Raw genomic sequence first — 51,882 nt, forward strand, 5'->3', positions numbered from 1 at the left:
GTTGGCCTCGACATCTCGAGCGCCATGCTGGAGTCCGCCGCCAAGCACTCGGATCGTCTGATTCAGGGAAACAGCCAGAACCTGCCCTTTGCGGACGGGACCTTCGATCTCGCCTTCTGCCGCAGCCTGCTCCACCACCTGCCGGAGCCGGAGAAAGCTGTCGAGGAGATGCACCGCGTGTTGCGGCCGGGCGGGGAGCTGGTGCTGGTGGACCCCAACACCTCCATCCTGTCATGGTTGCCGAGAAAGCTGTTTTATCATGGCGATCACTTCTCGGACGACCACGAGAACATGAGCCGCGCCATACTGGAGGACCTGCTGGAGGGGAAATTCGTGGTCGAGAAGTGCCAGTATTTCGGCTATCTGGGCTACCCCCTTTTTGGGTTCCCCGATCTCGTAGACTTCTCCAAATGGATACCTCTGAAAAGCGTCACCTACCCGGCCATCATGGCGTTCGACGGAGTTCTCTCTGCCATCCCCCTGGTTCGCGCCATTGGCTGGGCCATTCTGATCAAGGCCCGGCGCGCGCCCTAGGCCGGCGGTCCTAGCGTTAACCATGGGTCGGGACGGTGGCGCCGTTATCCGGTGCGGCCCCAACAAGCGTGCAGGCTGGCCCAGGAAGGTCGTCTCACCGGTCGCCGGACTGTGCTATGATTGGGACGCTCAGAGGTATCCTCATTGGGCCTTTGGAGCCTGGAGAGCCTGGACCGAACTGAACCCATGAGCACAGACTTTCGAAAAGCGGAAAGAGCACAGCCCAAGGTGGGTAGGAACTTCAGCCTGCTGGCCGGCGCGTTCGCCCTGTTGCTGTCTCTCAATGTTGCCGTGGGCGATGCTGCGGCGGTCACCAAGGCCAACGACCCGCCGATCTACAATCCCGCCAGCAAGAGCTATTTCCAGCTCTTGACGACCACGGGAGGACAAGGTTACTGGGGGAGTGCGCTCGAACAGGCCCGCGCGCAGGTGTTCAAGGGCGTCAGGGGCCGCTTGGCCGTGGTCGACACGTCCGAGACCCATGAGTTCATCATGAAGCAGTTCGATATGTCCAATCCGATCTGGATCGGGCTGCGCTACTGGTGCTCGTTCCGGATGCTGGAGTGGGTGGGCTTGCGGCCCTACTCGCCGACGGATCCCGGCCACTTCCATCAATGGCATCCGCAGTGGGCGCGCCACGGCCAGGGATGCGTGCCGGGTTCCTCGGGTCCGAGAGCTTACATGGGCGTCTACTACCAGCCGCTGGGAAAGCAGACCGCCCGCTGGCAGGCGGCCCGTGCGGGCAAGGGTTTCTCTTTGTATTTGGTGGAGTTCCCCACCGGCGAGAAGTGACCCCGGACCGGGAACGAAGCCTCACCGTCGCGCCTCAGGTCAGAAGCGCTGTCTTCTCATACCTTCGGGCAGCTTGGCCCGACTGCCCATCGCGCCTTTGCGCGCCGCCGGCGCCATCTGCGGCGGGACGTCATGGGGCGCCGTCTTCTCCAAGTACTGCTTGGTGAGGTTCTCCTGGACCGCGACCAGAACGACGAAGACGTAGAGCATTTCGAAGTAGGCCATATTCAGGGCCGCGCCGGCCACGCAGTAGGCAACGAAACTGACCTGAAGTGCTCGTGCCAGGTTGTTGATCCATTCCAGATCCGAAATGCCGGCCGTCTTTTTGATCAGTCTGCCGCAGGACCACCAGGCCCTGAACAGGATGAGGAGAAAGATCCCCAGGCCGACGAAGCCGACATCCGCCACCAACTGGAAATAGACGCTGTGGGCCGCGCGTACCGTGTCCGGTGGGCCGGTGGGGATGAAGTCCAGCCGACCGAAGTCGCGAACATACTTTTCCCAGACATCAGCGTTCTGAATGGCCGTGATGCCGCCGCCCAGGATGGGATGGTCGAGCGCCAGCAGAAGGCTGATTTTCCAGGCAATGACCCGCCCCATGAAGGAGCCGTCCTGTTCGGCTTCCTGGATCGTGGTCATGCGCTCGAACCAATGCTCCGGCGCGAAATAGACGACGAACGCCAAGCCAACGCCCATCGCGGCGAACATGGGGATCTTGTACTTCGACCGCAGCAGCCAGTAGGCACCGACGGCGGCCAGGGTCACCAGGCCGCCGCGTGAGAAGGTGCCGATGACGGAAGCGAAGATGAGGCAGCCGGCGCAGAGAAAGCCCAGCTGGATCAGTCGTTTCGACGAGTAGTGATAGAGGTAGAAGATCACCGGCAGGAGGAAAATCATCGCAAGCGCGAAGTGGTTGTTGTCGCCGATGATGGAACCGGTGGGGCCGAAGACGTGGTGGTTGCCGCCGGAAACAATGAACTTCGCGCCCTCGGCAGTGCCGTGATAGCCCATGCCGAGAGCGATTCCGATGAGCAGGGCATGAACCCGCAGCCGCGATGTGACCAGGGCACTGATCACAACTGTAAACACGACGATCTTGATCAGGTTCGTCAGTTCGTGCATGCGCGCATCGAATTCCGCGACGCCAAACAGCGTGCTCAGACAGACCCAGAAGAGAAAGACGTACAGGAGCACGTTGGTGCTGTTCAAAGGGACCTTCTTCGGTTCCTTCGAGATGAACCAGGCGATGAGGGTGGCTAGGGCAAAGATCAGGTTGAAGCGAACCGATTGCCCGATGCCGAAAAGAAAGGTGTTGGGGACCAGCATCGCCGTCCAGGCCCACAGGATGATACCGGTGTGCGGGCGCATGAAGATCATGGGGACCATGACCAGCAAAGCCGAGAGCATTACCAGGTCGCGGATGGCCAAGGCTCTAGCGACCCTTGTGCGACGTGGTTGAGGACGCGGCCGTTCTGCGCTGCCCGGCAGGAGTGGGTGGCCGGAGGGCTCTGCGGTAGGCGAAGATCCCGATGGTGGGCGCATCGGGATCACGTTGATCGTTTATGATGCTCCAGTAGAGCAGCAAGATCACCGCTATGATGTCGATCAAGAAGAAAATGGCTTCCATTCAATCATCCAGATCAAGGCGCCCTGCGTGGGTTCTGCCCCCAAGGTAAGCTGCTGTCGGCGAACTGACAAACCACAGCCCGGCACGCTCGACAGGGCCTATCCGGTTCTCTCCCGTACCGTTCGGAGGAACATAGCACATCGACCGTTAAGTCAGAGTTCCTTGGGTGCCACAGTGCGCATCCGCTCCTTGTGTCGCGGCGGGCCTTCGATTGGCACATCGACTGTGCCAGTGCCCTGCTTGAGCTCGGGTCGCCGAACCCTGGGCGCTGTCCCGGGATGGCCAGAAATTGAGCGGCTCCCTCTCAATTGGGATACTGGGCGGTCTTTGGCGAATTTCTACTAAAAGAGAAATTTACTGTAATTCAATATACTTAAGAGTGCTATTTGCGTGATGGCCTCCTTTGACGGCGCCGGTCGATCAAATCCTGAGGGAATCGCTTGCTTCGCTTGAGAGAAATCGGGCTAAGCGACTGTTTTTTGTGACGCGGGCCTCGATGGGTAGACCACCGGTTACAAGTTGGGATTCTCGGGTCCGGCTGCTAAGGTCTGCCGCCCGATGGCCGGGTAAAGGGGACGGAATTGCCCGCACCTGGGGCGCGCTTGGTCTGCGGTTCCGATGATGGAAAGCTGGCGGACTCGACACGGCCAGCCGTAGTTTCAACCGACGCCAGAGGGCCTTGTCGAAGTTGGTATGACGACTGATCCAGTCCCCGAGGAGGCCCAGAGCCTCAACAGGCGAATGACCCACGGCGCGGCCTGGATGATCGGTTTGCGGGTCGCTGATCGCTGTATCGGTTTCGCCAGTACCATCGTCCTGGCCCGGCTCCTGGTACCCGCCGATTTCGGATTGATCGCCTTGGCCATGGTGGTGGTGGCGGCGATCGACGTGCTCGGCGAGTTCGGTTTCGATCTGGTTCTCATCCAGAACCAGAAAGCCGAGCGAAGCCACTACGATACCGCATGGACCCTCGGCCTGTTGCGCGGATTGATTTCCGCTGCGTTGATCGCGCTCGCCGCGGCTCCCATTGCGGATCTCTATGGAGATCCGAGACTTGCCGATATCATATTTATTTTGGCGTTATTGCCTCTGCTTGAGGGGTTTCACAATATAGGTGTTGTGGAGTTTCGAAAACAACTCACCTTCAATAAGGAATTCAGGTTTCGAATATTACCCCGTTTAAGCGGTACTGTAGTTACTATTGTATTGGCTCTGCTGTGGCGAGACTACTGGGCTTTGGTGGTCGGTACGCTGGTCGGGGCCGCCCTGAGGCTGATCCTCAGCTATGTCATGCAGCCATACCGTCCTCGCCTGAGCTTCGCAGCCTGGCGGGAGATCATGAACTTCTCGAAGTGGATTCTGGCGACGAGTGTCGTCGGCTTCGTCAACAATAGGGCGGACACCTTCGCGGTGGGCAAGTTCCTCGATGTGGCAACCCTGGGCTTGTTTTCTTTGGCTTCACAGATTGCCGCCCTGACCACATCCGAGCTGATGGCGCCGATCGTTCGCGCGCTCTTTCCCGGCTATGCCAAGCTGTCCCACGATCAGGCTTTGTTGAAAAAGGCCTTCGTCGATACCTATGCGATTCTCGTTTTGGTCGCTGTTCCGGTGGCTTGTGGCATTGGTGTCACCGCCGAGCTCTTCGTTCCCATACTGCTCGGCTCGAAATGGCTCGGGGCTATACCGCTGATCGAGCTGTTGGTTGTTTTCGGCGCGTTGCGCGTGGTCGGGGGCCATGTGCGGCCAATTTATCTCGCAATGAGCCGGCCGCAGTTCGGCACGTACATTATGCTGATTCAGAGCGTCGTCTTCCTGCCGCTTCTCTTCCTCGGGCTCTGGCAATTCGGTGTCGTTGGCGCCGCATTGGCCCATGTGGCATCGCAGAGTGTATTGACGATCGTCAATATCTGGATTGTTCGACGGCTGCTGAGTCTGAGACTCCGAGATCTCTGGCTGGCGAGTTGGCGGAGCTTTGGCTCCTGCATCCTTATGGTTGCGGCGGTCGAAACCCTCATAAGCTTCCCACCGTTCGGCGTAACCGGCTTCTTTGAACAGATGGCCCTTCTCCTGTTGGCGGTTGCGCTGGGCGCATTCGTCTATGCGGCCAGCGTTCTGCTGCTGTGGTCCCTTTCCGGAAAGGTGGAGCGAAGTGCCGAGGCCCATGTTCTCAGCTACGTGGCTGACAGCCTTCGCAAGCGCAGAGCGCGCGCGGAGCCGTCGATTTTCCTCGGCTCTTCAGACGGAGAACGCTGAACCGATGACGCCTCCTGCCGCCCGAAACGCGCTGACGATCTGTACCGTGTCGTTTCACAACGCTCCGCACCTGGCGCTCAACTGGCGGCTGTCGGATGCCCTGAACCGGGATGGCGCAAGCCTTCGCTGGGTGGTCGCGGAGAACTCACCGTTAGGGGCGCCTGACCGCCTCCCGACGGATGACGCGCGGTTCGACGTCATCGCAGGGGCGTCGCCCGACTACTACCCGAATTTCCAACATGCGGTGGCGCTTCACGGCTGTTTCGGCCGGGTCGAGACGCGCTTTGCACTGATTCTGGATCCCGATTTCTACATCGTGCGGCCGAATTGGGTGAGCACCGTGATCCAATACATGGACCGCCAAGAGCTCGGGTTTCTGGGCGTGCCCTGGCATCCGCGGCTGGCGAGCAAATACCGCTACTTCCCGGCGGTGCACTGTTTTTTCATCGACACCGAGCGCGTTGCGCTGGGCGATCTCGACTTTCGCCCCCTTGGCAAGGCTGAAAGGTCGCGCCCAGGGGACGAATTGGGCCCGGAGGGGGCGGAGGAAGAGGCTCCCAAGCCCGGCTTGCTCGGGCGCGCGTTGGGACTGGAGGCCCGCCGCAAGAACTACGTGGATACCGGCACACGGGTTTATCGGCGCTATGCCGGAACCCAGGAGGTTCGGTATGAGTGCGCCCTTCCGGTCTTTCGCCTGCCGCAGGATTCGCAGGTCAGCCATTCCTGGCGCCTGCGCCTCTTGGAGCGTTTGCTGCCTGACGAACTCTGCTATCTGCCGAAGCGGCGTGACAGCTACACCGGCCGTGGCCTGAGGGAACTGGGATACCTCGCCGGCGCCCCCGGCCGCTGGGAGGAATTCATGTGGCAGGGATTGCCCCTTGGGTTCCACGTGAGGCGCAATGCCGAAAAGGCCAGGCGGGACCCGGAGGAGGAACTGCGTATCCTTCGCCGTGCCATCGACGAATTCATGCCGGAGACGGCCGGCGTGCTGGAAGAAACTGGCGAATCTCCGACCTAAGGCTTGTAAAGATAGAATCGTGCGCGGTCGCCGCGGCCTTCGCGATTCAGTTCAGCGGCTCGTTCGTCGAACGCCGCGATTTGTTCATTCGAGAACATTGAACCCTCGCGGTTCTGGCGGTAGGACCGCTCGTTATCCATCAATGGGATGTCTTGACGGTATTGCTCGCTACCCCAGAACTGGTAGGCAGTTGAATCATAGATCACCTCTCGAACCCGGAAGCCGGCTCTTTCGGCTAGGCGCTTCATGCTCGCTTCTGAGTGCAGGTAGATGTGTCGCGGCGCGTCGAGCGATACCCAATCGATACCATAGACTTGCCACGCTTCGCATGAGGAGAGCGGCAACGCGACGACAAGATAGCGGTCCGGGTTAAGAACTCTATAGGCAGCCTGCAGGGTCGGAAGCTGATCGGGCATGTGTTCGAAGGAGTGCACCATGGTGATGAAATCGTAACGATCTTCGATATCGCGCAGATCCTTCCTTAAGATCTGCACTCCGTTTTCGTACTCGATCTCTTCCTTGATGAAGGCGTCGCTTCCAGTGACATTGGTGAACCCGGAACGGCGCCACGATACCGGCCGGCGTCCGCTGCCGCAGCCGACATCCAGCATGCGGTAGTCCGACCGAAGCGGCACGTCCAGCATCCAGTGATCTCCCAGCTCCGGTTCGCCAAAAAGCGTCAATGCCAGGCTGCCGAGCAGAGACCGTTTGCCCAACACTTGATCCAGCCTCTTCGTCTTGATGGCGTCCTTGATGGGCGACAAGCGCCGTCCCTCGGGGCGGCCACCGGCAAAGGAGTAGTAGTTTGCCGGGTAGTACTTCGAGAGATTTTCTGGGATTTCTGCAATCTGCAGGCAGCCGCAAGCGCTGCACTGAAAGTAGTCGAACTCTTCGCGCAGCCCGAACATCATTTCCCGCGGCCTATAGGTCGGGAAGTCCCCCTGGGCATCACAGATTCTGCAGGTCAACACCTTGGAAATGTCCTTTCCGAACGTCTAAGGCTGGCGCATCGGGCAACCTTCAGTTCGTCCTCTCGGGGATGAATCTGTTGTCTGGATCGATATCCAGAATGCGGCACCAGGCCGTTCGTCGTTCCACCGCCTGTGCGGCCAGCGTGTGGTTGCCGATCAGATCCGCTCGGGCGTTTGCTCTGATGCATTCACGGATACTCTCCTCCTCGATCAACTGCCTCAATGTCGCGTACCAGGCATCGACCGAGTCCGAGACCAGAAAGCCGGTTTCCCCATGGGCAACGATGCCCTCAAACGATGGGCCGTCGCTCACCACCGGTGCCAGGCCAAGGCCGCAGTAGTCGAGGTACTTGAGGTTGCTTTTGGCGCGATTGAAGGGCGAGTCGAGGAGAGGCGCCACGCCGATCTGGTATCCGGTCAATCCGCGAAGCCAGCCTACGAAAGCGGGGTAGTTGGTTTGCGCGTATCTGGGAATGGTGATCAAGCCGAACCAAGATTCGTTGCTTTCCTCATTCGTGGCGCCGATGACATCGAGGCGCACTCCACGACCGTATTCGCGTTTGAGCCGCTCAACGGGTTCGCGCAGTGTCTGTAGGTCTCGGTGATGGCTGGCTGTGCCCATGTAAAGGAGTCTTATCTGCGCCTGGCGCCGCAGCAGGCGCCCCGCCTTGTGGATGGCGTGGTGTGTCGCCGCCAGGACCGAGCCACCGGTCGTAGGGGCCTCCTTCAGCCAAAGGCGCTCATCCAAGGCATTGGGCAGCAAGTACACCGGGGCCGCGAACATGCGGTCCAGCAAGGCATGGAGCGCTGGCGTTGTCACGGTGATCGCGTCGGCGCCGCTTGCGAAAAGCCGCGCCGCGGCGCGCCGCTCTGCAAAACCCTCTGTGTGGCGAAGGAACTCCGGCGGGTTCTCCAGAAGGTCGTCATCCAGCTCGAAGACCTTGCGCAGTCCCGCGGCACGGCAGCGCCGCAGCAGGGCTTCGGCGGACCTTTCGTCCGGGATCGCCGTTCGCTGTACGACAAGGGCATGCGCGGGCTCGGTGAGTGCCGCTTCCAGGCCGACGGGCAGGATCTCGATCATGTCGGCGACTGACTCGTGGGTCAGCGGCCGCAGCAGGCGAATGTAGGTCGAGGCCGGAAAATCACCGCTCGGCCGAGAGGGCGTGAGGAGGAGAACCCGTCGCCGCTTACGACCATGGCCCGTTTGGGGCGCCGGCACCCGGGAGGCTGCGGTCCCTGCCGCCTGTTTTTCTTCCATCGAACCGTCGGCCTACGTCGCTTTCGGAGCCCTAGCCTCTATAAGGCATCGCGCGCAGGCGCGCATCCTCAAAGGCAGCTCTTGGCCCATTTTGGCGGCCGCCCCTTAACGGTCGACTAAACGGGCGCTTCTGTGGTCTCATCCCGTCCCCGACCCGCCCCTGCAAGGATGGCCGCGCGCAATGCCGGATGAACCATGAGCTGAAACCGGCAGGATGCTGAAAACCTTTCGGAAAGCCTATTGGCGGCAGGGTCCGGCAGACGAAGCCTTGGCACGATGCGCCCCTGGGGGCCGTCCTCGGGGGAATGTGCTGGGGTCCCGAGCCGCAGCGATGACTGAACCGGTCTTGGCCCTCCGATCCGGTACCGCAGGACCGATCCTGCCATGAACGCGGCGAGCCGGCATCGCAAGACCTTGCGCCGGGTGCGGCGCCTTTTCGGCAAGTTTTTGCGCCGGGACAACGATCGGCGTTCCGCCCTTCCCACGCCTCCGCGCTTCGAAGAGGAAGAGCTCTTCGCCCATCTGAGGAGCCCGGAGGACGCCCTGCAGGCCTGGCGCGAAGGCCGGCGGGAAGCGGCCTGGGACGCGCTCATCGAGCACTTCTGCCGGCGCGAGCCGGCGCTCGGCTTCGTCGCGCCAGCCCGTGTTCCCGGCCTGATCGCCAAAGCCGCGGACCGGTTCCCCGGCTGGCGCGGCCGGCTTCTGGACAAGGTGGAGGAGGACTCGAGCCTCGGCCTCGCGGCCTACGACCGGCGGGCCGATCCGCTGGGCCCCGACTTCAACTGGAACCTGCCCGCCGCCGGCCTCCTGGAGGACGTCCTCTACGGGCTGCGCCCCCACCGCTTCGGCTTTGTCGCGCGCTGGGCCCAGGCCTGCCACCACCAGCCGGCCTTGGTGTCCCGCCTGGAGGCCGTCCTGGCCGGCTGGATGGCGCAGGCGCGTAAGCCGGAGGGTCTTCTGGCCTACCGCACCAGCCTGGTCGTGATCTACAACCTCGTCGCCCTTGTGCTGGCCTGGCCGTTTCTGGCCGCGCTGGACAGTTCCGAGGCCGCGGGGCCAGTTGACGCTGCGGCGCTGCGGCGGCTGCGCAAGCGCGTGCTTCAGGCGCTCTTCGCCAATTGCCGGTTTCTCGTCGCGGCCGCCGGGACCGGCGTGGCCAACAACCATCTCCTGGCCGAGCACTTTGCCCGCTGGCTTATCGCGGCCCTGCTGCCCGAGTTCGATCCCGATCCGGACCGGACTGCTGCGGAGGCGAACTGGTTGAGGGAACTGGAGCGCCAGAGCTTCGGCGATGGCGGCTCTATCGAGCATTCCCTGCACTACCAGGAACTCGCCAGCGAACTGGCGGTGGCCTATCTCCTGATCAGCCGCCGCAACGGCTGGGCCTTGCCGCAATCGGCGCGCGAGCGGATCGGGCGGATGCTGGCCTTCCAGACGGCGTTTGCCGGCCCTGCGCTGCTGCCGGTGGCGATCGGCAATACCACGGAAGATCCCATGCTGGCACTGGGTGCCGGTGAAGGCTGGCAGACCGCCTTGCTGCGCGAGGTGCAGCGGCGCTGCTTCGACCCGCAGGTGGCGCCGGCCGCCGACGACGCTCCCGGGCGCGAGGCGGCTTACTGGCTGCTGGAGGGCGACCTCGCGGCGAATCCGGAGACTCCCTTGGCGGAGGCCCCCTTCCGGTTCTTTCCCGACAGCGGCTTCGCGCTCTTTGCCGAGCCCGGGGCGGAAGCCTGCCTGATCTTCCGCCTGGGGCCGTCGCCGGCGGCGCCCGGGATCGGGGGGCACAGCCACGGCGATCTGCTGAGCCTTTGTCTGCGCGTCGGGACCGAGATGGTGCTGGCGCCGCCCGGAACCTACAGCTACCGCTTCAAGCCGCATCCCGATCTGCCGGGGCGGCCGAACCTTCGCGCGCATTTCGCCAGTGCCCGCAGCCGTAGCGGTCTCTATTTGGAGGGTTTGGAGCCCTATGGGGATCTCACGGGCGACTTCCGGGCCTGGACTTTGCCCTGTCAGGTCGCATCGCGCCAAAGCTCGGCGGCGGGCGCCGGGCTTTCCTGGACAGAGGGCCATGTCGTCGGCACCAGCGCTTACACGGGTCACCGCCGCGGGGTGGTCCACCTCTGGGGCCGGGGCTGGCTGGTTTACGACCGGCTGCCGCCACGCTCCGACGGCGCCGCCGCCGTGGGTTGGCAGTTCGCGCCGGGTCTGGATTGCCGCCTGGCCGGCGATGCCACGGCCGAGGCGCAGGGGCAGGAGGGCGCCACGAAGCTGACCATACGGCCCTGCGGGACCGAAGGCCCGGACTTGGTGAGCGGCGGTTTCGAACCCTTTCGCGGCTGGGTCTCGCCGTCCTACGGCCGCCTCGAGCCGGCGGCAAACCTGCGCTATCCGCTGGCGCCCGGGGCCCGCGGGGCAGCCTTCTTTCTGAGCCTGGAAACCGGCGAGGCCGGGGCCCTCGAAGAGATTGCCGCCGCCGACGAACACCTGGGGTACCGGATCGAGGGAACGGGGGACGAGGGCCTTCTGTTGCTCGATCTCTGCGATACCCCCAAAGAGCAGCGCTGGGCGGATATCACCTTCCAGGGCCGCCTGCTTTGGCTGTGCCGTGTCGGGGAGGCTGTCACCGTCCGCGCGCTGGGCCTCCAGCGTCTGCTGGCTCCCGCCTGGGGCCTGGATCTGACGGCCCAAACACCGGCAGCCTTCGAACTGGTCATCGATCAGGGGACGGTCCGCTGGCCGCGCGGGCCCTGCCCCGACGTCGAGTTTGCGTCGATGTGAGATGAACTCTTAACGATGTTTGTTGAATAGTCGGTGACGACCCCGTACGACACTTGCAGGCTCTCAAATTCTGTCGCCGCTGCGCGGGCGGCAGGTGTACGAACGGACCAACATGCGGCGCTGGCAGCCTTAGTCCTCAATGGATAGAGACGAAATCAAACCGCCCGTCCTGATCATCGGGTTCCAAAGGTCGGGGACGACCATGGCGCGCCTGATGATCAACAGCCATCCCAATATCGCCGTCCCCTTCGAAACCGGATTTTTCGCCAGATACCAGCGTGCGGCGGAGCGTTACGGCGATTTGAGCGAAGCGGAGAATGCCAAGGCCGCGCTGCGGGATATTGCCGGGGAACGATTCGCCCAGTTCGGAAAGCTGATCACCGACGAGGACGAAGTCCTCGCGGCGCGGCCGGGCAGCATGGCGGAACTGATCGACAGCGTGATGCTCAGCTATGCGCGGCGTCAGGGAAAGCAGCGCTGGGGCGACAAGAGCCCGGAGCACAACGAAGATATCGATGTGCTGGCAACGATGTTTCCCGACGCCAAGATCATTCATGTGATCCGGGACGGGCGCGATGTTGCGCTCTCTCACAAGTCGGTCTCCTGGGCCAGCCGGCATCTGCCGAAGGTGGCGCGGGAGTGGAACTCAACGACCATCCTCTGCGACAAGATCGGCGGCCTGCTGGGCCCTGAGCGCTATCTGCTGGTCCACTACGAGGACCTCGTCCGCAACACCGAGACCGTCTTGCGGAGGATCTGCACGTTCATCGACGAGCCCTATAGCGAACAGATGTTGGACTACCATGAGACGGCCAGGCAGGCGATGCCGGAACGCAGCCTGGAGTGGCACCAGAACTCCGTCTCGCGCCCCGACCCCAGCAAGTGCTTTGCCTGGAAGACCCGCCTGCCGGAGGCCGACGTCAAGATCTTCGATGAGATCGCCCAGGAAGCGCTCGCACGCTTCGGTTACGAAGTGGGGAACGGCCCCAGTTCCTTCGGCACCAAGATGCGCAAGCTCTACTACGCCGTCGTGGCGCGCTATTAGCGGCGCAGCACTCAGGCGATCGATATAGGTCGAGAACGGCCTCGCGTGGGGCTCACACCAGCACTTCGGCCGGGTCGGGATGGCCTAGAAAGGCGGTGGGACTTGCGGTGAGGCCGTAGGCGCCGGACTGGAAAATCGCCACCAGGTCGCCGACCTCGGCTCGGGGCAGGCTGGCCTTGTCGGCCAGCAGGTCGAGGGGCGTGCAGAGGCAGCCGACCACCGAGGCCCTTTCCTGCGGCGCCGCGCCCATCCTGTTGGCGATCACCAGGGGAAAATTGCGGCGGATCACCTGCCCGAAGTTGCCGGAGGCCGCCAGGTGGTGGTGCAGTCCGCCGTCGGTTACCAGAAAGACCTCGCCGCGGGAGACCTTGCGGTCGATCACCCGGGTCACATAGAGGCCGGCTTCGCCGACGATGTAGCGCCCCAGTTCCAGCACCGGCCGGGCCTGGGGCTGGGCCTCTGCGAGCGTGTCCACGACAGTGGCCAGGCTCTCGCCGACCCGTGCAAGGTCCAGGGGCCGGTCCTTTGGGAAATAGGGGATCCCGAAGCCGCCGCCCAGATTCAGATAGCGCATGGGCGATGCCAGGAGGTCAGCAAGACGCAGGGCCAGATCCAGGGTTTTGGTCTGAACCTCGGCAATGGTCTCGGCATTGAGGTTCTGGGAGCCGGCGAAGATATGAAAGCCCTGGATCTCCAGGCCGCGGGCCCGTCCGTCGGCGATGATCTGCGGCGCGTCCTCGGCGTCGATGCCGAACTGCTGTGCGCCGCCGCCCATGCGCATGCCCGAGCCCTTGAGCTGGAAGTCCGGATTGATCCTCAGCGCAATACGGGGCGTCGCACCAATGTCAGCGGCCAACCCCGAAAGGCGCGCCAGCTCTCCTCCCGACTCGACCTCGACCAGCACCCCCGCCGCCAGCGCCTGGGTCAGTTCCTGGTCGGTCTTGCCGGGCCCGGCGAAGCCGATTTTGCTCGGCGCCATGCCAGCATCGAGCGCCTTGGTCAGTTCCCCGGCCGAGGCGACGTCGAAGCCGTCCACGCGCTCTGCCAGGAAGCAGACCAGCGCGGCCATTGGATTGGCCTTGATGGCGTAGTGCAGGGTGAGACGCTCAGGTAGCTCGGCGCGCAGTTCGGCGATGCGCGTTTTGAGCCGCGCCCGGTCGTAGGCGAAGAAGGGCGTCCGGCCGACCCGCCGGGCCAGGCTGGTGATCGGCACGTTTCCGACCAGCAGTTCGCCCTCGCGCGATTGCCAGCCCTTCAGTGCCGGGTGGTCGTCGCGTTCAGTCATACTGACTTTCCTGCGCCGCCACACTCAGTTCCCGGGCGTGGCGCTTGCGGTCGATCTTGCCATTGGGATTGCGATAAAGCCCCTGCCGCTCCTCGATCTGATGGGGCAGCATATAGGCTGGGAGCTGCTGGCGGCAAACCGCAAGCAGTGCATCCTTGTCGGCGCCGGCACCGTCCTTCGGTTTGACCAGGAGCACGATGGCCTGCCCCAGGGTCTCGTGCGGAAGGCCGATGGCGGCCACCTCGTCGACCAGCCCCGAGGCGAAGACCACCTCTTCGATCTCCGTCGGGCTGACCCGATACCCGGAGGTCTTGATCATGTCGTCCCGGCGTCCGACGAAGTAGAGGAAGCCGTCCTCGTCGCGGCGCACGAGGTCGCCGGACCAGACGGCGATCTCCGGTAGGGTGAGGCCGGCGGGCTGGCCCGGGGCCGGGCGGAACCGCTCGGCCGTGCGTTCCGGGTCGTTCCAGTAGCCGAGGGAGACCAGGGGGCCGCGGTGAACCAGCTCACCGACCTCGCCGGCGTCCACGGGGCTGCCATCCTCCCGGACCACCAGGATCTCGGCATTGGGGATGGCCTTGCCCATGGAGTCGGGCCGGCGGTCGACCTCCCGCGGGTCGAGATAGGTGGAGCGGAAGGCCTCGGTCAGGCCATACATGAGATAAGGGGCCGCCTTGGGAAAGATCTCCCGCAGCCGCATCACCGCCGGCCGCGGCAGGTGACCGCCGGTGTTGGCGAAGTAACGCAGGCTCTGGGCGGCGTCCTCCGGCCAGTCCAGATTGAGAAGCTGGAACCAGAGCGGCGGCACGCCGGTCAGGCCGGTGACCTTTTCGCGGGCGCAGACCCGCGGCATTTCGCGGGGTAGCAGGTAGTTCAGCAGGATGCAGCAGGCCCCCGACCGCGCAGCGGTCAGGATCTGGCTGAGGCCTGCATCGAAGCTCAGCGGCAACACCGAGAGAATACGGTCGGAGGGATCGTTCTCCAAATATTGACTGACGCTCTCCGCGCCCACCAGGAGATTGCGGTGAGACAGCACCACGCCTTTGGGGTGCCCCGTGCTCCCCGAGGTATAGAGGATTGCGCCCATGTCGCCGTCCAGCGGATGTGCCAGGCGCAAACTCGCTGCCGGTGTCGCCATCAGCTCTTGCCAGGAAACCAGCTGCGGTGCTGCTGCGGTCCGGCTGGAGGTTGAGCCGGCGACGACAATGGACTGAAGCGACGGGCAGTTCTCCAGCAGGTCCCCGAGAGCGTCCAGGCGCTCGGCGGAGGTGATCAGCACCGTGACCGCGCAGTCATTCAAGATATGGGCGACCTGCAGCGGACGGAGCACCGGGTTGACCGGCACGAAGACCCCGCCGGCTGCGCTGGCGGCGTAGATCGCCAGCACTGTTTCGAATCGCTTCTCAAGGAAGACCGCGACCCGCTGGCCGCGAGTCAGGCCGAGGGCTTGAAGACCGGCGGCCAGGCGTTGGGCCTCTTCCCAAGTGTCGCCGTAGGAGAGCGCTTCGGCCTTGTGGACCAAGGCAGTGCGATCCGGGTGCTGCCCGGCCTGGATCGCAATAAGGTCGTGCAGGGCCCGGTACATGCTCGCTCACGTCTTAAGGGTGCGTTGCCTTGGCGCGCGGGGGTGTCCGCTCCGGCGGGGCTATCGCTGCCGCGCACAATCTGCGCAAATCAACGCAGTCTGGCAATGCTCCTTGCCCGGCGCCGACGGCAGGTCCGTGGAGGAAGGGCCGCCAGCCCTGCCGCATGCGCCGCCATGCGGCACCATAGGCCATGGAGCGTTAACCAATCCGAAAGACTGGCCGTACCGCACCCCCCGCCCACCGTTGAATCGAAGGGCCAAATGAGGGCGCGAGCCCAGCTAGTTGTAAATCACTCTTGGGGGACTGGCGTTCACCACAGGATCCGAGGGCGACTCCGGCACCCGAACATCGCGCGGCGATGCCTCACGGCAATCCTGCCCATCCGCCGAACAGGTTATGAATGCATTGGATCCCCAGAAGACGCCAGACCGCTCAACCCACTGTTCAGGTGCCGGGATCGGTGCAGCGCGGGCGACGAATCCACTTTTGATCATAGAATTCTGATAGCTGGGTGGGAGGTGATCGTAAGTGTAGCGCAGTCCGGCGCTCATGCCGGTCAGCATGCAGGTCTTGCGGTCTGCGGAATTTGCGCAGCCCTCGGCCAGGCTGAGGGCTTCATCGACCAGTTCCTTCCTTCTGGGATTGCTGGCGACGGGCCTGAGGCTGCCGACTCTTGCTGCCGCAGTGTCGTCCAGCGGTGCACCGCCGCGCTGCTGTGCGTTGAAGACGATGAAGCGGTTGCCCTCAATTCTGTGCGTGAAAAGCCAGGGCTCCGCCTTGGCCGCTTCGTAACCCCGCTCAAAGGCCGTGGTCGCCCGGGCGATTTCCGTCCATCTTGCCGGGTCCCCGTAGTCAGGACTCTCCGGGGACCAGTACTCCCAGCTGCCACCGCCCTGCCGCCGGCCTTTGTTGCAGTTGCCCCAGGCGTGCCGCCCGCGATAGTCCATGAAGGACCGGATTGCGCCGCTGGTGCGGAACAGAATCGTGTTGTTGCGCACCAGGGTTTCTGTACAGAGATAGAGATCGAGGGGCATGTTGCCGACGATGGGTTTGTTGTTCTTGTCGACGGCTAGCACCTGTCCGTCGATTCCGACGTTGGAGAAGACGTTGCCTTCGATGCGCGACTGATGGGCCAGATTCTTGAAGGCGTGTCTGCCGCGGCCTGATCCATAGATGACGTTGCTCAGCGCAACCATGTGGCCGATGGAGCGTTCCAGATAGAGGACGTGCCAATCGGTGTTGTTGCCCATGACGTTGCCGCGGAGTTCCAGATAGGTCAGGGGAGCCGACGGCCTTCCCGCGCCAAAGATCTGGCCGATGGCATGGATGTCGAGGTCGTGCAGCACGATGAAGGCCGAGGAACGGTCCGCCGCCACGACCCCTCTTCTGCCGCTCAGGGCGATGCCTCGGGCGATCACGCCGACGCTGCCCCCCGCGATGTCGCCCTTCATATGCGGTTTTTTTCCGTTCACCGGGACACCGACAATTTCGGCGCAACGCACCTCGTCGAACTTGATTCCGCTGCTGTAGGGAATCACGTCGCCGGCGGCGTTCAGGAGCGGGTAAAGATAGACTCGGACGTTCGGGCGTCCCCCCCGCACGATCCTGCGCATCTGCGCCGCGTTGTCGGTCAGGTCGCCTTCGCTGCGAAAGTGTAAGTCCTTCCAGCTGCCCGGGCAAAGCGCATCATAGTCCGGCGCCTCTGGCTGGCGTTCGATGGGCTGGTCCCAGGCAGCTGGTTTCCAGGGTGCGGGGGCGGCGCGGTGACCGGCGAAGACCGGATAGTCCGACAGGCCGGCCACGTCCAGGGCCGTAACGTTGGTGGCGGCGCGAAGCTCAGGCTCAGGTTGCGGTTCGGGTTTCGGCCCGGCCGCCTCTGCCGCTTCAGTCGCCGGCTTTGGCTTGGGTTGCCGCCGGCTCTGCGGTGCAGGGGTGGCTTGGGCCCTGACCTTGCCTGCGTGCTTTGCTGCGAAGGCAGGTTTGTAGACCCAGAATCCCTCGTCGACGGTCCAAGTACCCCAGCAGACGCCCAGATCTTCGTTCCAGGTCCATTTGTTGAAAATGCGCCGCCGCGCCGCCTCGGGGCCGCCGGGCAGGTCGATAACATGAAGCTTGTTGCCGTCCCAGCGGAGCAGTTCCTTGGCCTCGCCCCAGATAACCGGGTTGGTGCCGTTTTCGGTCGGAACCAGGCAAATGCCAGCATTGCCGAGGTTGTATTTCTTGGAAAGGTCCTTGTCTATCACCGACAGTTTTTGACTGATGGCCCACGTCCCGCCGACGCGGCGCACGAACACCAGGCGGCCGAGTCTGGCGTCGATGCCCCAGACGCCCCCGCGTTCTTCATCCAAGGCCAGGGTCGCCGCGATGGAGAAATGGATCTTCGGGTGCCGCTGGCAGCGATACTGGCCGGAGACCATATCGGCCTGGCAAACGGTTGAGCCGCCGAACATCAGCGGCGGCTCCCCCGGGAGCTGGACCCAGTTGACCTCGCCCGCACCGAAGAACGCGCCGTCCGGCTTGCCATCGCCGTCGCGATCCGGCCAACCATCGGGATCGAAGCGGTCGGGCAAGCGCTCGATGGTGGCTGCCACGTCGTCGGCGCGCGCGTTGAAGCGCCAGACCTGGAAATCGCCTTGGGCCGAGCCGTAGATGTACCCGGTCAACAGGTAGGCCCAGTCGCCGATCTTGACCATGTTGTTGTAGATGTGGCTGGACCGTGGGCGTAGAAAGCCGCCATGCCACTCCGCGACCCGCTGGTCCATGCCGCCGGGATAAGGCGTTTCGGAGGCATAGGGCTCCCAATAGCAATTCTTCTCGCCGGTGTGTTTTACGAAGGGGCGGCAGAGCGGAACGTTGAGCGGCATGTGCGGCACCACCATTTCCGGTGTGCCGGTTCGCAAGTCGTAGCGGATGATGCCGTTGAAACAGCCGTCGCCATGTCCGCCGGCGGCCCAACTCCAGACATAGTGGTCATCCCAGAGCACGCCGTTCCAGGCGCCAAGGACGGTTCCGAACCGGCGGCCGCAGTTGTTCTCGCGCCCGGGGTCGATATCGCTCCATGGCCGGCCGTAGTGGAGCCAGGACCCTGGCGGCATGGCCTCGATTTCGGCGATGCGCAGAGGTGTCCTCTCCGGATCGGGGGGCGATGGGCGCAGAGGGCTGGAGACCGCTATCGCTTGGGGGGCGGAGTCAGGCCCGGAAAGCCCACTTTCAGGGCAGGGGCCGCCATCGCAGGTCCGGTTGTCTTCCAAAGCGACCCGTATGCTTTCGTCTTGCGCACAGGCAGAGCAAGCAAGCAACAGCGCCGCCAGCACCGAACCGAAGGCCTTTGTCATCCTACGAATGATCTCCTCTGCATGTGGTGGGACGCTAGAGAGAGAACCTGTCCTGCAAGTTCGCGCGTAGCAAGTCGGCCGGCGCTGCCGCAACAGGCCGTTCGGGAGCCCCTTGCCTGTGCCAAAATCAAGCCGCGCGAAGCGGAGAGGCTGGCCTCCAACACGCCTAGAGGATGCCATGGCGGTGCTCGGTCAGCCTAGGGCTAATTCGGGGCCGGCCGGTCCTGCGTTTGTCGAGGGGCGAACCGGGGCAGGGCCGATTTTCTCCTCTCGATCACTGGATTGTGAGCATCTGCGCTGAGCTGGGTCCGAAGGTGCTTTAGGGGGATGGATCCGGGGCCGGGGCCGCGCGCTACCACATTTGCGCCTTCGTCAGGGGTGCCGCAATCGTCCATTGTCTTGCCCGCACGACCGGGTAGGCGGCGAGGGGCTGCTTCGCGGGTTTTCGCTCAGCAGGGACGCTGGCCTCGCATGGTTAACGCCGCGGTAACGATCTTCGTGCTGTCTGTTTCATTGTCAGCCCCTAGGCTGCTGGTAGAATAAGGCGTCAGTTTGACCGCGACCGGGAATGGCCAGGATCTCGCAGGTGTCGATCCAAGTAGGACGTGACCGTCGGGAACGCCCGGCGGAGACCAGTGTTTTGGTTCGCCTGTTTGCGGCCTTGTCCGTTATGACGGTCCGGCTGGTGCGTCGCCTGCGCCTGTTGCCTGTGCTGATGGGAAATCAGGGATGACAGTGGTTGCGGAAAAAGTGCCGGAGGGCGGGATCTCTGACGAGCCGATGCGGGCTTGGCGGCGTGCCGGGCTGCTCTTCGCGCTCGCCACCCTGCTGCTCTTCGGACTGTACTTCGAAACCCTGGCGTCCATGGTGCGGGTTTGGACCACGTCGGACACCTTTGGATATGGTTTCCTGGTACTGCCGGTGGTCGTCTATCTCGCCTATCAGCGCCGCCACCACCTCGCGCAACTGACGCCCAGGCCGTGCTTCTGGGCCCTCGTCTGGGTCGCCGGAGCCATCGTTCTGCACCTGGTCGGCAGCATCGGCAACGTGCTGTTATTCCAACAACTTGCCCTCGTCGGCCTCTGGCAGGGTCTCTTTGCCCTGTTCATGGGTTGGGCGGTGGTGCGGCAGATGATCTTTCCGCTGTTCTTCCTGATCTTCGCGGTGCCGATGGGGGCTGAGATCGTTCCTCTGTTGCAACGGATTACCGCCGACATCACGGTCTTTCTGTTGCGCGCCTCGGGAATGCCGACCTTCCTCAGCGGTGTGTTGATCGAAATCCCCTCCGGCAGTTTCGTCGTGGCCGACGTTTGCTCAGGGGTGCGCTTTCTGATCACCGCGCTGGTTTTAGGCACCCTGGCGATCCACCTCTTTTTCCGCTCCTGGCTGCGGCGCGCCGCGTTCCTGCTGCTCTGCCTCGTGGTTCCGATCCTGGCCAACGGACTGAGAGCCTACGGCATCATTATGCTGGCGCATTGGAGCGACTACCGCGTGGCGATCTCCGTCGACCACCTTGTCTATGGCCTGATCTTCCTGACCTTGGTCTTGATGATTCTGGTGGGACTGGGTGCCCTGTTCCGGGATCATTGGCCTGGCGAAGAGCCGGTACCGGCAGCCGTTGCATCGGCTACGGGCGTCCGCCTCTCCTCAAGCGTCGCCGCCTTCGCCTTGGCGGTATTGCTTCTGGGCGGCGGCAAAGTCTGGACCCACGGGGTGACGGCACCGCCGGACAACGCGGGCCCCATCGAGTTGGCTGCTCTCCATCCTGGCGGTGAGTGGGTCCTGGACGGTGGAACGCATGCCGACTGGCAACCACATTTTCGTGGAGCCGATTCCCAGTTCCTGCGGTCGTTCAATGCGCCCGATGGGGAGGTTGTCCTGTTCGTCGCCCACTATGCCTATCAGCGCGATGGCCATGAGATCATCGCAGGCGGCAACAGCTTCGTCGGCCGCGGTACCGGTCGGCAGGTGACGCGGTTTGAGCAGACCGAAGTCGCCTTGGCAGACCGCCGCTGGGCGGTGCGTGAGATCCTCGTTCAGACGGTTCAGGGGCCGCGTCTCATCTGGTTCTGGTACGAGGTCGGCGGCACGCAGACCGCCTCTGCGGTCGTCGGCAAGTTGCTCGAGATTTGGCACACCATCAGCGGCGGCTCCCGGTCCGCCACCGCCTTCGCGCTTTCGACGGCACCGGCCGACGACCTGCGGGCATCCCGCGCCCGGTTGACGGCTTTCCTGAGCGCATTGGAAGAGACACAAAGTCTCACCACGGCGACTCTGATCCGGCCCGAGGCCCTGGAAGGGACCGCTTCATCGCGGAACTGAACCGCACATGCCCAGCACCTGCCCGGATGGTCCATGCGGGGCCCTGGTTCGCGCCAGCGACCGGGGTGCGCAATTGGTGCAGCTCTGCCGGCTCGACGGCGCCAACCCGGGCAGTTATAGAGTGGCCCATGGTGGGGCGGGACGCCCTGGACAGCGCCGGGCTGCAGGGGCGCGTCTGAGCTGAGGAGATGGCCACGGTATGGCGCCCAGAGATCCAGTCTTTGTCGTTGGCGGCGCCCCGACCAATCGGGAACCCATAGCGTGAAGATCCTGCTGGTCACCTGGTACTTTCCGCCGAGCCGGACCATCGCCGCGGTGCGCCTCGGCAAGCTGGCCCGCTATTTCCAGGCAAGAGGCCATGACCTGCGCGTCCTGACGCCGCTGGATCCTCCTCTGCCGCAGGATCTGGCGGTGAAGTTTCCTGCGGAACGGGTTGTACGGACCGCCTGGCAGTCCGAGGACGCCAAAGCGGCGGCCGTACCGGTGCAAGTGCCTGCCGCCGGCACACTGCCGTCCAGTGAAAGCAGACACACGAAACTCAAGAAAACGCTGTGGCGCCTGCACTCCAGCTTTGCGGGGTTCCCCGATGCCCGGGTCTCCTGGATGCCTTTTGCCATGAAGGCGAGCGCTGACCTCCTCGCCGACTGGCGCCCCGACCTCGTCTATGCCAGTGGGCCGCCCTTCACGACGCTGCTGATCGCCGAGGAGGTGAGCCGGCGCTTCGATCTTCCTCTGGTCACGGAGTTCCGGGATCGCTGGTCCGAGGATCCCTACGCGCCGCCGTTCTTCTGGCGGCGCTGGCGCAACCGTCTGGCGGAGAAGTCGCTGATCGGTCAGGCCAGTGCCATAGTCACCGTTTCCAAGCCCTGGGCCGCGTCTTACAGCGCCCGCTACCGCAAGCCCACTGAGGTGGTCTACAACGGCTATGATGCCGAGCTCTGTGATACGGGCCCCTTCGATGGAGCGGCCGGCCGCCCGGGGCTGGAGATCGTTTACACCGGCGGGATCTATCCCGGCTATCGCGATCCCTCGCCGCTCTTTGCTGCGATGAGGCAGCTTGACCGGCGCGGACTGGCCTGCCGGATGATCTTTCACGGGGTTCGCCCGGAAGCGGTGGAACCCTTGATCGAAGCGCAAGATGTCTCGCACCTGGTGGAGATACGGGAAGTGCTGACCCATGAGGCTGCGCTCAGGCGTCAGCGGGAATCGGACATCCTCGTGCTGTTGCAGTGGAACAATCCCAAGGAGCAGGGCAACGTTCCCGGGAAGTTCTTCGAGTACCTCGGCGCCCGACGGCCCATCCTGGTGCTGGGGCTGCGCGAGGGGGTGCCGGCGACCATCCTGCGCGAGCGGCAGGCCGGCTTTTTTTCCAACGAGCCGGACGAGATCGCCGCGCAGCTCGTGCGCTGGCTCGAAGAAAAACAGGAAAAGGGAATCTTGCCGCCGGTCCCGGAAAGCGCCCGTGCCGGCTTCTCCAGGGATGAGCAATATGCCCGCCTGGAGCAATTCCTCGAGCAACTGGTCAGTGGCCGGCAGGCCGACGCGCCTGGCCTGGACCCTGCACCGCATGCGCAGCCGGGCTGATCGCGGCTCCCTCGGCGCCGCCCTGTGTCACGACCCCGGCGCGCGAGCGCGAAGGTAGCGGCGGAGGATCAGCGAGGGATCGGCAATCGCGTCTGGGGCCATGAAACCCGCTTCGGTGATTTCCCGGTTGTCGATCCTGATCTTTGGAACGCGGGAAAGCTCACCCTCGAAGAGGCTGAGGCGGGTAGGGCGCAGATCCATCTGCCCGAAGAACCGGATTGCCGAGGGGGCGATGACGACTCCAACCTCTTCGGCAAGCTCCCGCACCGCGGCGGAGGCCGGCGGCTCGTTCGCCCCGACGTGGCCGCCTGGCAGGCTCATGCCCCTGGTGTAGGAGTGCCTGACGACTAGAACCTGGCCCTGATGCCACAAGGCGACGGCCGCCGCGTTCGATTTCCGGCCGGTCAGGCGGGCCATGCGCGCCGCCCATGGGTAGAGCGCCGCGAAGGCAGCCTGGTGGATCCGGTCGGCGAGTGAAAGCCGGGCCATCATGTCTTCCCCGTTCCCTACGGGCACTATAGCGGCTGTGGCAGCCTGTGGAAGCCGGCACCGAGTTCGACGTAAGTCGTCGAAGGGCTCTAGAGGCCGAATCGCCTCTGGCGGTTTTGGTAGGCCCGTACGGCGCGCAGGAAGTCGATCTTTCGGAATTCCGGCCAGTCGATATCGCAGAAATAGAACTCGCTGTAGGCGCTCTGCCAGAGCAGGAAACCGGACAGCCGCAGCTCGCCGCTGGTCCGGATGATCAGATCGGGGTCCGGAAGATCGGGCGAGTAGAGATGCTTGCTGATCGTCTCGGCGGAGATCTCCTCAATGACCGCCGCAGGCTCCGGGCGACCGGCCAGTTTGGCACGCAGCATCGAGCGCAGGGCGTCGACCAACTCCTCGCGGCCGTCGTAGGCCACGGCGATGGTGAGCACGATGGCGGAGTGATCCTTGGTGGCCTCTTCGGCAGCGGCAATGGCCGCGCGCGTCGAGGCCGGCAGCAGGTCGAGGCGTCCGGCCGCGCGCACCCGCACCTGGTGGTGGTGCACCAGGGGGTCGCCGGCCAGTTCGATCAGCTTGTCCTGGATCGCCGCCAGGATGCCGCTGACCTCCTCGCTGGAGCGCTGCAGATTGGTGGTCGAACAGACCCACAAGGTCAGCGCCGGAATGCCAAGGGAGGCGCACCAGGACAACAGATGGTCGAGCTTGCCGGCCCCCAGCGCATAGAGCACATGGGGATCGGCGATGCCGCGGCGGCGGGCAAAGCGGCGGTTGCCGTCCAGGATGATGCCGATGTGCCGGGGCTGGCGGCCCTCCCGCAGCTGGCGTTCGAGCCGGCGCTCGTAGAGGCGGTAGAGGACGGCCTTGACTCGTGTCTTGAGGTCGACGAGAGGACCCGCCAGTCCGCGTCCGGCCTGCCGCTCCCCAGCCTGCCGTCGCCCGTCAAGAGGCCTTTCCTGGGCGCCGCGTCCCCGATAGGTCTGATCGCTGGTGTCACTGGACAAGGTCATCGTCTCGGCTGGAGTCAGGCCCGTCTATTGTCTTCAGAGCGCCGGTCTTGATCAAGCGGTGTGGCTGTGGTGCCGTCGGCGCGCGCTTCCAGGGCCCGGATCACCTTAGCGATTTCCTGAGCCCGGCTGCGCGGGCAGACCAACAGCGCCTCGGGGGTTGAGACGACGGCGATGCCGTCGAGGCCCAGGGCGGCGATCGGTACGGATGCGCTGTGCAGGTAGCAGCCCCGGGATTCAACCGCGACGACATCACCCTGGATTGCATTGCCGTGCCGGTCCTTGTCGGCGACCTGATACAGCGCGTCCCAGGTCCCGATGTCCGACCAGCCGATGTCGATGGGCACCACAGCGCCGCGCTCCGTTCGCTCCATGACCGCATGGTCAAAGGAGAGATCCGGCTGATCGGCGAAGGCCTGCGCCTCAAGGCGCAGGAAGTCGGAGTCCGTGTCGGCGCCCCCGAGCGCGGCTTTACAGGCCTCCAGGATCTCCGGCGCGTGGCGGCTCATCTCCTCCAGCAGAACGCCCGCGGCACTGAGGAACATGCCGCTGTTCCAGACGAAATCGCCGGCGGCAAGATACCGCTTCGCGGTCTCAAGATCTGGCTTCTCGACGAAGCGGGCGATTTCGAAGGCTCCTTCACAGTTGGGCAGGCTGGTCCCGCTTTGGATATAGCCATAGCCGGTTTCGGGCCGGTCGGGCTGTGCCCCAAAAGTGACGATCCGCCCCTGCGCGGCGACCTCGGCAGCCCTGCGCACGGCCAGGCGGAAGCCGGTTTCGTCTGCGATGAAATGGTCCGAAGGCAACAGCAGAAGCAGGGCTTGCGGATCGCGCGCCGCCACCAGCAGCGCCGCAGTACAGGCCGCCGGGGCGGTGCTGCGGGCGACCGGCTCCAGAACGATCCGCTGCGGTTCGCGCTGCTGCCGGCGCAGTTGCTCGGCGACCAGAAAGCGGTGCTGATGGCTGCAGATCACAAAGGGCGCCGCAAAGCTCTGAGGCTCGGCGACCCGGGCCGCGGTTTGCTGCAGGAGGCTTTGTGCGCCGGTGAGATCGAGGAAGGGCTTGGGGCGCGAGGGCCGGGACAGCGGCCAGAGGCGCTGGCCCTGGCCGCCGGCAAGAATCACCGGATAGATTGGATCACTGGCGGCCATAGCGCCTCAACGGCCGACGGCACGCGGCGAGACGAACGGGCAGGGGCGCGATGGACCGGCCTGCATGCGCTCGCCAGGCCTCCCCCGACCGGCGCCTAAAAGATGCTTTCCGGAATGATCAGGATATCACCGGGCAGCAGCGCAACATTGGCGGAGATGTCGCCGTCGTTCAGCAGGTCGTCCAGGCGCACGCGGAATTCGCGGATCTCATCGCCCTGGAAACGCACCAATGTGGTGTTGTTGCCGTCGGCGAATTCCGTCAGCCCGCCGACCTGAATGACGATGTCCAGCACGGTCATGTTGGCGCGGAAGGGGATGGCCTGGGGCTGGGAGGCTTCGCCGACGATTCTCACCTGCTGAGGAAAGGTTCCGACGAATCCGCCAACGATGACGGTGACGAGCGGGTCCTGGATATAGACGGCGAGTTGCGTCTCGATCTCCCGCGAAAGATTGCTGGGCGTCTTGCCTTCGACGTAGAGGTCCTCGATCAGCGGGACCGAGATGCGCCCGTCCGGCCGTACGGTCACCGATGTCGAGAGCTCCGCGTTGCGCCATACGAATATAGTCAGGGAGTCGCCGGCGCCGATCTGATAGAGCGGCGGCTCGTCGGGCGCTTCGACCAGCGCCGGCGGCAATTCGCGGCTATCGGCGCAGGCACCAACGGCCAATGCCACCAAGATGGCGCACAGTGCTGAAAAAAGTGACCTTATCCCCTCATTGGTCATTTACGAATCTCCACGCCTAGAATCCAATTACCCCTGACTGCAGACCTTAGATTGATGCGTTTGGAACGACAAGCGCAGAGCAATGGCCGCTTGAGGAATGACCCGGCCATTGCAGAAGCCGCCCGCCGCCCCGGAGATCCCCGCATGACGGGGCCCCCTTCGCAGCGGCCTCTGCGGGATGTCGCATGCAGTCTGCGGGCGCATATCACAGCCCGGTGGAGCGGCGTTTCCGGCTGGCAGGGGCGACACGGCAATCAGGTCTGTCACGGACAATCGGCAGTTCGACACCTAATGTCCGCGAACTCTGCGCCCTTCTGATCAACAAATGATTAAGGATAACGGGAAAAGGCAAGCCTCACCGGACCGCAGGAGGTCCCGAACCGGGTTCCCATGCAGTCCGACAAGTTCAAAGCTTTTAAGGTGACGCTGCGTTCAGCTCCCGCTCAGGGCAGAATGAATTCGATGATGATCCAATAACCTGAAAGGGAGCCGAGTATAAGCGTTGACAGGGCCAGTAATGACCGAATGCGACGCATCGATCGCGGGGCCGCCATCGCCGCCTGGTACAACTCAGATACGGACATTTTGAACGTCTCCCGTCCTTGTCTTCATGACAAAGCGAATGCATTCGAGGGAGCGTTGCCGGCTTAGGCCCTTTACCGGTCCGTCACCAGATTTACAGAGCCTGCTCTTACTACCCTGTAAACACGTCTGCAGGCGCCTGCGCGTTTTATTTACTTGCGCTATTTACCCGCTCCCGATTGATGATGTTATTCTTATGATCCATAAAAGTCAATGTAGTCATCATTGAATCAATTCGGATTAACCACTAATTGTAGCTCAATTTAAAGTAGTTTATTGCTTTATTGCCGAACCTGCGGAAGTCATCCTCCATGGTAAACCCCTCTTCGGCCTCGACCCGAAGTCTGTGTTAACCATAAAGACCCGCGATATTCCTTGCTTCCATGGTATTGCGCAGGCCTGCAAACCGACCGGGCTCCCGCTATCCTCCGGGTGTCGCGATGGCTACCACGGCAGCGCTTGCTATCAACCCCCAATTACACGCTGATTCTGTAGGTACTTTTGAGAAAAGATGAAAGTTCTGAGACTATTGCCAGCCTCAAAGTCTTGGAGACGGTCGCGATGGCCCGCGCCGTCGGGACCGATTGGAGGCTGACCGGTTGGCAACCCAAGGCTCCCAAGGCCTTAAGCATTGGCGCCGGGTAACAGGAGCTCGCTTCTTCCGATGGTGGGCAGCGGTCCGCAGGCTGTGGTTGAGCGGCCACAGGACCGCCGGACTCTCCCCGTAGCGGCGCTCGGCGCGCCGCCCACGCTCAGCAAAGGCGACGGAGCGGTATGTCTCCGAATCTCTGTTTAGGAAATTATGACTATCTGCGTGCGCCCAATGATAAGGTGACCAAACGACCCGCGAAGCCGCTGCCCGAACCGAGCCTGGGTGCCGATTGCAGGACGCTGTGCCGAGGGCGTTGCGGCAATCGGTCAGGCAGTGCACTCTCGCCCCCGGGTTGGTTTAGGTGACCGCTGCCGATTGCCTGATTGCCATCAGGCGTATGTCCGGCGGCGGTCATTGGTGTCAGAGGGCCTGGGCGGGCACGCACCCTCGGGGACAGCACCGGCGCCGCTTCCCGGCGCCCTAGAGAATGGGACAGCAATGACCGACAACGTCGTCCTGGTCACCGGAGGAGCGGGCTACATCGGCAGTCACGCCGTCTTGGCCTGTCGCCAAAGCGGGCATCGGGTGGTGGTCTTGGACAACCTCTCCAAGGGCCGGCGCAGCCTCGTCCCTGGGGATATCCCCTTCTATCAGGGCGATGTCGGCGATCCGCAATTGCTCGCGCAGATCTTCAGCGACCACCACGTCTCCGCCGTCATTCACTTTGCGGCCGATGTGGTGGTACCTGAATCGGTGGCCGCACCGCTGACTTACTATTTCAACAACACCTGCAAGACCCGGCTGCTGCTCCAAGCCTGCGTCGATCACGGCATCACCTCCTTCGTCTTTTCCTCGACTGCCGCGGTCTACGGCCAGCCGCGCCAGTCCCCAGTCAAGGAAACTGCGCCGACCCAGCCGGCAAACCCCTATGGGACTTCGAAGCTGATGGTCGAGTGGATGCTGCGCGACACGGCGGCGGCCCATGACCTCCGCTACATTTCCTTACGCTATTTCAATGTCGCCGGTGCGGATCCCCAGGGGCGGACCGGTCAGTCGACCCCGGATGCCACCCACCTCGTCAAGGTGGCCTGCGAGGCGGCGGCCGGCAAGCGATCGGAGGTCCAGATCTTCGGGGACGACTACGACACGCCCGACGGCACCTGTATCCGGGATTTCGTTCACGTCAGCGACCTCGCCCGCGCCCACGTTCTGGCGCTTGACCATCTGCAGGCCCGGCGGGAAAGCCTGACGCTCAACTGCGGCTACGGCCGCGGTTACTCGGTGCGCCAGGTTCTCGAGGCCATCAAGCGCATCTCCGGCACGCCCTTGACCATCCGCATTGCGCCGAGGCGCGACGGCGATGTGGCGGCGCTCGTGGCCGACGTGTCGCGGCTGCGTGGCGTCTTCGACTGGAAGCCCGAGCACGACGATCTCGACTTCATCCTGAGGACCGCCCTGGAGTGGGAAATAGGTCCTGCAATCCCCGGCTAGTCTCTGGGGCCGGGGCTGGGGTTGTCTTCGCGCTTGCAGCGCCAGGGCTGCTCTGCTTCAAAAGCGCGGCCGGCAGGACCGACCAGCGACACTGGACAGCCTTTGACACCGCCGCATAATGAACGGGCGGCGGCGGTTTTGCTGGCGCCCAAGCGGCGAGACTGACAACCGGAAAGGGAGAAATCTTCGCATAACCTTAATCTTAAATAGAGCGGCCGAATGCGCTTTCTTCATATTTTTCGTGGAGAGTACGTGGGATTCCCCACAGTGGCGCATTGCGGATCGAAACCGGTCTTCCAACATTCCTGGGTGAACAGGGGCAGCATTTGAGCGGGGCAAATGTTTCTTAGACTTCCTCAGAACTACTTTGCGAGACCTTTCGCTTTCCTTTTGATCGGCGAAGCTTTCGTCTTGTCTGCGGCCTTCTATCTTGGGGCCTTCAGCCAGTGGGGACTGGCGGTCGAATTCCACGATCTTATCCGCAACCACTTTTGGGATGCGGGGATCTACACACTAACCGGCGTCGGCTCGCTCTTTGCGATGGGCCTCTATCACGGCCGCTATTCGACGCGGTTCTTTGACGTCTTCATCCGCGCGATCCTCAGTCTGGGACTGACGTTCGTGCTTCTTTCGGTGTTGTTCTACGTCTGGCCTTCGCTGGCCGTGTGGCGCCGGACCCTCTTCATCGCGCTGCCGGTATCGCTGATGGGGGTGTTCCTGCTGCGCTATCTCTTCCTGCGCCTGATCGACACCGATCTCATCGCCCGGCGGGTCCTGGTTCTGGGAACCGGCGCCCATGCGGCGGAGATCGAGGAACTGGAAGGATCCAGCGAAAGCTGCGGCATGAAGTGCGTGGGCTTTCTGGATGTCGAAGGAACAGCGCCGCGCGTTTCCAATGCGCGCATCATCTCCAAGTCCGAATCCCTGCCGGCGCTCTGCTACGACCGCCAGGTCAACGAGATCGTCATCGCAGTACAGGAGCGCCGCGGCATGCTGCCGGTGGACGATCTGCTGGACTGCAAGCTCTCGGGGGTTGCGATCTACGATTTCATGACCTTCATGGAGCGCGAGACGGGGCGCTGCGATCTCAGCGGGTTGCGGCCGAGCTGGTTCATCTTTGCCGAGGGCTTCTCTGGCGGCGCCGTCCAGCACGCGGTCAAGCGCGGCCTGGACGTCGTTCTGAGCCTCTTCCTGCTGATCGTCTCTCTGCCGCTGATGGGGGCGACCGCCCTGGCGATCCGGATCGAAAGCTCGGGGCCTGTCTTCTACAGGCAGGAGCGCATCGGCCTGAAAGGCGAGTCTTTCACCATCATCAAATTCCGCAGCATGGCCGTGGACGCCGAGTCAGAAGGCGTGGCCGTCTGGGCGGCGCGCAACGATCCGCGGATCACCGTGGTGGGTCGGGTGATCCGCAAGCTGCGGATCGACGAGCTGCCGCAGATCCTCAACGTGCTGCAGGGCGACATGAGCTTCGTGGGCCCGCGCCCGGAACGCCCCGAGTTCGTCGAGCAGCTCACCGAGGCCTTCCCCTACTACAGCGAGCGGCACCGCGTGAAGCCGGGGATCACCGGCTGGGCTCAACTCCACTACGTCTACAGCGATTCCATCCAGGGCGGCCTCACCAAGCTGCAGTACGATCTCTACTACATCCGTCACTACAGCCTGCTTCTGGATCTCTTTATCGTCATGCAGACGGTGCGCGTGATCCTGTGGCCCACGGGTTCCAGATAAGCCGCTCTTGCCGCCCTGTCCCGGGATCGGCGGCTCCGGCACCTGCGCACCCGAGGCTGATCTGGCGATGACCGGAATGACGGCAAGGGCGTTGAACGCGACTGGCGCGGGCGCGACTGACGAGAAAGCCCGGCACCTCCTGCATGTTTTTGCCAGCTTCGGCTTGGGGGGCGTTCCCATCAGGATCTGCGAGGTGATCAACGGGTTGCCCGAAGGGGTGCAGCACACCGTGGTGTCGCTGGACGGCTGCTTTGAGGCCCGCCAGCGCTTGGCGCCCCACACCAGTGTTGCCTTTCGCCCGCTGGACCTGCCTGCCTACAACCTCCTGCGCAGTCTCGGCCGGGTCCGGGGGCTGATTCGAAGCCTCTCACCGGATCTTCTGCTTACATACAACTGGGGCGCCATCGAGTGCGCCCTGGCCAACCGCATAGCGCCGCTTTGCCGGCACATTCACTTCGAAAGCGGCTTCGGGGCCGAGGAGGGGGACGGGCAGCTTTGGCGCCGCAACCTTCTGCGGCGGGTCGCTCTTGCCAAGGCGGACCGGCTGGTGGTGCCATCGCGGACCCTGATGGCGATCGCCGCGGGGGCCTGGCGGGTGCCCGCGTCGAAGCTTTTGCATGTGCCCAATGGCGTCGACTTTACACGCTATCGCGGGATGCCCGGCCAGCGTGATGACTCCTTTCTTGCCGCCCGCGGCTTCGGGCCCATGGAGCCCCAAGTGACCGTCATCGGCACGGCGGCGCCGCTGCGCCCGGAGAAGAACGTCGGCCGGCTGCTGCGCGCCTTTGCCGCCCTGCCGGAGCGGTCGCCGGCCGTCCTTGTGGTCGCCGGTGACGGTACGGAAATGGACACGTTGCGGGCCTTGGCTGAGGAGCTGAAGATCGCGGAACGCACTTGTTTCCTCGGCCACATCGATGACGTGCCCGCAGCGCTGCGCGGCTTCGATGTCTTTGCCCTGTCGTCGGACACCGAGCAAATGCCCAACAGCCTGTTGCAGGCCATGGCGGCTGGTCGGCCCGTCGCCGCGGTCGACGTCGGTGACGTGCGGCACATCTTGGCCCCCGAAAACCGCCCACTCGTTGTGCCCAGGGACGAGGAGGGAGCCCTGACCCAAGCCCTGTCGTCACTTTGCGCCGATGCCGGTCGTCGCGAGACCCTCGGCCGCCTGAACCAACAGCGGGCCAGAGACGCCTACAGCCTCGAGAGCATGGTTGCCGCCTACGGCGCCTTGTTCGGTTTGGCCTGAGGCAGGGGCGAGGACGGCGATGGGAGCGGAGCGGCCCTTGCGGGTGCTGACTTTCACCTCGCTCTATCCCAATGCCGCCAAGCCCCAGCATGGCGTCTTCGTGGAAACCCGTCTGCGCCAACTGGTCGGTTCCGGCGAGGTCTCGGCCCGGGTCCTCGCTCCGGTTCCCTACTTTCCCTTTCGCTCCGAGCGGTTTGGGGCCTATGCCACCTTTGCCCGGGCGCCCCGGTCGGAGACGCGGTTCGGGATCGAGATCGACCATCCGCGCTATGTCACCATTCCGAAGATCGGCATGACCGCGGCGCCGTTCCTGCTCTACGCCAGCGCGCGGCGCGCCGTGGCCCGGCTGCTCCGGTCCGGCCACAGATTCGACCTGATTGATTCACACTACTGTTATCCCGATGGGGTTGCAGCCGTCATGCTAAGTCGGCATTTCGGGGTACCGGTCTCGGTGACCGCCAGGGGGACCGATATCAACCTGATCCCCGACCATCGTTTGCCGAGACGCTTGATCCAGTGGGCCACAGAGAGAGCCGACGGACTGATCACCGTGAGCGGCGCTCTTGCAAGCAGGCTCGCCGCCCTGGGTGTCGCCCGCAACCGCGTCACGGTCTTGCGCAACGGCGTGGATGCGGAATTGTTCCGGCCGGTCCGGCCGCTGTGCTCCGATCAGGAGCGCAAGGGGTCGGCCCTGGCGGTCTCGGTGGGCAATCTCGTGCCGCTCAAGGGGCACGACCTGGTTATCTCCGCTGCCAGCGAAATTCCCGGACTTGATCTGTGGATCGTTGGCGGCGGACCGGAACGGAGCCGCCTGGAAGCTCTGGCGCACAAGCTGGGGGTCGCCGACCGGGTCCGCTTCCTGGGGGTGGTGCCTTACGAACGTATGCCTGCGGTGTACAGTGCGGCCGATGTTCTCGTTTTGGCCTCCCAGCGTGAGGGTTGGCCGAACGTCCTGCTGGAGGCTATGGCCTGCGGTGCCAGAGTGGTCACGACAGAGGTTTCGGACGTGGCGGAACTCATCACCGATCCTGCCGTGGGGACCTGGGTCTCGGAGCGCAGCGTCCCGGCGCTAACCCAGGCAATCCGCGAGGTTTTGGCGACTCAGAGCTCCCGGGATGCGACTCGTTCGCATGCCCAGAGCTTCTCCTGGGAAGCGACGACGCAGGGGCAATTGGCGCTGTTCCGCGACATATTGCGGCGGCGCGGTTTAAATGGTCCGTAAATGCTAAATAGGGTACAACCTTTGAACGGTTGATCAGCATGGCGGATCTGACGTAAGAGCCCAGGTCTGAGGCCTCAGGGATTGCGGCAGATGCGAGATAAAGCAATAGGATCAGGTACCTGTTTGGTGAGAGGCTGTCCCTCCCATAGGTCTTTGGGAGCAGCCCTCCTGAGTTCGGGCGATTGGAGCGTTCTGGCGTGACTGAGCTCTATACTCTCGTTTTCTTCTACCTGAACGCGCTCTGGAAGCGGCGTTGGGTGGTGGTCGTGGGTGCTTGGATTGTGGCGGTTCCGGGCTGGCTGTTGGTGGCCTCCCTGCCCAGCGTCTATGAATCCTCCAGCCGCATCTACGTGGACACCTCCAGCGTCTTGCAGCCGCTGCTGCGCGGCATCGCGGTTCAGAGCAATCTGCAGACGCAAGTCCAGATGATGAAGCAGACCCTGCTCAGCCGTCCCAACCTCATGGAGGTCGCCCGCGAGACCGACTATGACCTGACGGTCACCAACGACATTGAGATGGAGCAACTTCTGGAGAGCATCGAGAGCAGAACCTCGGTGTCGTCCAACCGTGAAGATATCTTCGCCATCTCGTTCGAGGATCCGGACCCTCAGCGCGCCTACGATGTGGTGCAGGCGCTGCTGTCGATCTTCGTCGAAAGCAACCTCGGCGAAAGCCGGGAGGATCTCGATACGGCCGAGGAGTTCATCGACCGCCAGATCGCCGACTACGAAGCCCGCCTGATCGAGGCCGAGGACCGGCTGGCCAAGTTCAAGCAGTCCAACATCGATGTCGTCCTGGGCGAAGGCAGCTATCTGGGAAGGGCCACGGCTGCGACCGATCGCATGGAGCAGCTCGAACAGGACCTGAGCGTGGCCGTCGCCCAACGAAACCTGCTGCGCGAGGAACTGAGCGCCATTCCTGAGACGGTGGCGACGGAACTGGTCAACGCAGGACCGCCTGATGACACCGAGTATCGGATCGTCGAGATCGAAGCCCAGCTCCGGCTGCTGCTGTCCCAGTACACCGAAAAGCACCCCGACGTGGTCACTCTGAAACGCCAGTTGGGTGCCCTTGAGGCCAAGCGCGAGGCGAACCTGGCGGCGCTGGCCGAAGCGGGTGAGACGGCCAGCGATGCCGAAGAGGAGGGCTTTGGGGCGCCCAATCCGATTTACGGTCAGGTGAAGCTGCAGTTGATCCAGATCGAGACCGCGATCGAAGACCTGCGCCGCCGCGCCGCTACGGCGCGGGCCGAGGCCGAGGCCCTTGTGGCCAAGGCCGAAGACGTGCCGCGGGTCGAAGCCGAGTACAAGCGTCTCAATCGCGACTACGACATCATCAAGGCGCGCCACGACGAGCTGCTGTCGCGGCGTGAGTCGGCGCGCATGTCGCGCAGCCGCGATGCCGTCGGCCAGCAGGTGCAGTACCGCCTGATCGATCCGCCGGTGGTCGCCAACCAGCCGGTCGGCCCCAACCGGCCCCTCTTTCTCGCGGCCGTCCTGATCCTGTCTCTCGGCGCCGGCCTGGGCCTCGGCTTCCTCCTGGTGATCCTGGACACCAGCTTCTCGACCGCGGCGGAACTGCGCGATTTCACGGGCATACCAGTGTTTGGCACGGTTTCAGATACAAGAAAGAAAGCGGCCAGCCAGTTCGCCGGTAATCTGGCGCTCGGGTCAATCTTCCTGGCCCTTGTCGTATCGCTCGGCGTCTTGCTGGTCATTGAACGGCAGTATGGCCTGGATACCTTCGTTACCGCGGACCTCAGCACCGAGCTCTTCGGCAGAGGCGCGCGTCTTGTCGTTGATACCGCCTATGATCTGTTGGATTGGATGCGCGCCAACGTTCTGTCTTAAAGGGAGCACCCGGACATAATGGACGACAGTACAGGCAGCCCTCGAACGAACCGAGGCGGCGCGCGGACCTCGCTGGTCGAACGGGCGGCGCAGAAGATCGTCGCCGACCGTGGCCCTGCAAAGCCGGCGCCGAAGAAGCCGGATCCCGATCCCGAACCGATCCCAGCCTCCGATCCGCCGCCGACCGACCTGGCTTCGCTGGAGAACAGCCAGGCGAACGAACTGCCGGAGGTTGCTCCGGCATCGGTCTCCGAGCCTGCGGAAGAGCCGCTGCTGCGAGAGGCGGAACCGGCTGCACAAGGGCAGTCCAACGGCACGGCGGCTCCCGCCGCGGCTCCACAGGCGCCCCCCCAGTCGCCGCCCCCCCATCCGGGCGGAGGAAAGCGCTCCTCGCGAATTGCCAAGATCGATGTGGCGGGCCTGATGTCGCGAAACATCCTGACCCCGCAGACCAAGCGTAACCGAACGGTCGAGGAGTTCCGGCTCATCAAACGCATGGTCCTCAGCCGCCGCTGGGACCAGAAGGACGCGCCCGGAAACTCCATCGTGGTGACCAGTGCCCTGCCGTCGGAGGGCAAGACCACGACGGCGATCAACCTCGCCATGTCGATCGCGGCGGAGGAAGACCTTCGCGTGCTGCTGATCGATGCGGATTTCATCCGGCCCGATGCCCTGCGCCAGCTTGGCGTCTCCTCGGACAAGGGGCTTATCGACGTCATTCAGGATCCGCGCCTGGATATTGCCGATGTCATGCTCAAAACCGACATCGACAAGCTTTCGCTGATTCCTTCCGGCCAGCCCCACGACCGTTGCACGGAGCTGTTGGCCAGTGCCCGCATGGACGAGCTGATCACCGAGCTGGCCAGCCGCTATGAAGACCGCATTCTGATCTTCGATTCTCCCCCGGTGCTGGCGACGTCGGAGTCCGTGGAACTCGCCTCTCACATGGGGCAGGTGATCTTCGTCGTGCAGGCCGGCCGCACCAAGCGCGAGACTGTGGTCAGTGCCCTGGAACTGATCGGCGCCCGTTCGGACATCGGCCTGGTGTTGAACCGGACTGCCTCGCGCCTCGGCAGCACCGAGTTCGGCGCCTACTACAGCGCCTACTACTACGGCTACGACGAAAAGAAGAAGTAGGCCGCAGGGGAGCAGCCGCCCGCCCGAGGCGGGCTAAGCGCGCAGGCGATACCAGACGATACCGATCCACTCATGGACGGCGTAAAAGGTTGCGCGCAGGGCCTGGACCGAGGGTACGAAGTCGATCAACAGCGGATCGGCCCGGGAGAAGAAGCGGGTCGGCGCCGGTGTGATATCCAGGCCGGTGGTGCCGAAGGCGATCATGGCGCGGGGCATGTGCCAGGCGTGGGTCACCAGATAGATCTTCTCGATACCCTGGGCGCGCAGCAGGGCGGCGGACAGCCTGGCATTCGCGAAGGTGTCTTCGGAGCGGTCCTCAAGCCAGCGCACCGGCACCTCGAAGTCCTGCTCCAACGTCCGTTTCATGACCGCGGCGATGCTGCTCTCGGACGCGCCCGCGATGGGCCCGCCGCTGACCAGGATCGGCGTCCCGGTGGCTTTGAACAGCCGTGCCGCATACTGCAGGCGCTGCAGGGTCAGGTTCCCCGCCGCATCGGTCCCCTGGTCCGCGGTTTCCGGCTGCGCGTATTCAGGTGCCTTGGCGTAGACGCCGGCGCTGAGCACGACGATCGCCCCGATATCCGGGTCCGGCTGGCTCAGGTTGACGGGGGCGTAAGGCTGCAGCGGCGCCATCAGTTCGCCGGCGAGGAAGGGCGTGGTGGCCAGATAGGTGACCGCCAGCAGGAGCAGCAGGAAGCTGCGGCCCAGCCGCGGCCAGCGCCGTTGCAACAGCCAGCCCACCAGCAGCAGAACGAACAGCGAGGTCGGCGGCAGAACCAGGGTCTTCAGGATCTTGTAAAGCAAACCGTCTCCCGGACATCAAACCGGCCGGGCGGGGGAGCGGGCTGGTTCCGTCAATACATGAAACACTCTAGAGGCTCCAGTAGTGGAGCGTCGGCGGCAGCTCCGCGGGGTCCAGGGCTGACTTGACGTCCACCAGCACACCGCCGTCGACCAAGCGGTCGCAGGGACCGGGGTCCATCTCCTCCATGATGGCACGATGCGGCACGCAGAGCACGGCGGCGTTCAGATCGACCATGGCCTCGGCGCCCACCAGCCGGATTCCGAACTCCTCTTCCGCCTCCTCCGGGTCGACCATGGGATCGTGAACCAGAGGCTCGATGCCATACTCGCGCAGTTCGGCGATGATGTCGGGAACCCGGCTGTTACGCAGATCGCGCACGTTTTCCTTGAAGGCCAGCCCGAGGATGCCGACCTTCGGCGATCCGGTGAGGCGGCCCGACTGTCCCAGCATCTTCACCAGACGCCCGGCAACGAAGGCCCCCATGCCGTCGTTGATCCGGCGGCCGGAGAGGATGACCTCCGGATTGTAGCCGGCCTCCTCGGCCTTGGCGGTCAGATAGTAGGGGTCGACGCCGATACAGTGACCGCCCACCAGGCCGGGGGTGAAGGTGAGGAAATTCCATTTCGTCGCGGCGGCAGCGAGGACGTCGCGCGTCGGAATGTCGATCTTCTCGAAGATGATCGCCAGTTCGTTCATCAGGGCGATGTTGAGATCGCGCTGGGTGTTCTCGATCACCTTGGCGGCCTCGGCCACTTTGATCGATCCCGCCCGGTGGACGCCGGCGGAGGTCACGGCACCGTAGATGCCGGCGACGCGGTCGAGGGACTCGGCATCCTGGGCCGAGACCACTTTCACGATCCGCTCGAGAATATGCTCGCGGTCGCCGGGATTGATCCGCTCTGGCGAGTAGGCGAGCTTGAAATCCTTGCCGGCCACCAAGCCCGACACCTCGGCCAGAAGCGGGCCGCAGAAGTCTTCGGTCACCCCGGGATAGACCGTCGATTCCAGGGCGACGATGGCGCCGGGTTCCAGGTAGGCGCCGACGGTGCGGCAGGCGCTGCTCACCGCGCCGAGGTCGGGACGGCGGTTCTTGTCCACCGGTGTGGGAACCGTGATCGCAAAGAAGCTGCGGTTCTTCAGGCAGGCGGGATCGGAGGAAACCGTCAGGCCCGAACTTTGCAGGGCCTCCGGTTCCACCTCGCCGGTCCAGTCGTCGCCTTGGGCCAGGCTGGCGACGCGCTTTTCGTTGACGTCGAAACCGACCACGTCCTCGAAATTGCGGGCCAGGGCGACGGCCAGGGGCAGGCCTACGTAACCCAGGCCGATCACCGCAATTCTCTCGTTGTTCTTCATGCTCTCGTCTCCAAGGAACGGCCGCCGCCAGGTCTGTGCCGGCCGTCAAGTTGTCTTGCCGCGTGTGGCCAGTGTCCGCTGGCGCGCCGTGTCATTCGATTGTCGCCGGCCGGCTGATCATGCCCCTTGACGGATCATGTCCCAACGGCCCTGCAAAGGCCGGTCGGGCCGTGGTCGAACCTACTGGAGAACGGAAGCGGCAAGCGGCCTGGCTCGGAATTGGGGAAGGGCACCTCGCTTGGAAGTCTTCAGGTCCCGGTGGCCCGCTGGGCGCCGTTCGCAACGTCTGCCGTCGTGTGGACGTTGCTGAGGAAGGACTCGAACATGAGCAGCGACCAGATGGGAGGGCTGTGATCGCTGGCGCCGCTGGCGTGTTCGTCCAGCAGGCGCTGGATGAAGGCCGTGTCGAAGAGGCCCACCTGGTCCAGCATGCCGTCCAGCAGGCGCCGCCGGGTCGGCTCGCGCAGCGGCCCGCGGAACCACTTCGCGAGGGGGATGCAGAAGCCCATCTTCTCGCGATAGAGGATCTCTTGCGGCAGCCGGTCTTCCATGGCCTTCTTCAAGAGGTACTTCCCTTCGCGGGCCCTCAGCCGAAAGCTGGGGGGCAGCGTCGCCGCCCATTCCAAAAGCTGGTGATCGAGCAGGGGGACGCGCACCTCCAGTGACGTCGCCATGCTCGCCCGGTCGACCTTGGTCAGGATGTCGCCGGGCAGATAGGTCTTCATGTCGGCATACTGGACCCGGTCGAGATGGTGTTCGACCGGCGCGTCCCTGATCGCCTCTTCCAGGACGTTCCTGGCATGGTAGCCCTGAAGGTCGCGGTGCATGCGCTGCGAATAGAGGCGCCGGCGCAGGCGGTCGTCGAAAATCGAGACGCTGTGGAAGTAGCCTTCCACGCTGTCCCGCGCCAGGGCCTGCAGGGTCGATTTCGCCCGCAGCGGACGCGGCGCCCAATCGAGCTTGGGGTAGAGCCGGCCGAGCAGCGAGAAGACCGGATGACGCAGCGGACCGGGCAGCGTGCCGCGCACCAGCTCTTCGTAGTGATGCCAGCGGTAGCGCCGATAGCCGGCGAATCCCTCGTCGCCGCCGTCGCCGGAGAGCGCCACGGTCACGTTCTCGCGGGCCAGACGGCAGACCTGATAGGTCGGCATCGCCGAGGAGTCCGCGAAGGGCTCGTCGTAGAAATTCGACATGTCCTCGATCAGATCGAAGGAGTCCGCTGCGACCTGACGGGAGCGATGGTCGGTCCGCAGATGCTTGGCCACCATCTCGGCGAAGCCGGCCTCGTCGAAGTCCGGCACGTCGAAGCCGATTGAGCAGGTGTTCACCGGGCTTGCCGAGTGCTGGGCCATCATGCTGACGACGCTGCTGGAATCGACGCCGCCGGAGAGGAACGCTCCGAGCGGAACGTCGGCCATGAGGCGGATCCTGACCGCTTCGCTCATGCGCTCCTGCAGTTCGGCGCAGGCATCTCTCTCGTTCATGCGGTGATCGGCCTGGAAGGCGATTTCCCAGTAGCGCTGCGGGCGCGGCTGGGCGGCGCCGCGTCTCCACACCAGCGTGTGGGCCGGCGCCAGCTTACGCACGCCCTCGTAGATTGTCTTGGGGTCCGGCACGTAGCCGAAGGCAAAGTAGTCTTCGATCGCCCGGATATCGAAGCGCCGCTCCAGGCTGGGATCGCAGAGCAGGGCCTTCATCTCCGAGCCGAAGATCAGGCGTCCGTCGGGCAGGACGGCATAGTAGAGCGGTTTGATGCCCAGCCGGTCGCGGGCCAGGAACAGGGTTTCCTTGTTGGCGTCCCACAGGGCGAAGGCGAACATGCCGCGGAAGCGCTTGACGCAGTCCGGGCCCCACTCCTCCCAGGCATGGACCACCACCTCGGTGTCGCAGACCGTCCGGAACTGATGGCCGCGCTCGCTCAGCTCCCGCGCCAGCTCCTTGAAGTTGTAGATCTCGCCGTTGTAGACCACGCACACGCTGTGGTCCTCGTTGAACAGGGGCTGGTGCCCGCCGGCGAGGTCGATGATCGACAGGCGGCGATGGCCGAGGCCGATGCCTTCGGCCACATGAAAGCCGACACCGTCAGGTCCCCGGTGGACCAGGCTGTTGGTCATCGTGGTCAGCAGGTCGCGGTCGATCGCGCGCCGCTCTCTGACGTCGAAGATTCCTGCCAGTCCGCACATGGTTTCCCAGTCCCAAAACAACGCAACCGGACAGAGGTTACGGCCGGGCCGTATCCTCCTTTGGTTGCGTAGGCAATTCTAGCATATTTGTCGGACTACTTGATGAATACTTTTCCATTTTTACCAAGGTTTTATTGCCGTTGGCGCATCCAGGCGGAGCCTGCTATCGGGGCACGGCAGGCCCTATCTAGGCCAGTTCCCGGGAGACGAGTGGGCCCAGCCGATTGGCCACCAGCAGCGGCAGACGCTTCCAGGTGGCGACCATCAGGGCATACTTGGGATTGAGGGGGTTGATCTCGGGGATCTCATTCAGCTTCAAGAGGGCGTGCTCGTAGTAGAGCGGCTCGGCCTCAAAGCCCCAATGCTTCTTGAACGCGAAGGAGCCGGTCCCGACCTTGCTGCGGCCGAAGTCGTAGGTCTTGACGCCGGCTTCGCAGGCGCGGCGCATCACCTCCCAGTACATGAAGTCGTTGGCCGCATGGGTCCGCGCCGCCTTGCAGCCGCCGCCGTAGTAGGGCAGCACCTCGTCGCGAAAGAAAAACGACAGCACGCTTGACAGAGGTTGTCCGTCCAGCAGGACGGTCAGTACCTCGCAGGACTCCGCGAAAACCGACTTCAGGCAGTCGAAGTAGCGCCGGCTCAAGACCGGCGTGCCGAGGTTGCGCACGCTTTCGGCGTAGAGCGGATAGAGCTGCCCGACGTCCTTGTCGATCCTCCCCTCGAGGCCGCGCTTGATGCCTTTGCGCACCATGGCCCGCTGCTTGCGGGGGATCGCCAGCAGGGCCTTCTCCGGGTCGGGGTCGATCGCCTTGCGGAAGGTCACATAGGTTTCCCGGTTGCAGGGCCAATCCGGGTGCAGCGGCTCCCGCAGGCGGTACTCCACCCGCTCGGCCCGCAGATCGCGGGCCAGATCGATGGCGGCGGCATCGAGGGCGGCCAGGGCCTCGGCGGAGGTGGTCAGCGGCCCGCCGTAAACGCAGAAGCCGTTCGATATCAGGCTGTTCCCGAATATCCGCCCGCGCACGTGGGTAAGCGGGAGAACCCCCGTAATCGCCCCGCCCTGACGGGCCAGCAGGAAGTGGCAGCGATGGCCGAAGCTCTCCTCGATCACCGCCTTCCAACCGGAGAGATGGAAGAAGGTTGCCTTGGGATGGGCCGTTACGAAGCCGTCCCAGGCAGAATCCTGTCCGTCTTCGAGACGGTCGATTTGGAGCCCGTTGGCAGTGTCGCTTGGCATACGTCCCCATACTCGCTCGAAAGGAATACCCGGTCCATCCGGTCCCAGTGGAAATCCCGCAGCAGGGCCCGCAGCCGACGCTCCATGGCGCGGAGATTGACATAGTGCCGGAACCGCGACCGCAGTGGCACGCCTTCGAAGCGCGGCTGATCCGGATCCACCTCCCAGGGATGGAAGTAGAAGATGGTGGGCTGCCCGTCGCTCTGGCGGATGCGCCGCTGGCTCCAGCGAAACCAGGCATAGGGCAGCAGCCGGAAGTATCCGCCGCCGCCGCCCGGCAGGTTTCGGTTGAACAGCTTCAGGGTGGAGATCGGGATCTCCAGGAAGTCGTGCCCCGCGATCGGCCGATAGGCAAAGCGGGAAGCCTCCGGCATGCCATAGTGATCGTGCTTGATGGGATAGATGCTGGAACTGTAGCTGTGGCCCTCTTCGGCGAGGACGTCGAAGGCCCAAAGCGATCTCTGGTCGATGGAGAAGCTGGCGGCCCGGTAGCCTTTGACTTCCTGGCCGCCGATATCCTCCAGCAGGCCCTTGGTCCTGCGCACGTCCTGGCGGAACTCTTCGGGGCTCTGGCTATGGACCCGAACGTGTTCGTAGCCGTGGCTGGCCAGCTCGTGGCCGCCGGCGACGATTTGCCGAACGACGTTGGGATAGCGTTCGGCTATCCAGCCCAGGGTGAAGAAGGTGGCGGTGACCTGCCGCTCGGCAAAAAGGCCGAGCACCCGGTCCATGTTGCGCTCGACACGGCAGGGCAGGCTCTCCCAGTCCGCGCGTCTAACGCAGTCGGCAAAAGCCCCGACCTGGAAGTAGTCTTCCACGTCGACGGTCATTGCGCCCGGCATTGCCCCCGGCATCTGTCCGGTCGCGGCAGCGGTCTCGGTGCCTGCCATTCCCGTTCTCCCGCGCTCCCGAGCCGGCCCTAGGGCCGGCCCAGACTGACGCCGGTGCCGCCCAGGCCGTAGGGCCCGCCGGTCCGGTATCTTGCCAAGAGGTCAGCGCCAGTGAGCACGAAGGGGGCTAGCCTTCCTGTTCATAGGGATTGCGGAAGTCGACCACGCGGTCGGACTCGCCTTTAGGCTCCGCCTCGGCGTCGGGATCGCTCTCCAGCTCCAGCGCGTCGTCGGGACGGTCCTGCGCGTCGATGTCGAGCGACAGGCCGTTGGCGTCGAACTTCATGTCGCTGATCACCAGGCGGACGTCGTCCAGGTCGACCGCGTGCTTCTCCTCGATGAAGGCGTGCCAGAGCAGGCGGTCGCAAAGGTTGTTGATGAGGCGCGGCACGCCTCTGGTTTCCCGGTGAATGGCCGCAAAGCAGCCGTCGGCGAAGCTGGGATCGTTGTTCCAACCGACCTTCTTCAGGCGGTAGAGGACATATTGCCTCAGCTCATCCTCGCTCAGCGGATTGAGGTGGTGAATGGCAACGATGCGCTGGCGCAACTGTTCCAAGCCGTTGCTCGCCAGCTTCCTGCGGAACTCCGGCTGGCCGATCAGGAAGACCTGCAGAAGTGGCCGGTTCTGGTGATAGATGTTGGAGAGCATGCGCAACTCTTCCAACGCGGAGATCGGCAGGCCCTGCGCCTCGTCCACGATCAGGATCGCCCGGGCGTTGCGGCGCTGGGTGTCGAGCAAAAAAGCCTCCAGGTCGCGGAAGACCGAGGCCTTGTCGGCACCTCTCTGGCGCAGGCCAAAAGCGGAGGCGACCATGCGCAGGAAGCTGTCGGCCTCGAACTGTGTGCTTGCGATGTTGGCGGTGACGGCGCTGCTCTTGGGCAGACGGTTCAGGAAGTAGTCGATGAAGACCGTCTTGCCGGCCCCGATCTCGCCGGTGATCACGACGAAGCCCTCGCCCTTGCTCAGGCCGAAGCTCAGATAAGACAGCGCGCGGCGGTGCGACTCACTGCGAAAGTAAAACCTGAGATCCGGCGTCAGGTTGAAGGGGTATTCCTGAAGATTGAAGAAATCGGTGTATCTCATGATGCCTTGATCGCCATATGCCTAGCTATATCCGTGGTCGGGCACGCTCACCCGGTAACAAGACACGCACTTAGAAAATGAGCGGATAATTTACACGGCGGCAGCCGAAATAGCGATTCCTTCCTGGCTCGAGTTGGCCTGCCTCGATTTGGGGGTATGCAGATGAACGCGTGCGGCCCGCCCCATCCGGCCCGATCTTGTCGGCCAGCCCTAAAGATTTCGTGAGTATGCATTTACCAGGCGCGCCGCTTAACCTTAACGAGAGATCAAGGATTCATTCTTCCTCGCCGCGGTGGACCGCCTTTCGGACCAGGTGGGGCAGCAACAGGGCAAAGGGCATCCGCAGGTAGTGGGCGCGCGCGTAGAGCAGCCAGCGGGCAAGGGGGGTCAGGCGGCCGTCGCAGCTCTTGTGGTCGGGCAGCAGCGCCCTATCGAAGAGGCTGTCAAAGAGGGCGCGCCTGGCGGTGCTCGGCTGCCATCGCTCAGCCGCACTCAGGGCCTTCGGCGGAATGGGGACGTCCAGGAGCCGCTGCAGATAGCGGAAGGTGAGATAGAGCGGGCCGGTGAGCCCCAGGTCTTCGGCGCGCCGCGGCAAGGCATCCCAGAACCCGGGCTCGGCCCCGAAATGGCGCAGCAGGTCACTGAGATCGAGCAGATCCCGCAGGCCCCGGTCGAACTCGCCGTCGTTGAACAGGTGGACGGCACTGTGCAGCACCATGTCGGTCGGCGCCAGGATGCGCAGCGCGGCAACATCCAGGGTCCGGCTGGCGGCCACCAGGGGTTCGGGTTCGACCGACGCGCGCGCGGTCGGCTGCACGATGGTGTGGTGCACGTCGAGCACGGTCTGCCGGCGGTCGTGGCGCAGGGGGGGGATCTGATGGGTCCATTGCCGGTAGTAGCGCTGGTCGTAGGCATCGGTTACGTCGGTGAGCCATTCTGACCTCAGCAAGGCCTTTTCGACTGCGGCAATACGGTCCTTGGGCACCATGAAGTCGATGTCGGCGAACAGCCGGCCGCGGGCCGGCGGCAGATCGGCAAAGACGTAGGCCGCCCCTTTCAGCAGCGTGATAGGGACCTTCAGATCGGCCAGCACCCGGGTGACGCAGATCACCTCCCAGCGCACGTCGCGGACATGCTTCAGGGCCAGTGTCCTGGCTGCCAGCAGGTGCTGGAGCGGCCCCTCGGGAACCTCCGCCAGGCTGCCGCGGTCTTCCAGCAGAAAGGCGATGCGGGCCAGCACGCCGGAGCGCCTGGCCTGGCGCACGACCAGGTCCCACTGCTCGAGGGACAGCGCGCGGAAGTCATCGGGACGCCGTAGGAGATTCAGCAGCAGGTGGCGCCGGTCGCTCATCCGCTCGATGTCTTCGGTCCAACCTCGCGCGCCGGCGCGGCCGCGGGTTCCAGCGCCGCGAAGACTTCGCGGGCTTCGGCCAGATCGCTGTAGGTGAAGTCGTAGGAGGCGCAGCCGTCGACCACCTTGGAAAGGAGGTCGAAGCCCTGGCGGCCGTGGATGCTGTAGTTGAAGGCGTTGCGCCCGATCTCGATGACGGTGTCCGCCTTCGGCCGCGGCACCAGGGCGGTCGCCGCATCCTTTTTGTAGCTCGGGAAGATGACCCAGGCCGGCTGCGCCGTTTCGCCGATCCGTGCCAGGCTGTCCGCAGGCGCTTTCAGCAGTGCGACTGTGCCCTTCACGGTGTCTTCCGAGCGCCGGCTCAGCCTTGCCGAGGGAATGAGCCCACCGATGATATCGATGGACTGGTTCTTCAGGCTGATGGGTCGCGCCAGGGCGGTAACCCGGCCGTCCTCGAGAGACAGCAGTGCCAGTTCGTCGGACAGCAGCCGCCAGCCGTTGTTGACGAGATAGGCGGTGAGGGTGCTCTTTCCGGAGCCCGGCGCCCCCGGCAGGATCGCTGCGAAACCGTCCTTCTCGATAGTGGCGCTGTGGATAATGAGATACTGGTGGGCGTGCCCTCCGATGCACCAGTTGAGCCCCCATTCCATCATCGGCAGGGCCTGGTCCAAAGGCAGCGGCTTGAAGATCCGCAGGCCGTCGAACTCGAAATTGACCTGCCGGCGCAACCAGCGCCTTGGACCCAGCGGCTGGGTCAGGGCGACATGGAAATCCGCAAAATCCCCCTCCGCTTCGATGGGATAGTCGGCATAAAGCAGTGAGATGCCATCGACCACGGCGGGAATGCGGGTGCGGATGCGGTTGAGAAAGGGCCCGGTCCAGAGATTGAGGCCTGGCCCTGCCAGCCGGGCGACCAGTTCCTGCCGTGACCAATCTGAGAGCTTCACCGCGTACCTTGGACCCGTAACTCTACGCACATTGACCGCCGCGCGGCGGCCGGACCCCGGGCCCGCAAGAGTGCGGTGGGCGAAGGCCGGGTGCAAATCGAAAATTCCCCTGGGTCCTGAGGGTTCGCTGCCGGCGCCCGATCAGGCGCTGGGGTCAGCCGCTCTGGCCGCTCTGCTCCGATGCGGCGACGGCCTCGACCAGGCCAACGCGCTCGAAGCGCTCGATGGCGCGGGCGACCCATCTCTGCAGGCGCGAGTCCGCATCGGCCTCCAGCGTTTCCGCTAGGTGCCGGGTGATCGTCGCCTCGCTGGCCGGTGCCTGTTGCAGGCAGCGCAGCGTCTCAGACATGTAAGGATTGAGCTTCATCGTGTCGCCGGAGAGATCATCGTAAACGACGATCTCGTCATCCCAGGCGCGCCAGCACCAAGTGTCCTCGCGCTTCAAGCGCCATATCCTGGCGTCGGATGGATCAGGAATGTCGGACAAAACGCTTCGGAGCCCCCATGACGCCGGGCGCCGCGCCAGATACGGCCTAGCCGCGGTCGTTCAGCTCGTCCAGGATGTCCCGCAGACCGAAGGGATCGCTGTAGATCATGTCGATCACCAGATCGGCGATCTCCTGGTGCGAATAGCCGTACTGTTCGCGGCCGAACTCGCAGGCGTTCAGATAGGCGGCCGAGCACTGCGGCAGAAGATCCGAGCTGGAGTCGTGCCACAGCGCCTGCATCATGGTGGCATTGGGATCGGAGGTCAGGCCGTTGGCAAAACAATCGGCAAAGGACGTGCCGAAGGGCGGCGAGTCGAGCCCGGGATAGTCCTCAAGGTCATCGATGTAGTTCTTCGCCTTGCGCCGTCTGGAGCGCCAGTTGGACGGCCTGTAGTTCTTCAGCCAGGTCCGGTAGTTCTTCAGGGCATTGATGCTCGGCACCGAATAGTCGTAGCACTCGTAGGGTTCGTAGTAGCTGTAGTGGATCGGGTTGCAGGGCCCGAGCATGATGTAGTTGGCGCAGCGGTCGGGATTGTCGCGCCAATAGCTGGGCCTGCGGCCACGGCAGCTGTAGGAGACCGTCTGCGAGGCGTTGCCGGAATTCATGCCCGAGTGCGAGCAGAAGGTCGCGAGGGCGGGGCGGCTAGACAGGGTCAGGATCACCGGCGCGCCAGCCAGGCCGCCGGTCAGGAATCGGCGGCGGGCGTCGCGCTTGGCGCGATCCCCATCGGGTGCCCGACCCCGATCCTGCGGCGCCGTGTCCGGGCCGCCTGCCTCAATACCTGAGCGTTCCTTATCCGCCATCCTAGCAACCCTGCCTTGATGCTCCAGCGAGCTTACGCAACCAATTGCCTGATTGTTCCCATCGGTCCTTTAGTACGCTCACCCCAGGCGTCGGACATCGGGAGCACCGACACAACAATGACATATCAATCCCGCCCATTGCGAGCCCCGATTCGCCGCTACTCCTTAATGGAACGACATTGGGGAGCCGACAATGCGCGCGATCCTCTCCACTTGCGGCCCGCAAGCGGACCCGATTGCCTTGGTGCCGGACCTCTCCACGCACCTCTCAAATAGCTTATGCAGGATTCGTACCAAGGCCTTAACGTCCTGATATTGCTTGGAAATCGATTCGTGCAAAATCGTCTATCAGGGGTCCCTTGTAAAGTTTCTTTACAAAGATCCGGGGGTAATTCCCTCAACTGCCTCGCGATTCCTCATCGCCAACTGTATATCATTGAATTCTTACGATTTTTAGAACGGAATGCAGCTTCAAGTGGTATCGGTTTTCTTTACGGTCCAAGACGGGACCACTCCCCTGCAACGGCCGGAAGCGAGGGCCTGCGGGCCTGAACGGAGGCCTGCCTCGCATGGCGGTTTGGCAAGACGGCGACGGTCCCCTAGGTTTGGAGCACTGCCCGGGGCAGCCCGGGTTGCACTTGCGGTGGAAAACAAGCCCTTGCGGAGGATAACAAAAGCGTGAGTGCAGCCTTCGACGTCGCCTCCGGCCCCCTGGCCCGGCTGCCGGCCGAGCACCCTCCGCTGCTCTTGGTGGTCATCGACACCGAAGAGGAGTTTGACTGGAGCCGTCCCCACGCGCGCGAGAATACCAGTGTCACCGCCATCGCCGCACAGGGGCTGGCGCAGGAGATTTTTTCGCGCCATGGTATTATCCCGACCTATGTAATCGACTACCCGGTTGCCTCAGACCCCGGGGCGGTCGAGACCCTGAAAGGATTTGCGGACAAGGGGGAATGCCGGATCGGCGCGCACCTGCACCCCTGGGTGAACCCGCCGCACGAAGAGCCGGTGAACGCCCGCAATTCCTATCCCGGAAACCTCGCCGCCGATCTGGAGCGCCGGAAGCTGGAGACCCTGACAGGGGCAATCTCCGAAGGCTTCGGAACACGGCCGCAGGTCTACAAGGCAGGGCGCTACGGCGTCGGCCCGGCCACTGCCCGGCTGCTGGAGGATCTCGGCTATCTGGTCGATGCCAGCGTCGTGCCCCATACGCGTTTCACCGACGACGGCGGGCCGGATTTCACCGGTGTGGGCTTTCATCCCTCGTGGTTCGGCTCTGCGGGTGACAGGCTGGAAATCCCCCTGACCTGCGGGTTTTGCGGGCTGCTTCGCGGGCTTGGCCCGTCCCTTTTCCCCCGCATCAGCGGCGCTGCCGGGATGCGCTTGCGGGTGCCCGGCATCTTTGCCCGCACCGGGCTTTTGGAGCGGATCCGCCTGACCCCGGAGGGGGTGGACCTTGCCGCCAACATGCGCCTGGCCAGGAGCCTCTATCGGCAAGGCTGCCGCGTGTTCTCCTTCACCTACCATTCTCCCTCGCTGGTGCCGGGGATGACGCCCTATGTTTCCGACGGCGAAGAACTGCGGCGGTTCCTTGACCTGATGGACCGTTTTTTCGGCTTTTTCAGGGAGGTGCTGGGCGGCCGTCCGTCGGAGCCCCTGGAGGTCTATGACCTGCTCCGCGCTCGCCACCGATCTTAGGCCGCGGAGGGGGCTGGCGCCCTCGCAGGGCGGTGGCCGGGAGTGGTAGGCGGGGGAAGGAATCGAACCGTCCGACTTCTCCTACGTAGAAGGAGCGCTCTACCTCTGAGCTACCCGCCTCCAGGAAATCGCCGGCATTGTTCAGCAAGGCTTCTGCCTAAGCAAGACGATTGCCCAAGACCCGTGCCCACCATCCGGCACCGCCACAGATCGGCATCGGGGCGATGACCGTGCTGTCAAGAAAGGCGACACGGGCACCCCTCGCGTTAACCAAGAATCGCTTTGTTATGGCACGCAGAATAGCGTGACGGCCCGCCCCAGCCGGGCCGGGGTTCGGCGGTTCGAAACTGCATGAAACTGTAAGAATGTCTGACAGTCTGCCCATGCCCCGGCGGCGGTGAGAGACCAAGCCTTTGATATCTTTGGGCTGTAGATGCGTGGCCCGGTTCTTGCTATAATAATGTCACAGGTCGATTATCCAGGTAGGGCAGGTAACCGTTGCAGGGACGTATGAGGGCACTGACTCGCACTGCGCAGGCAATCGTTTTGGGTCTCTTGGCCTGGGCGGGAAGTCTTGCGGTGCCTGCGGCAGAAGCCGCGATCATCAATCAGTTCGAGTACGACCTGTGGAGCCATCCCGACGGCGCCCTGGCGCCGCCGCCCTATGGCCTGCGCATCGACGGGATCGAGTGGTACGCCACTGGCGGTGCCAGCGGGGGCAACAGCGATGCCTGGACCTTCGATTTCGACCACCCGCTGGCCGAGATGCGGGCGGTCTACACCGTCAACGACGGCGTCAACGACGACACCTTCCGCATCTTCGGCACCGCCATCGGTGGCCGGGACATCTCCGGAACCAACTACGACGGGCCTCCGGTGCTGGTCGATATCGACTTCACCTACACCGGCTTCGACGGCCAGAACGATTTCCACGATCCGGAGATCCATGTGAACGATGGGGCCGGCCAGGCCAGCACCAAGGGCATGGGGACGATCACGTTCCAGCAGCAGACCTTCGGCATTCAGGCCAACACCACGGTGAACCTGCTGGCCTTCGCCAACGGCTCCGGCAATCTCTTCAATTTTGACGTGGACCCGGCGCCGGGCCACCGCCTGAACGGCTATTGTGGCGGTGCCAACCCGCCCGCCTATTGCGGCATGCCCGTCGGTTGGGGGTGGCTGGCCTTGGCGGATGCCAACTTCAATCCGCACACCGCCTACCACACGTCTTTCCAGGACTTCATTTTCGTGAGCAACAAGGTGCCTGTGCCGGAGCCGACGAGCCTCGCGATGTTCGGCACGATGTTGGGCACATTCTCCCTGGCTTCCTGGATACGCCGCCGGAAAAAGTCCCGCTGAACCGGCGCCCATTCGCGCCCTTCCATTCCCTGACAGGTCTTGAGCGGTTTGCCTGCGCGTAACGGGCCTGCATCGATTCCACCGAAGTGGAAGACGCTCTACTTCCAGCAGCCGACCTGGGCGATGTAAGGGCGGGCTTCGCTCAGGATCTGTGGTCTGGTTTGTGGGACCTGGGTGGCGTTTGTCCGGTAATCCACCCCCTGGTTCTCGAGAAAGCCGAGCACGGTGTCCGTCGACAAGGCATAGCCTTCGTGCCGCACCGTTCTGCCGGTGGTTTCGAAGACCTTGACCGAGTTGATCTTGGCAAAGACCACGCCGATCACCAGACCGCCGCTGTCGAGCAGCGGACCGCCGCTGTTTCCCGCGCGGATGTTCCCCTTGAGGACGATGATCGGCAGGTTGTGGACGGTTCGGCTGCGGCCAACGACCTCGACGGCGGTGACGATCGGATTGAGGGGCACGAGCCCCTGGTTCGGGTAGCCGACCAGCGAAGCCTGCCCCATGGCGGAGCGGCCCCGGGCCCGGGTGCTGAACGCGGCCACCGCAGGGGGGCTGAGATCCGCCCGCAGCAAGGCGAGGTCTGCCGACTGGTCGAAAGCGATCTTCCTGGCCAGCACCATCTCTCCGGCCGAGGGCGAAATCGAAACCACCGCACAGTCGTCGACGACATGATTGTTGGTCAGCAGACTGCCGTTGGCGGCCACGAAGAATCCGGACCCGATGCCGGCGAGGCGCCGGCCCTCGACTCGGGGCTCCGACGGCTCCTCGAGCATGCGGCGGACTTTCTCGCGGCGCTCGCGCTTGATCCTTGCCGCTTCGTCGTCGCTGACCACGGCGCCCTCGCAATCGCCCGCCAGGGTTTCCTGGACCGTGCCGAGCGCAGGGTCGAAGCAGTTGACCACATAAGGACCCTCGGCCGCCGCGGTGGGCCGGGCCTGCGGTGTCCAGGAGATCGCCGCAAGGCAGGCCGCCGCCAGAAGCGTGGTCAGAGGCTTCCTTTTATTCGCGCGCGCTGTTTGAGCCACGTCAAGGTGTGCCACGTCGAGGGTCCCGCTGGATGTGACGCTTTTCCTTGCATCGCAGTCCGCTGAGCGGAAAGGCCAGAGCCTACCAGGGTCTCCGCCGGATCGCGACTACCCTCTACTACGCGGGACGTTGATTTGAAGATCAGTTTGGACAGGGCTCGGCAGGCGTGGGGACGGTTCGCGGCACGATCCCATTGCCCCGGGACCCGGGTGCAGATGCCGGAACCGGACGGTTTCCTACTGGACAGGCGCGGTTTTGGCTTGGATGATCGGCGAATATGCGATAGGCCAGGGCATTGCCTGTTTGTTCTTTGTCCGGAGTGACGTCCGGGACGGACGGCATGTCCGGCGTAAGGCCGCGTCTGCGGCCCCTGTGGCGCCTCCAGTGCGTACCGGTCGGGGGGAAGGTGCGTTGTCAGTTTTGACCGATCTGTTTAAAGGCCTTCACCGCCGCGGCCAGTCTGGCGTTCTGTTTCCGAAATTCCTCTCCTTCCTCGTTCTGACAGCGGCGTTGCTGGCAGGGCTGACGGTTCCCGCCGCTGCGCCGCTGGCGCAGGCGCAGCAGACCTACCTGATCGGCCCGGGCGATGTGTTGCAGGTCGACGTGCGGCGGCATGAAGATCTGTCGACGAACGTTGTCGTCCGTCCCGACGGGCGGATCTCCATGCCGTTGGTCGAGGACCTGCTGGCTCTCGGCAAGACGCCGGAGCAGGTGGCCGATGACATAACCGAGCGTCTTTCGGAATTCGTGATCGACCCGCTTGTGACCGTCACAGTGGTTTCCGGCGAGGGCGATCCCAGACAACAGGTGCGCGTCGTCGGCGAAGCCGCCGATCCTCAGACCCTCTCTTACCGCAGCGGCATGACGCTGCTGGACGCCATTGTCGATGCCGGCGGCCTGTCCCGGGAGGCGGACGGCAACGGCGCGGTGATCGTGCGTCTGACCAACGGCAGCACGCGCGAGATCCCGGTTCGCCTTGCCGACTTGGTGCGCGACGGGGACTCCACGGCCAATGTCTTGCTGGAGCCCGGCGATGTGATCGTGATTCCCGA

Annotated in this window: 39 protein-coding genes and 1 tRNA gene; 17 read left to right on the forward strand and 23 right to left on the reverse strand. The window is 64.0% G+C overall.

Annotated features, from left to right (window positions below):
* Both Q0996_RS00195 and Q0996_RS00200 read left to right on the forward strand, forming a co-directional pair.
* The coding region (locus tag Q0996_RS00195) for a class I SAM-dependent methyltransferase (RefSeq protein ID WP_299614799.1) at positions 1-534 on the forward strand (534 nt) is incomplete at its 5' end.
* A gap of 186 nt (positions 535-720) precedes the next feature.
* Entirely contained in the window at positions 721-1,326 is a 606-nt protein-coding gene (locus Q0996_RS00200; RefSeq protein WP_299614801.1) for a C-type lectin domain-containing protein, read from the forward strand.
* 39 nt (positions 1,327-1,365) lie between these two features.
* Here Q0996_RS00200 and Q0996_RS00205 read toward each other — a convergent pair whose 3' ends face one another.
* Positions 1,366-2,754 (reverse strand): putative O-glycosylation ligase, exosortase A system-associated, encoded by a 1,389-nt coding sequence (locus Q0996_RS00205; RefSeq protein WP_299614803.1) that lies wholly within the window; start codon positions 2,752-2,754, stop codon positions 1,366-1,368.
* A gap of 4 nt (positions 2,755-2,758) precedes the next feature.
* Positions 2,759-2,953, reverse strand: coding sequence for a hypothetical protein (locus Q0996_RS00210; protein ID WP_299614805.1), 195 nt, complete (start codon positions 2,951-2,953; stop codon positions 2,759-2,761).
* 741 nt (positions 2,954-3,694) lie between these two features.
* Here Q0996_RS00210 and Q0996_RS00215 point away from each other — a divergent pair.
* On the forward strand, positions 3,695-5,206 hold the full coding sequence (locus Q0996_RS00215; RefSeq protein WP_299614807.1) for a lipopolysaccharide biosynthesis protein: 1,512 nt from the start codon (positions 3,695-3,697) through the stop codon (positions 5,204-5,206).
* 4 nt (positions 5,207-5,210) lie between these two features.
* Entirely contained in the window at positions 5,211-6,224 is a 1,014-nt protein-coding gene (locus tag Q0996_RS00220) for a hypothetical protein (protein WP_299614808.1), read from the forward strand.
* Here Q0996_RS00220 and Q0996_RS00225 read toward each other — a convergent pair.
* Together Q0996_RS00225 and Q0996_RS00230 are read right to left on the reverse strand one after the other, a co-directional pair.
* The gene (locus Q0996_RS00225; protein WP_299614809.1) at positions 6,221-7,132 is read right to left on the reverse strand and encodes a class I SAM-dependent methyltransferase; all 912 of its coding nucleotides are present in this window, start codon (positions 7,130-7,132) and stop codon (positions 6,221-6,223) included. The two genes, Q0996_RS00220 and Q0996_RS00225, sit on opposite strands and share 4 nt — an antisense overlap.
* A 112-nt stretch (positions 7,133-7,244) precedes the next feature.
* The gene (locus tag Q0996_RS00230; RefSeq protein WP_299614811.1) at positions 7,245-8,453 is read right to left on the reverse strand and encodes a glycosyltransferase; all 1,209 of its coding nucleotides are present in this window, start codon (positions 8,451-8,453) and stop codon (positions 7,245-7,247) included.
* A gap of 384 nt (positions 8,454-8,837) precedes the next feature.
* On the opposite strand from Q0996_RS00230, the gene Q0996_RS00235 reads away from it, so the two are divergent.
* On the forward strand, positions 8,838-11,231 hold the full coding sequence (locus Q0996_RS00235) for a heparinase II/III family protein (RefSeq protein WP_299614813.1): 2,394 nt from the start codon (positions 8,838-8,840) through the stop codon (positions 11,229-11,231).
* A 139-nt stretch (positions 11,232-11,370) separates the two neighbouring features.
* Positions 11,371-12,276, forward strand: a complete 906-nt coding sequence (locus Q0996_RS00240) for a sulfotransferase (RefSeq protein WP_299614815.1) — start codon at positions 11,371-11,373, stop codon at positions 12,274-12,276.
* 52 nt (positions 12,277-12,328) lie between these two features.
* On the opposite strand, the gene Q0996_RS00245 is transcribed toward Q0996_RS00240, so the two are convergent.
* The 3 genes from Q0996_RS00245 to Q0996_RS00255 all read right to left on the reverse strand — a co-directional run bounded on the left by Q0996_RS00245 (position 12,329) and on the right by Q0996_RS00255 (position 18,482).
* Positions 12,329-13,561, reverse strand: a complete 1,233-nt coding sequence (locus Q0996_RS00245) for a pyridoxal-dependent decarboxylase, exosortase A system-associated (RefSeq protein WP_299614817.1) — start codon at positions 13,559-13,561, stop codon at positions 12,329-12,331.
* Positions 13,554-15,146 carry an acyl-CoA ligase (AMP-forming), exosortase A system-associated gene (locus Q0996_RS00250; RefSeq protein ID WP_299614819.1) on the reverse strand — a complete coding sequence of 531 codons (1,593 nt, stop codon included), beginning with the start codon at positions 15,144-15,146 and terminating at the stop codon, positions 13,554-13,556. Before Q0996_RS00250 ends, Q0996_RS00245 begins: the two co-directional genes overlap by 8 nt.
* 279 nt (positions 15,147-15,425) lie before the next feature.
* A complete protein-coding gene (locus tag Q0996_RS00255) occupies positions 15,426-18,482 on the reverse strand; it encodes a hypothetical protein (protein WP_299614820.1) in 3,057 nt (1,018 codons plus the stop codon).
* A 729-nt stretch (positions 18,483-19,211) separates the two neighbouring features.
* Between Q0996_RS00255 and xrtA the strand changes: the two genes are divergently transcribed.
* Together xrtA and Q0996_RS00265 are read left to right on the forward strand one after the other, a co-directional pair.
* Positions 19,212-20,804 carry an exosortase A gene (gene xrtA / locus Q0996_RS00260; RefSeq protein ID WP_299614822.1) on the forward strand — a complete coding sequence of 531 codons (1,593 nt, stop codon included), beginning with the start codon at positions 19,212-19,214 and terminating at the stop codon, positions 20,802-20,804.
* Between the two features lie 261 nt (positions 20,805-21,065).
* A complete protein-coding gene (locus tag Q0996_RS00265; protein WP_299614824.1) occupies positions 21,066-22,388 on the forward strand; it encodes a glycosyltransferase in 1,323 nt (440 codons plus the stop codon).
* Between the two features lie 27 nt (positions 22,389-22,415).
* Here the strand turns inward: Q0996_RS00265 and Q0996_RS00270 are convergent, their stop codons facing one another.
* The 4 genes from Q0996_RS00270 to Q0996_RS00285 all read right to left on the reverse strand — a co-directional run bounded on the left by Q0996_RS00270 (position 22,416) and on the right by Q0996_RS00285 (position 25,703).
* Positions 22,416-22,880: an NUDIX domain-containing protein gene (locus Q0996_RS00270; protein ID WP_299614825.1), complete on the reverse strand. Its 465-nt coding sequence runs from the start codon at positions 22,878-22,880 to the stop codon at positions 22,416-22,418.
* Between the two features lie 86 nt (positions 22,881-22,966).
* Positions 22,967-23,881 carry a polyprenyl diphosphate synthase gene (gene uppS / locus Q0996_RS00275; RefSeq protein ID WP_299614829.1) on the reverse strand — a complete coding sequence of 305 codons (915 nt, stop codon included), beginning with the start codon at positions 23,879-23,881 and terminating at the stop codon, positions 22,967-22,969.
* A gap of 14 nt (positions 23,882-23,895) precedes the next feature.
* A complete protein-coding gene (locus Q0996_RS00280; protein ID WP_299614830.1) occupies positions 23,896-25,029 on the reverse strand; it encodes a mannose-1-phosphate guanylyltransferase/mannose-6-phosphate isomerase in 1,134 nt (377 codons plus the stop codon).
* Between the two features lie 95 nt (positions 25,030-25,124).
* Positions 25,125-25,703, reverse strand: a complete 579-nt coding sequence (locus Q0996_RS00285; protein WP_299614832.1) for an XrtA/PEP-CTERM system exopolysaccharide export protein — start codon at positions 25,701-25,703, stop codon at positions 25,125-25,127.
* 1,723 nt (positions 25,704-27,426) lie between these two features.
* On the opposite strand from Q0996_RS00285, the gene galE reads away from it, so the two are divergent.
* From galE to Q0996_RS00315, 6 genes are all read left to right on the forward strand, one after another.
* Positions 27,427-28,419 (forward strand): UDP-glucose 4-epimerase GalE, encoded by a 993-nt coding sequence (gene galE, locus Q0996_RS00290; RefSeq protein WP_299614834.1) that lies wholly within the window; start codon positions 27,427-27,429, stop codon positions 28,417-28,419.
* 411 nt (positions 28,420-28,830) lie between these two features.
* Positions 28,831-30,150, forward strand: coding sequence for a TIGR03013 family XrtA/PEP-CTERM system glycosyltransferase (locus tag Q0996_RS00295; RefSeq protein WP_299614836.1), 1,320 nt, complete (start codon positions 28,831-28,833; stop codon positions 30,148-30,150).
* A gap of 76 nt (positions 30,151-30,226) precedes the next feature.
* Positions 30,227-31,396: a glycosyltransferase family 4 protein gene (locus tag Q0996_RS00300; protein WP_299614838.1), complete on the forward strand. Its 1,170-nt coding sequence runs from the start codon at positions 30,227-30,229 to the stop codon at positions 31,394-31,396.
* A gap of 43 nt (positions 31,397-31,439) precedes the next feature.
* Positions 31,440-32,618 (forward strand): glycosyltransferase family 4 protein, encoded by a 1,179-nt coding sequence (locus Q0996_RS00305; protein ID WP_299614864.1) that lies wholly within the window; start codon positions 31,440-31,442, stop codon positions 32,616-32,618.
* A 197-nt stretch (positions 32,619-32,815) separates the two neighbouring features.
* Positions 32,816-34,468 carry an XrtA system polysaccharide chain length determinant gene (locus Q0996_RS00310; RefSeq protein WP_299614839.1) on the forward strand — a complete coding sequence of 551 codons (1,653 nt, stop codon included), beginning with the start codon at positions 32,816-32,818 and terminating at the stop codon, positions 34,466-34,468.
* 18 nt (positions 34,469-34,486) lie between these two features.
* Positions 34,487-35,605 carry an XrtA-associated tyrosine autokinase gene (locus Q0996_RS00315; RefSeq protein WP_299614841.1) on the forward strand — a complete coding sequence of 373 codons (1,119 nt, stop codon included), beginning with the start codon at positions 34,487-34,489 and terminating at the stop codon, positions 35,603-35,605.
* A 33-nt stretch (positions 35,606-35,638) separates the two neighbouring features.
* Here Q0996_RS00315 and Q0996_RS00320 read toward each other — a convergent pair whose 3' ends face one another.
* From Q0996_RS00320 to Q0996_RS00365, 10 genes are all read right to left on the reverse strand, one after another.
* Positions 35,639-36,409, reverse strand: a complete 771-nt coding sequence (locus Q0996_RS00320; protein WP_299614843.1) for a YdcF family protein — start codon at positions 36,407-36,409, stop codon at positions 35,639-35,641.
* Between the two features lie 67 nt (positions 36,410-36,476).
* A complete protein-coding gene (locus Q0996_RS00325) occupies positions 36,477-37,763 on the reverse strand; it encodes a nucleotide sugar dehydrogenase (RefSeq protein WP_299614845.1) in 1,287 nt (428 codons plus the stop codon).
* Positions 37,764-38,011: 248 nt separating this feature from the next.
* Positions 38,012-39,946 carry an XrtA/PEP-CTERM system amidotransferase gene (locus Q0996_RS00330; protein ID WP_299614847.1) on the reverse strand — a complete coding sequence of 645 codons (1,935 nt, stop codon included), beginning with the start codon at positions 39,944-39,946 and terminating at the stop codon, positions 38,012-38,014.
* 187 nt (positions 39,947-40,133) lie between these two features.
* Positions 40,134-41,183, reverse strand: coding sequence for a FemAB family XrtA/PEP-CTERM system-associated protein (locus Q0996_RS00335; RefSeq protein WP_299614848.1), 1,050 nt, complete (start codon positions 41,181-41,183; stop codon positions 40,134-40,136).
* Positions 41,105-42,073 (reverse strand): XrtA system polysaccharide deacetylase, encoded by a 969-nt coding sequence (locus Q0996_RS00340; protein ID WP_299614850.1) that lies wholly within the window; start codon positions 42,071-42,073, stop codon positions 41,105-41,107. The genes Q0996_RS00335 and Q0996_RS00340 overlap by 79 nt, the downstream gene beginning before the upstream one ends.
* Before the next feature lie 127 nt (positions 42,074-42,200).
* Positions 42,201-43,157 carry an XrtA/PEP-CTERM system-associated ATPase gene (locus tag Q0996_RS00345; protein ID WP_299614852.1) on the reverse strand — a complete coding sequence of 319 codons (957 nt, stop codon included), beginning with the start codon at positions 43,155-43,157 and terminating at the stop codon, positions 42,201-42,203.
* 274 nt (positions 43,158-43,431) lie between these two features.
* The gene (locus tag Q0996_RS00350; RefSeq protein ID WP_299614854.1) at positions 43,432-44,508 is read right to left on the reverse strand and encodes a nucleotidyltransferase family protein; all 1,077 of its coding nucleotides are present in this window, start codon (positions 44,506-44,508) and stop codon (positions 43,432-43,434) included.
* Positions 44,505-45,455, reverse strand: a complete 951-nt coding sequence (locus tag Q0996_RS00355; protein WP_299614855.1) for an HprK-related kinase A — start codon at positions 45,453-45,455, stop codon at positions 44,505-44,507. Before Q0996_RS00355 ends, Q0996_RS00350 begins: the two co-directional genes overlap by 4 nt.
* A gap of 154 nt (positions 45,456-45,609) precedes the next feature.
* On the reverse strand, positions 45,610-45,900 hold the full coding sequence (locus Q0996_RS00360) for an HPr-rel-A system PqqD family peptide chaperone (protein ID WP_299614856.1): 291 nt from the start codon (positions 45,898-45,900) through the stop codon (positions 45,610-45,612).
* Positions 45,901-45,988: 88 nt separating this feature from the next.
* Complete coding sequence (locus tag Q0996_RS00365; protein ID WP_299614857.1) at positions 45,989-46,747, reverse strand: hypothetical protein; 759 nt, start codon at positions 46,745-46,747, stop codon at positions 45,989-45,991.
* Between the two features lie 747 nt (positions 46,748-47,494).
* On the opposite strand from Q0996_RS00365, the gene Q0996_RS00370 reads away from it, so the two are divergent.
* On the forward strand, positions 47,495-48,445 hold the full coding sequence (locus tag Q0996_RS00370) for a polysaccharide deacetylase family protein (protein WP_299614860.1): 951 nt from the start codon (positions 47,495-47,497) through the stop codon (positions 48,443-48,445).
* A gap of 43 nt (positions 48,446-48,488) precedes the next feature.
* On the opposite strand, the gene Q0996_RS00375 is transcribed toward Q0996_RS00370, so the two are convergent.
* A tRNA-Val gene (locus Q0996_RS00375) sits at positions 48,489-48,565 on the reverse strand.
* 459 nt (positions 48,566-49,024) lie between these two features.
* Here Q0996_RS00375 and Q0996_RS00380 point away from each other — a divergent pair.
* Positions 49,025-49,804, forward strand: coding sequence for a PEP-CTERM sorting domain-containing protein (locus tag Q0996_RS00380; protein WP_299614861.1), 780 nt, complete (start codon positions 49,025-49,027; stop codon positions 49,802-49,804).
* Between the two features lie 98 nt (positions 49,805-49,902).
* Here Q0996_RS00380 and Q0996_RS00385 read toward each other — a convergent pair whose 3' ends face one another.
* Positions 49,903-50,844 carry a serine protease gene (locus Q0996_RS00385; protein WP_299614863.1) on the reverse strand — a complete coding sequence of 314 codons (942 nt, stop codon included), beginning with the start codon at positions 50,842-50,844 and terminating at the stop codon, positions 49,903-49,905.
* 250 nt (positions 50,845-51,094) lie between these two features.
* Here Q0996_RS00385 and Q0996_RS00390 point away from each other — a divergent pair.
* Positions 51,095-51,882: XrtA/PEP-CTERM system exopolysaccharide export protein (locus Q0996_RS00390; protein ID WP_299614865.1), on the forward strand; the 788-nt coding region annotated here is incomplete at its 3' end.

Origin of the sequence: Pelagibius sp. (genome assembly GCF_028289705.1) — a bacterium.
Taxonomy (GTDB): domain Bacteria; phylum Pseudomonadota; class Alphaproteobacteria; order Kiloniellales; family Kiloniellaceae; genus Pelagibius.

What these genes read in the sequence shown, in the direction of transcription:
- Q0996_RS00200 (WP_299614801.1), top strand. Translation starts at nt 721, where the DNA reads ATGAGCACAGACTTTCGAAAAGCGGAAAGAGCACAGCCCAAGGTGGGT.
- Q0996_RS00210 (WP_299614805.1), bottom strand. Translation starts at nt 2,953, where the DNA reads ATGGAAGCCATTTTCTTCTTGATCGACATCATAGCGGTGATCTTGCTG.
- Q0996_RS00215 (WP_299614807.1), top strand. Translation starts at nt 3,695, where the DNA reads ATGACCCACGGCGCGGCCTGGATGATCGGTTTGCGGGTCGCTGATCGC.
- Q0996_RS00220 (WP_299614808.1), top strand. Translation starts at nt 5,211, where the DNA reads ATGACGCCTCCTGCCGCCCGAAACGCGCTGACGATCTGTACCGTGTCG.
- Q0996_RS00225 (WP_299614809.1), bottom strand. Translation starts at nt 7,132, where the DNA reads ATGTTCGGGCTGCGCGAAGAGTTCGACTACTTTCAGTGCAGCGCTTGC.
- Q0996_RS00230 (WP_299614811.1), bottom strand. Translation starts at nt 8,453, where the DNA reads ATGGAAGAAAAACAGGCGGCAGGGACCGCAGCCTCCCGGGTGCCGGCG.
- Q0996_RS00235 (WP_299614813.1), top strand. Translation starts at nt 8,838, where the DNA reads ATGAACGCGGCGAGCCGGCATCGCAAGACCTTGCGCCGGGTGCGGCGC.
- Q0996_RS00240 (WP_299614815.1), top strand. Translation starts at nt 11,371, where the DNA reads ATGGATAGAGACGAAATCAAACCGCCCGTCCTGATCATCGGGTTCCAA.
- Q0996_RS00245 (WP_299614817.1), bottom strand. Translation starts at nt 13,561, where the DNA reads ATGACTGAACGCGACGACCACCCGGCACTGAAGGGCTGGCAATCGCGC.
- Q0996_RS00250 (WP_299614819.1), bottom strand. Translation starts at nt 15,146, where the DNA reads ATGTACCGGGCCCTGCACGACCTTATTGCGATCCAGGCCGGGCAGCAC.
- Q0996_RS00255 (WP_299614820.1), bottom strand. Translation starts at nt 18,482, where the DNA reads ATGACAAAGGCCTTCGGTTCGGTGCTGGCGGCGCTGTTGCTTGCTTGC.
- xrtA (WP_299614822.1), top strand. Translation starts at nt 19,212, where the DNA reads ATGACAGTGGTTGCGGAAAAAGTGCCGGAGGGCGGGATCTCTGACGAG.
- Q0996_RS00270 (WP_299614825.1), bottom strand. Translation starts at nt 22,880, where the DNA reads ATGATGGCCCGGCTTTCACTCGCCGACCGGATCCACCAGGCTGCCTTC.
- uppS (WP_299614829.1), bottom strand. Translation starts at nt 23,881, where the DNA reads ATGACCTTGTCCAGTGACACCAGCGATCAGACCTATCGGGGACGCGGC.
- Q0996_RS00280 (WP_299614830.1), bottom strand. Translation starts at nt 25,029, where the DNA reads ATGGCCGCCAGTGATCCAATCTATCCGGTGATTCTTGCCGGCGGCCAG.
- galE (WP_299614834.1), top strand. Translation starts at nt 27,427, where the DNA reads ATGACCGACAACGTCGTCCTGGTCACCGGAGGAGCGGGCTACATCGGC.
- Q0996_RS00300 (WP_299614838.1), top strand. Translation starts at nt 30,227, where the DNA reads ATGACGGCAAGGGCGTTGAACGCGACTGGCGCGGGCGCGACTGACGAG.
- Q0996_RS00315 (WP_299614841.1), top strand. Translation starts at nt 34,487, where the DNA reads ATGGACGACAGTACAGGCAGCCCTCGAACGAACCGAGGCGGCGCGCGG.
- Q0996_RS00325 (WP_299614845.1), bottom strand. Translation starts at nt 37,763, where the DNA reads ATGAAGAACAACGAGAGAATTGCGGTGATCGGCCTGGGTTACGTAGGC.
- Q0996_RS00330 (WP_299614847.1), bottom strand. Translation starts at nt 39,946, where the DNA reads ATGTGCGGACTGGCAGGAATCTTCGACGTCAGAGAGCGGCGCGCGATC.
- Q0996_RS00335 (WP_299614848.1), bottom strand. Translation starts at nt 41,183, where the DNA reads ATGCCAAGCGACACTGCCAACGGGCTCCAAATCGACCGTCTCGAAGAC.
- Q0996_RS00340 (WP_299614850.1), bottom strand. Translation starts at nt 42,073, where the DNA reads ATGGCAGGCACCGAGACCGCTGCCGCGACCGGACAGATGCCGGGGGCA.
- Q0996_RS00345 (WP_299614852.1), bottom strand. Translation starts at nt 43,157, where the DNA reads ATGAGATACACCGATTTCTTCAATCTTCAGGAATACCCCTTCAACCTG.
- Q0996_RS00350 (WP_299614854.1), bottom strand. Translation starts at nt 44,508, where the DNA reads ATGAGCGACCGGCGCCACCTGCTGCTGAATCTCCTACGGCGTCCCGAT.
- Q0996_RS00365 (WP_299614857.1), bottom strand. Translation starts at nt 46,747, where the DNA reads ATGGCGGATAAGGAACGCTCAGGTATTGAGGCAGGCGGCCCGGACACG.